The organism is Metabacillus sp. RB-C-LZQ-3-1, assembly GCF_058315175.1.
In genome coordinates this window covers 1-57,671 of sequence record NZ_JBZFLI010000012.1, presented here as the reverse complement: position 1 = coordinate 57,671, position 57,671 = coordinate 1, and the positions used below count along the sequence as shown (strand labels likewise).

Annotated in this window: 56 protein-coding genes and 1 pseudogene (1 of these 57 running past the window's edge); 38 read left to right on the top strand and 19 right to left on the bottom strand. The window is 35.5% G+C overall.

The features are described 5' to 3' along the window. Window positions 1-1,087, bottom strand: the 5' end (the start) of a protein-coding gene (locus AC4GZ8_RS17940; protein ID WP_491083267.1) for a Na+/H+ antiporter subunit A. Its footprint begins 1,319 nt before the window's first position; 1,087 of the gene's 2,406 nt are visible here — the first part of the coding sequence; the start codon lies at window positions 1,085-1,087; its stop codon lies off the left edge, out of view. 211 nt (window positions 1,088-1,298) lie between these two features. Here AC4GZ8_RS17940 and AC4GZ8_RS17935 point away from each other — a divergent pair, with 211 nt between their 5' ends. Further along, the gene (locus tag AC4GZ8_RS17935) at window positions 1,299-1,526 is read left to right on the top strand and encodes a hypothetical protein (protein ID WP_491083266.1); all 228 of its coding nucleotides are present in this window, start codon (window positions 1,299-1,301) and stop codon (window positions 1,524-1,526) included. A 154-nt stretch (window positions 1,527-1,680) separates the two neighbouring features. Continuing rightward, window positions 1,681-2,238 (top strand): DUF5366 family protein, encoded by a 558-nt coding sequence (locus AC4GZ8_RS17930; protein ID WP_491083265.1) that lies wholly within the window; start codon window positions 1,681-1,683, stop codon window positions 2,236-2,238. Window positions 2,239-2,273: 35 nt separating this feature from the next. On the opposite strand, the gene AC4GZ8_RS17925 is transcribed toward AC4GZ8_RS17930, so the two are convergent. Both AC4GZ8_RS17925 and AC4GZ8_RS17920 read right to left on the bottom strand, forming a co-directional pair. Beyond that, the gene (locus tag AC4GZ8_RS17925) at window positions 2,274-2,687 is read right to left on the bottom strand and encodes a thiol-disulfide oxidoreductase DCC family protein (RefSeq protein WP_491083264.1); all 414 of its coding nucleotides are present in this window, start codon (window positions 2,685-2,687) and stop codon (window positions 2,274-2,276) included. Window positions 2,688-2,711: 24 nt separating this feature from the next. Next, window positions 2,712-4,562 carry a transglycosylase domain-containing protein gene (locus AC4GZ8_RS17920; protein ID WP_491083263.1) on the bottom strand — a complete coding sequence of 617 codons (1,851 nt, stop codon included), beginning with the start codon at window positions 4,560-4,562 and terminating at the stop codon, window positions 2,712-2,714. Between the two features lie 397 nt (window positions 4,563-4,959). Here AC4GZ8_RS17920 and kapD point away from each other — a divergent pair, with 397 nt between their 5' ends. Continuing rightward, the gene (gene kapD, locus AC4GZ8_RS17915) at window positions 4,960-5,538 is read left to right on the top strand and encodes a 3'-5' exonuclease KapD (protein ID WP_491083340.1); all 579 of its coding nucleotides are present in this window, start codon (window positions 4,960-4,962) and stop codon (window positions 5,536-5,538) included. Between the two features lie 95 nt (window positions 5,539-5,633). Here kapD and kapB read toward each other — a convergent pair whose 3' ends face one another. Then, window positions 5,634-6,020 (bottom strand): kinase-associated lipoprotein KapB, encoded by a 387-nt coding sequence (gene kapB, locus AC4GZ8_RS17910; RefSeq protein WP_491083339.1) that lies wholly within the window; start codon window positions 6,018-6,020, stop codon window positions 5,634-5,636. A 167-nt stretch (window positions 6,021-6,187) separates the two neighbouring features. Here kapB and AC4GZ8_RS17905 point away from each other — a divergent pair, with 167 nt between their 5' ends. Both AC4GZ8_RS17905 and AC4GZ8_RS17900 read left to right on the top strand, forming a co-directional pair. Beyond that, the gene (locus AC4GZ8_RS17905) at window positions 6,188-6,388 is read left to right on the top strand and encodes a hypothetical protein (RefSeq protein WP_491083262.1); all 201 of its coding nucleotides are present in this window, start codon (window positions 6,188-6,190) and stop codon (window positions 6,386-6,388) included. 130 nt (window positions 6,389-6,518) lie between these two features. Then, window positions 6,519-7,082: a superoxide dismutase family protein gene (locus AC4GZ8_RS17900; protein ID WP_491083261.1), complete on the top strand. Its 564-nt coding sequence runs from the start codon at window positions 6,519-6,521 to the stop codon at window positions 7,080-7,082. Window positions 7,083-7,182: 100 nt separating this feature from the next. Here the strand turns inward: AC4GZ8_RS17900 and AC4GZ8_RS17895 are convergent, their stop codons facing one another. Further along, the gene (locus AC4GZ8_RS17895) at window positions 7,183-8,502 is read right to left on the bottom strand and encodes an ATP-binding protein (protein WP_491083260.1); all 1,320 of its coding nucleotides are present in this window, start codon (window positions 8,500-8,502) and stop codon (window positions 7,183-7,185) included. A gap of 170 nt (window positions 8,503-8,672) precedes the next feature. Further along, a complete protein-coding gene (locus AC4GZ8_RS17890; RefSeq protein ID WP_491083259.1) occupies window positions 8,673-9,842 on the bottom strand; it encodes a MalY/PatB family protein in 1,170 nt (389 codons plus the stop codon). A 245-nt stretch (window positions 9,843-10,087) separates the two neighbouring features. On the opposite strand from AC4GZ8_RS17890, the gene AC4GZ8_RS17885 reads away from it, so the two are divergent. Next, entirely contained in the window at window positions 10,088-10,387 is a 300-nt protein-coding gene (locus AC4GZ8_RS17885) for a DUF1871 family protein (RefSeq protein ID WP_491083258.1), read from the top strand. 54 nt (window positions 10,388-10,441) lie between these two features. Here the strand turns inward: AC4GZ8_RS17885 and AC4GZ8_RS17880 are convergent, their stop codons facing one another. Further along, window positions 10,442-11,269 (bottom strand): alpha/beta fold hydrolase, encoded by an 828-nt coding sequence (locus AC4GZ8_RS17880; RefSeq protein WP_491083257.1) that lies wholly within the window; start codon window positions 11,267-11,269, stop codon window positions 10,442-10,444. A 207-nt stretch (window positions 11,270-11,476) separates the two neighbouring features. On the opposite strand from AC4GZ8_RS17880, the gene AC4GZ8_RS17875 reads away from it, so the two are divergent. The 5 genes from AC4GZ8_RS17875 to yugI all read left to right on the top strand — a co-directional run bounded on the left by AC4GZ8_RS17875 (window position 11,477) and on the right by yugI (window position 16,107). Next, a complete protein-coding gene (locus AC4GZ8_RS17875) occupies window positions 11,477-11,977 on the top strand; it encodes an Lrp/AsnC family transcriptional regulator (RefSeq protein ID WP_491083256.1) in 501 nt (166 codons plus the stop codon). Beyond that, on the top strand, window positions 11,974-13,143 hold the full coding sequence (locus AC4GZ8_RS17870; protein WP_491083255.1) for an aminotransferase: 1,170 nt from the start codon (window positions 11,974-11,976) through the stop codon (window positions 13,141-13,143). The genes AC4GZ8_RS17875 and AC4GZ8_RS17870 overlap by 4 nt, the downstream gene beginning before the upstream one ends. Window positions 13,144-13,339: 196 nt before the next feature. Next, entirely contained in the window at window positions 13,340-13,900 is a 561-nt protein-coding gene (locus AC4GZ8_RS17865; RefSeq protein ID WP_491083254.1) for an RNA polymerase sigma factor, read from the top strand. Continuing rightward, window positions 13,893-15,563: a hypothetical protein gene (locus AC4GZ8_RS17860; protein ID WP_491083253.1), complete on the top strand. Its 1,671-nt coding sequence runs from the start codon at window positions 13,893-13,895 to the stop codon at window positions 15,561-15,563. The genes AC4GZ8_RS17865 and AC4GZ8_RS17860 overlap by 8 nt, the downstream gene beginning before the upstream one ends. 145 nt (window positions 15,564-15,708) lie before the next feature. Further along, on the top strand, window positions 15,709-16,107 hold the full coding sequence (gene yugI / locus AC4GZ8_RS17855) for a S1 domain-containing post-transcriptional regulator GSP13 (RefSeq protein WP_491083252.1): 399 nt from the start codon (window positions 15,709-15,711) through the stop codon (window positions 16,105-16,107). A 104-nt stretch (window positions 16,108-16,211) separates the two neighbouring features. Here yugI and AC4GZ8_RS17850 read toward each other — a convergent pair whose 3' ends face one another. Continuing rightward, a complete protein-coding gene (locus AC4GZ8_RS17850; protein ID WP_491083251.1) occupies window positions 16,212-16,442 on the bottom strand; it encodes a DUF378 domain-containing protein in 231 nt (76 codons plus the stop codon). Window positions 16,443-16,582: 140 nt separating this feature from the next. Between AC4GZ8_RS17850 and AC4GZ8_RS17845 the strand changes: the two genes are divergently transcribed. Further along, window positions 16,583-17,746 carry an iron-containing alcohol dehydrogenase gene (locus AC4GZ8_RS17845; RefSeq protein ID WP_491083250.1) on the top strand — a complete coding sequence of 388 codons (1,164 nt, stop codon included), beginning with the start codon at window positions 16,583-16,585 and terminating at the stop codon, window positions 17,744-17,746. Between the two features lie 353 nt (window positions 17,747-18,099). Continuing rightward, window positions 18,100-19,452 (top strand): glucose-6-phosphate isomerase, encoded by a 1,353-nt coding sequence (locus AC4GZ8_RS17840; RefSeq protein ID WP_491083249.1) that lies wholly within the window; start codon window positions 18,100-18,102, stop codon window positions 19,450-19,452. A 307-nt stretch (window positions 19,453-19,759) separates the two neighbouring features. On the opposite strand, the gene AC4GZ8_RS17835 is transcribed toward AC4GZ8_RS17840, so the two are convergent. Both AC4GZ8_RS17835 and AC4GZ8_RS17830 read right to left on the bottom strand, forming a co-directional pair. Then, window positions 19,760-20,269 (bottom strand): hypothetical protein, encoded by a 510-nt coding sequence (locus AC4GZ8_RS17835; RefSeq protein WP_491083248.1) that lies wholly within the window; start codon window positions 20,267-20,269, stop codon window positions 19,760-19,762. Window positions 20,270-20,305: 36 nt separating this feature from the next. Then, entirely contained in the window at window positions 20,306-21,052 is a 747-nt protein-coding gene (locus AC4GZ8_RS17830; protein ID WP_491083247.1) for a YqjF family protein, read from the bottom strand. Between the two features lie 232 nt (window positions 21,053-21,284). Between AC4GZ8_RS17830 and AC4GZ8_RS17825 the strand changes: the two genes are divergently transcribed. Continuing rightward, a complete protein-coding gene (locus AC4GZ8_RS17825) occupies window positions 21,285-22,697 on the top strand; it encodes an FMN-binding glutamate synthase family protein (protein WP_491083246.1) in 1,413 nt (470 codons plus the stop codon). 175 nt (window positions 22,698-22,872) lie between these two features. Then, window positions 22,873-23,277 carry a YugN-like family protein gene (locus AC4GZ8_RS17820; protein WP_491083245.1) on the top strand — a complete coding sequence of 135 codons (405 nt, stop codon included), beginning with the start codon at window positions 22,873-22,875 and terminating at the stop codon, window positions 23,275-23,277. On the opposite strand, the gene AC4GZ8_RS17815 is transcribed toward AC4GZ8_RS17820, so the two are convergent. Together AC4GZ8_RS17815 and AC4GZ8_RS17810 are read right to left on the bottom strand one after the other, a co-directional pair. Further along, a complete protein-coding gene (locus tag AC4GZ8_RS17815; protein ID WP_491083244.1) occupies window positions 23,274-24,269 on the bottom strand; it encodes a potassium channel family protein in 996 nt (331 codons plus the stop codon). The genes AC4GZ8_RS17820 and AC4GZ8_RS17815 overlap by 4 nt on opposite strands. After that, the gene (locus AC4GZ8_RS17810; protein ID WP_491083243.1) at window positions 24,269-24,520 is read right to left on the bottom strand and encodes an atypical membrane-integrating protein (Mistic protein); all 252 of its coding nucleotides are present in this window, start codon (window positions 24,518-24,520) and stop codon (window positions 24,269-24,271) included. Before AC4GZ8_RS17810 ends, AC4GZ8_RS17815 begins: the two co-directional genes overlap by 1 nt. 183 nt (window positions 24,521-24,703) lie before the next feature. Here AC4GZ8_RS17810 and AC4GZ8_RS17805 point away from each other — a divergent pair, with 183 nt between their 5' ends. From AC4GZ8_RS17805 to AC4GZ8_RS17765, 9 genes and pseudogenes are all read left to right on the top strand, one after another. Next, window positions 24,704-25,387 carry a zinc metallopeptidase gene (locus AC4GZ8_RS17805; protein ID WP_491083242.1) on the top strand — a complete coding sequence of 228 codons (684 nt, stop codon included), beginning with the start codon at window positions 24,704-24,706 and terminating at the stop codon, window positions 25,385-25,387. Window positions 25,388-25,497: 110 nt separating this feature from the next. Continuing rightward, window positions 25,498-27,111: a diguanylate cyclase gene (locus AC4GZ8_RS17800; RefSeq protein ID WP_491083241.1), complete on the top strand. Its 1,614-nt coding sequence runs from the start codon at window positions 25,498-25,500 to the stop codon at window positions 27,109-27,111. Next, entirely contained in the window at window positions 27,112-28,158 is a 1,047-nt protein-coding gene (locus tag AC4GZ8_RS17795) for a HEAT repeat domain-containing protein (protein WP_491083240.1), read from the top strand. Beyond that, window positions 28,151-29,557, top strand: a complete 1,407-nt coding sequence (locus AC4GZ8_RS17790) for a glycosyltransferase family 2 protein (RefSeq protein ID WP_491083239.1) — start codon at window positions 28,151-28,153, stop codon at window positions 29,555-29,557. The genes AC4GZ8_RS17795 and AC4GZ8_RS17790 overlap by 8 nt, the downstream gene beginning before the upstream one ends. Further along, the gene (locus tag AC4GZ8_RS17785) at window positions 29,550-32,789 is read left to right on the top strand and encodes a hypothetical protein (RefSeq protein ID WP_491083238.1); all 3,240 of its coding nucleotides are present in this window, start codon (window positions 29,550-29,552) and stop codon (window positions 32,787-32,789) included. The genes AC4GZ8_RS17790 and AC4GZ8_RS17785 overlap by 8 nt, the downstream gene beginning before the upstream one ends. A 63-nt stretch (window positions 32,790-32,852) precedes the next feature. Further along, window positions 32,853-33,214 (top strand): annotated as a pseudogene (locus AC4GZ8_RS17780) (response regulator transcription factor). Next, window positions 33,204-35,663, top strand: coding sequence for an ATP-binding protein (locus AC4GZ8_RS17775; RefSeq protein WP_491083237.1), 2,460 nt, complete (start codon window positions 33,204-33,206; stop codon window positions 35,661-35,663). Before AC4GZ8_RS17780 ends, AC4GZ8_RS17775 begins: the two are co-directional and overlap by 11 nt. Window positions 35,664-35,753: 90 nt before the next feature. Then, the gene (locus tag AC4GZ8_RS17770) at window positions 35,754-36,149 is read left to right on the top strand and encodes a secondary thiamine-phosphate synthase enzyme YjbQ (RefSeq protein WP_491083236.1); all 396 of its coding nucleotides are present in this window, start codon (window positions 35,754-35,756) and stop codon (window positions 36,147-36,149) included. A 126-nt stretch (window positions 36,150-36,275) separates the two neighbouring features. Further along, the gene (locus AC4GZ8_RS17765) at window positions 36,276-36,542 is read left to right on the top strand and encodes a DUF2651 family protein (protein ID WP_491083235.1); all 267 of its coding nucleotides are present in this window, start codon (window positions 36,276-36,278) and stop codon (window positions 36,540-36,542) included. Window positions 36,543-36,570: 28 nt separating this feature from the next. Here AC4GZ8_RS17765 and AC4GZ8_RS17760 read toward each other — a convergent pair whose 3' ends face one another. The 3 genes from AC4GZ8_RS17760 to AC4GZ8_RS17750 all read right to left on the bottom strand — a co-directional run bounded on the left by AC4GZ8_RS17760 (window position 36,571) and on the right by AC4GZ8_RS17750 (window position 38,701). Further along, the gene (locus tag AC4GZ8_RS17760) at window positions 36,571-37,395 is read right to left on the bottom strand and encodes a protein-glutamine gamma-glutamyltransferase (RefSeq protein WP_491083234.1); all 825 of its coding nucleotides are present in this window, start codon (window positions 37,393-37,395) and stop codon (window positions 36,571-36,573) included. Window positions 37,396-37,484: 89 nt separating this feature from the next. After that, window positions 37,485-38,306, bottom strand: coding sequence for an MBL fold metallo-hydrolase (locus AC4GZ8_RS17755; protein WP_491083338.1), 822 nt, complete (start codon window positions 38,304-38,306; stop codon window positions 37,485-37,487). Between the two features lie 155 nt (window positions 38,307-38,461). Continuing rightward, window positions 38,462-38,701 carry a hypothetical protein gene (locus AC4GZ8_RS17750; RefSeq protein ID WP_491083233.1) on the bottom strand — a complete coding sequence of 80 codons (240 nt, stop codon included), beginning with the start codon at window positions 38,699-38,701 and terminating at the stop codon, window positions 38,462-38,464. Window positions 38,702-39,233: 532 nt separating this feature from the next. Here AC4GZ8_RS17750 and AC4GZ8_RS17745 point away from each other — a divergent pair. From AC4GZ8_RS17745 to AC4GZ8_RS17705, 9 genes are all read left to right on the top strand, one after another. After that, entirely contained in the window at window positions 39,234-39,695 is a 462-nt protein-coding gene (locus tag AC4GZ8_RS17745; RefSeq protein WP_491083232.1) for a MarR family winged helix-turn-helix transcriptional regulator, read from the top strand. 2 nt (window positions 39,696-39,697) lie between these two features. Continuing rightward, the gene (locus tag AC4GZ8_RS17740; protein ID WP_491083231.1) at window positions 39,698-42,820 is read left to right on the top strand and encodes an MMPL family transporter; all 3,123 of its coding nucleotides are present in this window, start codon (window positions 39,698-39,700) and stop codon (window positions 42,818-42,820) included. Between the two features lie 269 nt (window positions 42,821-43,089). Continuing rightward, window positions 43,090-43,287 (top strand): cold-shock protein, encoded by a 198-nt coding sequence (locus tag AC4GZ8_RS17735; RefSeq protein WP_026558957.1) that lies wholly within the window; start codon window positions 43,090-43,092, stop codon window positions 43,285-43,287. A gap of 173 nt (window positions 43,288-43,460) precedes the next feature. Further along, on the top strand, window positions 43,461-44,351 hold the full coding sequence (locus AC4GZ8_RS17730) for a peptidylprolyl isomerase (RefSeq protein WP_491083230.1): 891 nt from the start codon (window positions 43,461-43,463) through the stop codon (window positions 44,349-44,351). Between the two features lie 261 nt (window positions 44,352-44,612). After that, entirely contained in the window at window positions 44,613-45,785 is a 1,173-nt protein-coding gene (gene trpB / locus AC4GZ8_RS17725; protein WP_491083229.1) for a tryptophan synthase subunit beta, read from the top strand. 171 nt (window positions 45,786-45,956) lie between these two features. Continuing rightward, window positions 45,957-46,601: a hypothetical protein gene (locus AC4GZ8_RS17720; protein ID WP_491083228.1), complete on the top strand. Its 645-nt coding sequence runs from the start codon at window positions 45,957-45,959 to the stop codon at window positions 46,599-46,601. Next, window positions 46,598-47,257, top strand: coding sequence for a response regulator transcription factor (locus tag AC4GZ8_RS17715; RefSeq protein WP_491083227.1), 660 nt, complete (start codon window positions 46,598-46,600; stop codon window positions 47,255-47,257). Before AC4GZ8_RS17720 ends, AC4GZ8_RS17715 begins: the two co-directional genes overlap by 4 nt. A 37-nt stretch (window positions 47,258-47,294) precedes the next feature. Further along, window positions 47,295-48,632 carry a PAS domain-containing sensor histidine kinase gene (locus AC4GZ8_RS17710; protein ID WP_491083226.1) on the top strand — a complete coding sequence of 446 codons (1,338 nt, stop codon included), beginning with the start codon at window positions 47,295-47,297 and terminating at the stop codon, window positions 48,630-48,632. A 361-nt stretch (window positions 48,633-48,993) separates the two neighbouring features. Further along, window positions 48,994-49,713 (top strand): Crp/Fnr family transcriptional regulator, encoded by a 720-nt coding sequence (locus AC4GZ8_RS17705; protein ID WP_491083225.1) that lies wholly within the window; start codon window positions 48,994-48,996, stop codon window positions 49,711-49,713. Window positions 49,714-50,084: 371 nt separating this feature from the next. Here AC4GZ8_RS17705 and AC4GZ8_RS17700 read toward each other — a convergent pair whose 3' ends face one another. The 4 genes from AC4GZ8_RS17700 to AC4GZ8_RS17685 form a co-directional block, all read right to left on the bottom strand. After that, on the bottom strand, window positions 50,085-51,743 hold the full coding sequence (locus AC4GZ8_RS17700; RefSeq protein WP_491083224.1) for a b(o/a)3-type cytochrome-c oxidase subunit 1: 1,659 nt from the start codon (window positions 51,741-51,743) through the stop codon (window positions 50,085-50,087). After that, window positions 51,743-52,213: a cytochrome c oxidase subunit II gene (locus tag AC4GZ8_RS17695; protein WP_491083223.1), complete on the bottom strand. Its 471-nt coding sequence runs from the start codon at window positions 52,211-52,213 to the stop codon at window positions 51,743-51,745. The genes AC4GZ8_RS17700 and AC4GZ8_RS17695 overlap by 1 nt, the downstream gene beginning before the upstream one ends. Window positions 52,214-52,228: 15 nt before the next feature. Continuing rightward, window positions 52,229-52,354 carry a cytochrome C oxidase subunit II gene (locus AC4GZ8_RS17690; protein ID WP_491083222.1) on the bottom strand — a complete coding sequence of 42 codons (126 nt, stop codon included), beginning with the start codon at window positions 52,352-52,354 and terminating at the stop codon, window positions 52,229-52,231. A gap of 199 nt (window positions 52,355-52,553) precedes the next feature. After that, a complete protein-coding gene (locus AC4GZ8_RS17685; protein ID WP_491083221.1) occupies window positions 52,554-52,871 on the bottom strand; it encodes a winged helix-turn-helix transcriptional regulator in 318 nt (105 codons plus the stop codon). Window positions 52,872-53,030: 159 nt separating this feature from the next. Here AC4GZ8_RS17685 and AC4GZ8_RS17680 point away from each other — a divergent pair, with 159 nt between their 5' ends. The 5 genes from AC4GZ8_RS17680 (at window position 53,031) to AC4GZ8_RS17660 (ending at window position 57,648) form a co-directional block, all read left to right on the top strand. After that, a complete protein-coding gene (locus AC4GZ8_RS17680; RefSeq protein ID WP_491083220.1) occupies window positions 53,031-53,978 on the top strand; it encodes an aldo/keto reductase family protein in 948 nt (315 codons plus the stop codon). Between the two features lie 12 nt (window positions 53,979-53,990). Further along, on the top strand, window positions 53,991-54,842 hold the full coding sequence (locus AC4GZ8_RS17675) for an NAD-dependent epimerase/dehydratase family protein (protein WP_491083219.1): 852 nt from the start codon (window positions 53,991-53,993) through the stop codon (window positions 54,840-54,842). Between the two features lie 331 nt (window positions 54,843-55,173). Beyond that, window positions 55,174-56,064: a 50S ribosomal protein L11 methyltransferase gene (locus tag AC4GZ8_RS17670; protein ID WP_491083218.1), complete on the top strand. Its 891-nt coding sequence runs from the start codon at window positions 55,174-55,176 to the stop codon at window positions 56,062-56,064. 79 nt (window positions 56,065-56,143) lie between these two features. Further along, a complete protein-coding gene (locus AC4GZ8_RS17665; protein ID WP_491083217.1) occupies window positions 56,144-56,638 on the top strand; it encodes a COG2426 family protein in 495 nt (164 codons plus the stop codon). An 80-nt stretch (window positions 56,639-56,718) separates the two neighbouring features. Continuing rightward, window positions 56,719-57,648, top strand: a complete 930-nt coding sequence (locus AC4GZ8_RS17660) for a manganese-dependent inorganic pyrophosphatase (RefSeq protein WP_491083216.1) — start codon at window positions 56,719-56,721, stop codon at window positions 57,646-57,648. The last annotated feature ends 23 nt before the right edge of the window (window positions 57,649-57,671 follow it).

The window sequence follows — 57,671 nt, the reverse complement described above, 5'->3', positions numbered from 1 at the left end:
CAATAATACCGACGACCATAAATAGACTTCCTTTAAAGGTTGCATGATTGATCAAATGGAAGATAGCCGCAAGGGTTGCTACTGTATAGTAGCTATTATCTATTGAATCAAGTACAAGAGCGGCAGATCCGATCCCGAACATGGACATGATCATACCTAATTGACTGACAGTAGAAAAAGCTAAGATACCTTTTAAGTCTGTTTGTTTTACTGCATTAAATGATCCCCAGAACATCGTGAAGATTCCGAATAAAGAAACAATCCAGAACCATTCTGGTGTACCAGCGAACACTGGGCTAAACCGTGCGACTAAATAAATCCCCGCCTTTACCATTGTTGCAGAATGGAGGTAGGCACTAACAGGTGTAGGTGCTTCCATCGCGTCTGGTAACCAAATATAGAATGGGAACTGAGCCGATTTAGTGAATGCGCCAAAAAGCACAAGAATAAGGGCAGGAACAAATAACTGATGATCTGTTATTTGAGGTACCTGACTAATAATTTCTCTAATGCTGAAGGTATTTGTCATGATGTACAGCATGATGAAACCACCAAGCATGAGAAGTCCACCAAAGATAGTGATGATCATTGACTTTTGTGCACCATAACGAGATTTTTCTCTCTTGTACCAATATCCAATAAGCAAAAAGGAAGAAAGAGATGTAAACTCCCAGAAAGTGTAAAGGACAATTAAGTTATCTGACAAGACAACTCCCAGCATAGCTCCCATGAACATTAACAAATATACATAGAAGGTATTTAACTGTTCCTTATCCTTTGAAAGATAGTAAATTGAATAAAGAACAACTAATGCACCGATACCCGAAATTAATAAGGCAAACAATAGTCCTAGACCATCTATGTATGCTGTAAAGTTAATACCGAGAGAAGGGATCCATTCCACAGTTTGACGGATATTGTGTCCGTGCATACTATCTTCAATAAATTGTACGAAGTAAATAAAGAGTAGTATTGGCAATACTAACACAAACCAACCTGTATGTACTTGACGGAAAAACTTATACAGGAATGGAATAAATATGGCAAGTAAAAATGGTGATAAGATGGCCACGTGTAATAACGTCATTTTTTAACCTCCTTACAGTATTCATTATTTCATCTGGTCGATCAGTTATAAAAAAATGCTACTGATTATTATGTTCCAGATTGTGGACAACTATGAAATGATATCAAATAATGCTCATTTCAAGTTCATATGAACATAAAAATGATAACAAATTTCTGCTCACTTGTATATTATAAAAGTCTGAAGAGCATCCTAAAGTTGAGGTGATTCCATGCACAAAACAAAGATTTTTGTCGCAGGATGCTTATTCTCATCCTTATTTAGCGGTGCTTGGTATGTAAATGAAAAAGTGAAAAGAGAATATGTCGAAACCGTTTCATTTGACGATTCCGCTATTCGGTTAACGAATACAGAAACACCGATTGAAATGATAACAGAAGATGCGAATGTCTTTGAAAAGTTTCGACCACGCGAATATGTACGTGTGGTAATTCGTTAACAGGGTGTGGAATTCAAACATCCTGTTTTCGATTTTCCAGAAGGATAAAAAACTCCAAATATTTCGACAGAATACTCTGCTTTGTCTTGTCAAAAGCAACTCCCTACTTCATAATAAGGAAGAAATTTAATTTAAAATAGTAAGGATTTTGACAATGAAAAATACATACTTTACAAGCTATTTTCCGCTTATAACGATTTTACTCTTTAGTTCCTCTCTTTCGATTGCAATGGTAATGATCGTAATTGATTTTCTCCAAACCTTTGGCATTTATGATGGAATGCTGGAGTTTTTTTCAAATAACGGAATTAAGCTTGCTTTGTTTATTCTTTTTACTCTTCTATTTTTTATGGTTTTTTCAGCATTAAAACTAATAGCAAACACAGTCACAGAGCTTTCTCTGTTGTTTTTCTCGAAAGATGTAGCGGGAGAGAATTTAACGAAAATAAGAGGCGGATCTGTTATTTATTTAATAGGTGGTTCGTTATCTTTAATTGTAGTGCAGTATCCAATTTTTATTATCGGGATCTTTCTTCTTTCGACACTCGGATATTTTGTTTATATTGTTTATAAATTTAGTCAAACATTGACATCTTTTTCATTAATAGGATTAGTGTTATTCCATGTCCTTTTTTGGTTTATTTTTATATTAGGAACGATGTACATTTGCTTTAGACTTTATAATAGTATAATGGCGAGTTTGCCTGTATAAAAAAGCTGGCCCAGACATTCGTCTAAGGCCAGCTTTTATAGTAAAAATCTATCTCTTATTTCTTTACTCGGTATAATACATTGATCTTTTTGTCCAAACCATTTAAAACGATTTTTTGCAACGATATCATAAATGGAATCACGAATGGTGCTTGGTATTAATTTTAAAATAACAGATAATACCCTCCATTTACCGCCCAGTTGATCACATATTTCAACAACAGCTGTTGATTTTGTAAAATATCGATGTTGATGAATGAAAACCAAACTTTTCAGATCGGTTGTTGAAAGTCCGTGCTCTCGTAATAGCTTTTGTCCTGTATTGGACTGTAATGCCGCAAATTTAATGATTCCCTTTTGATCATGACGAATTAGGAATTGAACAGAGTGGTCACAAAATTGACAAACTCCATCAAAAAGCAAAATAGGTGAATGTTCGTTACCATTCATGAAAAAACCTCCTTTTACAAAGAGTTACTCCATCATCTCTTTCCATATCAGTTGCTGTGGGGCTTTAGTATACATACTTTCAATATTACCAGGCTGATCCTTTCCAACCCAAACAGCTCCCGTATAGGTATCAGTTAATCCAGCAAACCAAAGGTCGTAGTAATTATTTGAAGTTCCTGTCTTTCCACCAATATAATTACTCGCAACATATGCTCTTTGCCCTGTTCCGCTCTTTACAACTGCTGAAAGTAGTGAGCGCATTTGAGAATTAGTGGATTCCTTCCACACACGAGTAGGTTCTTCCTTCCATTCATAAAGTGTTTGACCGTTTAAATCTGTCACTTTTATGATCGCATGGTTTTGATAATATAGTCCGTCATTACCAAACGTTGTGTATGCATTTGTTAATTCCAGTGGTGAAACCCCTATACTGACTCCACCAATTGCAGCTGGTAGCTTATGATCTATCTCTGAAATATTTTTAAACTGAAAAGGCTCTAAATAGGAAAATCCTTTTTCAATTCCAATTTGATCAAGCATACGAACGGCCGCTGTATTATAGGAATATTTTAGTGCGGTTTCTAATGTGACCATCCCATAATTTCGTCCACTATAATTTTCAGGGCACCAGTCATTAGCGCAAAATTGACTTGCATCTATTTTGGATGCAGCTGTCGCACCAGTTACATCAATATAAGGAGCATAGTCTAGTAAAGGCTTAATAGCTGAGCCTGGTTGCCTGTATGCATGAAAAGCTCGATTAAAGGAGTACTTTTCATAATCTTTCCCGCCGGATAAGGCAACAATTTGATGTGTTTTATGATTAATAACAACTGCAGATCCTTGTATATCATTTGATGGAATATATTGCTTTAGGGCACGAACTAAAGTATCTTGGCGTTCTGATTCCAATGCTGTATGGATAATCACACCCTTACTTAGAATCTGATCCACTCTTTCATTTAATAGCTTTTCCAGTGTCTCTTCGTTTTTGGCTGTTTCTTCTTGCTGAGCAAAACCTTCGTTTTCAGCGATTAATTGTTTTAATTCATAATGAACATATGATACGTAATCGGCATTTGTGTCAGTACGTGGTTTTATCGAAAGGTTTATAGAGCCCTCTATAGCTTCTTGTAACTCCTCATCTGAAATAGCCCCTGTTTCAAATAAAAGCTGAAGCAACCTTTCTTGTCTCTCTTTTGTTGCATTAAAGTTTTTTACAGGGTCATACATTGTTGGATTATTTGGAATCGCACTAATAAAGACAAGCTCTGCTAAGCTTAGTTCTTGAATTTGCTTATTAAAATAGTATGTTGAAGCTGTCCCTATTCCATATGTTCCATTTCCAAAGTAGATAGCATTCAAGTATGCTTCTAGAATTTGCTCCTTTGTGAAGTTTTTTTCTAGTTGATAGGAATATAAGAGCTCACTTAATTTTCGGTTATAAGACTGTTCATGTGACAAATACACATTACGAGCTAATTGTTGAGTAATTGTACTCCCGCCCTGCTCAACAGATTGAGAATGAGCGTTTACTAATACAGCACGGAGCATGCCTGCTGGATCAAAACCAATATGCGCAAAAAAACGCTTGTCCTCAGACTCAATGTATAATGTTTTGACTATATCAGGAATATTTTCGTATGTAAGGTATGTTCGATTTTGTTGATTCGAAATAACCTCTGATATAAGACGACCATCATGATCAAAAATATAGCTGTTTTCAACTAATTGGACCGAATCGATAGGGATTTTCTCATCTAATACAGTTCCCAATCCTTTAACAGCCTGAGATTCTTTCCCTGCTACGATTCCGCAAAGAAGGAAAAGAGGAACCATAATGATGATGGACATCCATCCAAATAAATTCCGCATATATTTCACTTTCTTTCTTGAATATTAGGCTAAGAAATAATCAGTTGATTTCTTATGTAATGAGAACGGAATCAACATGCAGTTTACCAAAGCCAATTTTAAGGTCATTAGACCTATTGTACATGATTTTGGAAAAATAAGAGTACTTAATACATTTATTCTTTTAAAAATTATACCTAACAAACAGGGGAGATGAATATAGTTTAAAAGGAGAGACCACTTAAACCGTTTACTTTATAAAAATAGTCAAGGGATATTTCATTATTTTTCGGAAAATTGAAGTTCTTTCTTGTGCTTCGGTGATATAATGAAACAAACAAACTATTTCTTAGTAAAGGAGGAGTGAAACAGATTGGAGGGACAAGAACAATTATTATTTATTGATTTTGAGTTTACTATGCCAGAAGGGAAGTCTAACCCAAAGGGATTTTATCCGGAAATCATTGAAGTGGGTATTGTTTCTGTCAAAAATCACAAGATTGAAGAGCAATTCTCCTCATACGTCAAACCAAACCAATTCCCCATTTTAAGTGAACGCTGTAAAACCTTTCTGCAAATTTCACAAGAAAAAATAGATCAGGGTATAACATTTACAGAACTGTTAGGGATTTTAACTGATTACGATCAAAAAGCCCCTACAACGGTTATTACATGGGGTAATATGGATATGAAAGTATTGCGGCATAATTGTGAAATGGTTAAGAAGGAATTTCCGTTTTCAGGAAAAAACAGAGATCTATCCATGGAGTATAAAAAGTTCTTTGGAGATCGTAATCAAACAGGTTTATGGAAGGCTGTTGAAGAATACGGAAAGAAAGCAACTGGAAAACATCATCGTGCATTGGATGATGCCAAAACTACCTATAATTTATTCAAGTTAGTTGAAGATGACAAAAGGTATTTGCAAAAACCCACTCCACCTACAATCGGAGAACGAATTGATTTATCTGAGGTTTTAAATAAATATGCAACATAATAGAAAAATAAAGGGTTTAATAAAAGCGTACAAAAGAAAAAGGCTCAATAACAATATTGTGGATATAAATAGGTAATATTGTTATTGAGTAAAGCTCAATTTTGAGGGAAATATTCTTTTTCTAAAACATTTAATCTGCTAAGTGATTGTTTTGCCCACTCTGTGTTCAATTCTTCTAAATTCATTTTCATGGTTTGTACAGCCTTCTCTAGTGACTCGCGATAATCTGGAATCTCTCCTTCGAAAGCCTTTACCATTTGCTTTGGTACATTTGTTTGTTCATTAAAAGCTAATGCTCTTCGTTCATGAAACATTTGAACATCTGCTTGTTTTGGGTTATGTAAATCTCCTTGTTGAGGATGCTTAACAACAGCTTTTATTTGGACTAAATAATGCATCGGTCGAATGTCGGTGATGACTCCAATATACTTCCCTGTTTTATATATCCCTGTAACAACATCTCCAATTTGCTTTTCTTCCATTTCCTTCACCCCTTTATTCATAATCGGATAGCTCCATTATATATTACCACGTAATGCTAAAGTAGGTATTTTCACGTAATTGTGACAGTTTTGTTTTATATCCTTTGACTAACTAGTGAAATGGGAAAAATCTTGCTATAGTAAGAAAAAGAGAGGGCGTGAGTAAATTGGAAAACCTATACCCTATTTTAGGATTATTTTTATATTTCCCTGAAGATAAAACAGAATATATTCCGGCAGCTATTACGATGGTCATCTTTACAATCGCAGCCTTTTTTGCTTTTCGTTTTATTTTAAAAGTATCGAAAAAAGAGGAAGACAAAGTTGATAAATTGCTAAAAGAAGGCAAGCATTCGAAAGAAAAGTAAAGATCTAAAGGAATTGTTGCAACCGCTCACAGTAAAAATTTATACAAGCTTAATTATGTATGGAACGTGTATAAGAATAGAATGCAATGTGAAAAATACCCTTTAGCCAATACTTTTGTTGGAGGGTATAATGAAGCATAGAATTTTTTTAATCGCATTTCTTTTTATTTTAACTGGCTGTATAGAAAAAGAAATTACAAAAATGGATGTTGAGATGTTTAATGGGAATGGAGACTCTTTAGGGACAATTAAAGTCTCAGAGCAATCCGAAGGAGTTGAGCTAGAGGTATTGCTTGAGGGATTGCCAGATGGCGAGCATGGTTTACACATACATGAAAAAGGAGTATGTAAGGCTCCTGATTTTAAGTCTGCAGGAGATCATTTAAACCCTGAAGAAAAACAGCATGGTTTGCTTCATCCAGAAGGTGCGCACGCAGGAGATTTGCCAAACATCATTTCAGAGAATGGAAAAGCTGAAGCAACATTAATGGCTCCTGAGCTAACTTTGAAGACTGGTAAAAAAAATTCCTTGCTCCGTGAAGAAGGTACATCCATTGTCATAACCGAAGGGAAAGATGATGGAATGACACAGCCGGCAGGTGATTCCGGACAACGAATTGCATGTGGAGAAATCACTGAAAAAGAAGCTGAGCGTAGTGATAAAAAGGAAGTTACACCACCTGAGGAAGAATAAAAAGCAAAAAGGATGATCAAATACGACGAATCATCCTTTTTTGTATGTCAAAAATATAAAATTTTTAAATATGTATGATAGCAATTGAATTTACAATCTTTTATCCCAAGTTCTGATGTGCCTCATATGAATGAGCGGTGGTTTTATTTATAAATAAAGGTAATCGAATAACTGCGACAGTGCCATTGTTTGGTTCACTTGAGTATTTTACAGATCCGCCGTGACTTTTTATAATGCTGTATGTAACGGTTAGACCAAGACCTGTTCCATTTTCTTTAAGAGAATAATAGGGTTCGCCCAATCGTTCAATTTGTTCTTTTGTCATTCCGACTCCGTTATCTGTTATTCTTATATAAATTAGTTCTTCCTTCACTTCTGCTTTAATTGTCACAATTCCGTTTAAACTTGGTACTGCTTCAATAGAATTTTTAATAATATTGATGAAAACTTGTTTTAATTTTGAGCGGTCACCATAAACATACAAGTTCTTTTCAATATCGCAGATGAATCTAACTGTTTTAAAATTAGCATATGATGTCATTAGCATAGTAATTTCATTAAGGGTTTCCGTTAAATTGATTTTTTCTTTTTGCATTTGATTTTGACCAGCTATTCCAAGATAGTCCGTTATAATAGATTGCGCTCGATCTAGTTCTGCAAGAACGAGATTCATATATTCCCTTCGTTGACTCTCCGTACTATCAGTTGAATTTCCGATAAGTTGAACAAAACCTCGAACAACAGTTAATGGGTTTCTGACTTCATGTGCTACACTTGCAGCAAGTTCACTAACTATAGATAATTTTTCTGCCTTGACTAACTCTAACCGCAAGACAGCCATTGATCTCATATATTCAATTAAGTAAATGGATAGGGCTAACATAAGGGTTAAAATTATGACAGAAATGACAATCAGCATATAATATTGTATGTTAATAGCCCATATTTTTGAAACGCTTACAAATAAGAGGGTAAGAATAGAGAAAATTAGAATCGTTCCACCATATATGGCCGAATATAGGAACTTTTTCCTTAATGTGTACTTTAACCAATCATTTCGAGTCGAAAATGCAATTATGCAATAGGCCATAATGCTAACGATAATATAAAGGATGCTATACTCATAAGGGTCTATTAAATATGTAATAGAAGTAAGAAGAGTTAAGAATCCTGGAATATAGCCACCGTAAACAAAGCTGATAAACAATGGGATTGTATGAAGAGTTAAAAAAGCACCATCAAAAATTTCAATCGGGGTAATAATACAAAGGATAGATGAAATCATACAACCAATTGTGATCAAAGGTTTATTAGTTTTCAGTGCATTAAGAGTATTCCTGCTTAACCAAAATAGATGAAAGATAAAAATTGGTAAAATAACAAATGTAATTTGTAGAATGATATCTTTTACGAGATCCATTTTTTCGTCACCTTTTAGTAAAAATAAGTTCTGCCTAATTATACCATTACTTGAGAGAGATTTGTTTAAATTTTTAATGAATTCCTTATTTCAACCGGATTGAATAAAAAGCTCTTTAGAATTTTGCTAGTGTTTACCAAGCAAAATTCTAAAGAGTTTCTGATCGTCCCTTATATTAAAGCTGTGGCAAGCCTTTTCAACCCTGCCATAAGTGTATCTTTAGGACAAGCTATATTCATTCTTAAAAAGCCTTCGCCATTTTCTCCAAATTTAGATCCAATGTGTAAAGCGATCTTTCCTTTTTTGAGTAAGAGTTCTTGTAATTCCTTATCCGATTTGTTTAGGCTTCTTGTATCGAGCCATACAAGGTATGTTGATTCAGGTCTCATGATTTTTACTTCAGGTAAATGTTCATGCAAATAGCTTTCAATCAATACGACATTTTCTTCTAGGTATGGGAGTAGTTCATCAAGCCACTTTTCTCCGTAGGAGTAGGCGGCTTCCATGGCATCTGCGCCTAATGTATTAATACTCAAAAGTCCGAAAAGCTGCTGTACGTCATGATATTTACGCTTTAGAGAATCATTTGGAATGAGCAATATGGATGCTTGTAAACCAGCTAAATTAAATGTTTTACTTGGCGCAACACATGTAATGGTCTGATTAGCAAAATCTTCTCGGATCGATGCGATTGGTGTATAACGGCTACCGAATAATAAAAGATCTGAATGAATATCATCTGAAATGATCAATACATTATGCTTAATACAAAGATTACCGATTGTGGTTAATTCTTCTCGTGACCAAACACGTCCGCTAGGGTTGTGAGGGTTGCAAAGGATAAAGAGCTTTGTTTTTTCGTCAGAAAGCTTTGTTTCAAGATCAGCAAAGTCAATTTCGTAGCGAAAATCATCATTAAGTATCAACTTATTGTATAATACTTCTCTTTTATGTTTTTGAGCTATTTCAAAGAAAGGATAATAAACCGGTGGTTGAACGACAATCTTATCATCATGAGAAGTAAATGCATGAATAGCCAGGCTAATTGCAGTCACAATCCCCGGACTATACGTGATGGTTTTAGGATCAATCTCCCAATTATGTCGCTTTTTTAACCAACCCTGCACAGCTTTTTCCATTTTCGTGCCCGGCATTGTATAACCAAAAATACCATGATTGACACGAGCATGTAATGCTTCAATCACTTCATCAGGTGCTGGAAAATCCATATCTGCTACCCACATAGGAAGTACATCTTCTACACCAAATATTTTCTTAGTATAATCCCATTTTACTGAATCTGTTTGTTTTCTATTTATTACCTTATCGAACCGACTCATCTTTTTACACCTCATCTTTGTTTATGGTAGATACTAAAATTAACCCATTAACCGAGCTTGTAGCTTACCTTAGTTTTTTTACGATCAGAAAGTGCCATTTTGTATTTCGTATTGGTGTCTGGCTGCAGCGCCTAGCCCCTCGAGATCAGAAGCGTACGTCTTCTATTTATTTGCGTCTTATTGCCAGAGGCTAAAACGAGGCGCATCCGCTTTTAAATGTATACTCTTATCATAAGTGTGTTACAATGACAGTGCAAAAAATAAGATTAACAAAGGTGAAAAAATTGGAAGCACAACAAACTAATTTAAAAATAATGGATATATTATTACAATGGGACCCTTTAGGATATGGTGCAGGTCATTATGAAACAGAGGTAGTCGATGTCTTACAAGCTGTCCACCAGTTTGATGATGAAACAAAACTTGCGAGAAAGATACAAGCTATTTTTGAATTCTCCTTTGAAGAAATTATTCCACTTTCTGAATGTGAAATAATGGCTAGAAAACTTTTATTAATAAAAAGCAATTCAAGCTGTGAGATTTAATAATAGTCATAACATGAAGCCCTTATGTAAATAAAACATAAGGGCTTCATGCGATTACGTTGCTTGAAACAAAAATGACGCAATCTTTTCAGAGACAGGCTCAGGTCTTTCTTCAGGAACAAGATGTCCTGTTTGTTTAAAGGAGAAAAACGTTGAATTTGGTAAATCATTTTTCAATCTTTCTCCAATATGAATCGGAACTACTTTGTCTTCATTTCCCCAAATAAGCAAGCTTGGCTGTTCAATTTTTTTTAATTCCTCTGATGTTAGATCTCCCTCATGATCACGTATCATCCGGTTTAAAGCTCTAAAAATCTTATCATCGAGGAACGGCTCCATATATCCATCCATCATTTCCTGGTCAATAAGAGTGCGATCATGAACCACATTGTATAAATTCTTTAAAACACCTTGTCTTGCCAGCCAATGTTTTATCCCTAAATAGAAATAGGGAAAATATGAACCAAGCTTTAAACTAGGGTGAACTCCTTTCATATACCCGGAGCTGCATAATAAAACAACTTTTTCAAATAAATCAGGTCGCTGTTTTGCGGCATTTAGGGAAACTTGTCCACCCATAGAATGTCCTACAAGGTATGCTTTTTTAATACCTAACCCTTGCACTAACTGAATAACTACCTTTGCCATATTAGAATAGGAATGAACAAATTTTGTGGATTTCTCCGTTTTGCCAAAGGGAGGAAGGTCGATTGTAACAAGGGTGAAATCCTCCTTTAAAATTGGAATAATTTTTCGATAGCAAAAGCTAGAGGAAAGAAATCCATGAATTAATACAATGGTTGGGTTAAGAGGGTTACGTTTATATACCTCATAGTGAACGTTTATGCCAAGTATATTCATGGTACTGCAATAAAAATCCATAAGCATTCACTCCATTTTCCCTATAAATTAGTGTCGATTGTATGGTAAAATATGAGTTTGATTTAGCATAGTGTTTTTTTTTATGTTTTACGGAAAAATAAAAAACACACATGTAAAATCTACCCTTATTTCTTTCATGAAACATATGAAAATCAAGTAATATGGTGGTATAATTGTCTGAAGATTTGAAAAGTAGGAGTGGTATTAATGAAGTTCAGTGAAAAAGAAGTGGAGCTGTTAGAGTTATTGCAAGATGACTGCCGCTTGACTGCGGAACAAATCGCTAAAATGATTGATCAATCTGTGGAAGAAACAGAAAATATGATGAAAAAGCTTGAGGAGCAACGAATTATCGTTGACTATACAGCACAGGTGAACTGGGGCAAAGTAGAAGGACATGAAGGTGTTAAAGCAATGATTGATGTTAAAGTTCAACCTAAACGCGGGGTGGGCTTTGATGATATCGCAAAACGTATTTATCGTTTCAATGAAGTGAAATCAGTCTACCTAATGTCTGGTGCATACGATCTTTCCGTTATCATTGAGGGAAAATCAATGTCAGCGATTGCACAGTTTGTGTCTGAGAAGCTTTCAACATTAGATTCCGTTTTATCAACAACAACTCATTTTATCTTAAAGAAATATAAGCATGATGGTACTATATTTGAACAAGATGATGAGGACAAAAGAATTGTGGTATCACCATGATCGAACCTTCTCATTACCTATCAAATACAGTCAAAAACTTAAAGCCATCAGGAATTCGAAAGTTTTTTGACTTAGCTTCAAGCATGGAAGGTGTCATCTCATTAGGTGTAGGCGAACCAGACTTTGTTACACCATGGAATGTGAGAGAGGCAAGTATTCTTTCATTAGAACAAGGGTATACATCTTACACAGCAAATGCCGGGCTGCTTGAATTAAGAAACGAAATTAGTCATTATTTAAAGGGAAAAACGAATATCACATATAGTGCAAAAGAAGAAATTCTTGTAACTGTTGGCGCAAGCCAAGCACTCGATATTGCTTTAAGGTCGATCGTAAATCCGGGAGATGAAGTGATTGTGATCGAACCTAGCTTTGTTGCGTACTCATCTTTAGTGTCATTAGCGGGTGGAGTTCCAGTCTCTGTTCAAACAAATGGAGAAATGGAATTTAAGTTACAACCATCAGATTTAGAAAAAGCTATTACTGAAAAAACAAAAGCGATTATTTTATGTTCTCCTAGTAATCCTACTGGAACCGTTCTTAATAAGGATGATCTTGAGAAAATAGCTAGAATCATTGAAAAGCATGACTTATTAGTTATTTCAGATGAAATTTATGCAGAGTTAACTTATGATGAGACTTATACGAGCTTTGTTTCGATTAAGGGTATGGCTGAAAGAACGATTCTTGTATCAGGCTTTTCAAAAGGTTTTGCAATGACAGGCTGGCGTTTAGGATATGTAGCAGCACAACAGGAATTCTTAAGTGCTATGTTGAAAATCCATCAGTATGCTATGATGTGTGCCCCTACAATGGCTCAGTATGCGGCTATTGAAGCGATAAAACATGGAAAAGAAGATGTCATGCATATGAAAAAAAGCTACAGACAACGCAGGAACTTGTTTGTGAATGCTCTAAATGAAATGGGCTTATCTTGTCATGTGCCTGGCGGAGCTTTTTATGCATTTCCATCGATTCAAAAAACAAACCTTACTTCAGAAGAATTCGCAGAGCAATTATTAATGGAAGAAAAGGTAGCGGTAGTCCCAGGAAGTGTCTTCGGTGAAAGTGGGGAAGGGTATATTCGTTGTTCTTATGCCTCTTCATTAGACCAGCTTCAGGAAGCACTTAGAAGAATGCAACGATTTATGCAAAAAAAATGCTGACCATTTAGGTCAGCGTATATAGAGAAAAAAGGGGGGATACTAGAAAGCATTATAAATAGTATTCCCCCTTTTTGTATAAATTAAACACAATTTTTCTATTTTTTCCGCTTATTTACATCACCCAAACACATTCCCATTCTGTAACAAATTCCTATTAGTATTCGTTAAATCAATGAAAAAGGAGGGCAGTGAATATATGAATGAAGATGACTTAATCAAAAAAGCAAAACAAGGCAATATGGCAGCCTTTCAACAGCTTGTTGAGATGCATTATCCTGTAGTTGAAAAATTCGCCTATCAATTGGGAAATCGACATGACGAGATTGAAGATATTACGCAGGAAGTATTTATTCGTGTTTATCGTTTTCTCGATTCATTTACGAAAGCCAAATTTTCAACCTGGCTTTATAAAATCACCTTAAATGTTACGAGAGACTTTGCCCGTAAAAGACAGTCCAATTTACGTAAGGTCTTTAAAATTCAACAAGACTTTCGTCATACTGAATATCCGGAGACCGAAGCAAGAGTGATTCAAAATGAAGAAGATAGAATGCTGCACTTGGCTATTCAAAGGCTTGATGAAAAATATCGGATACCCATTGTGTTATTTTATTTTCACGAAAAAAAATATGAAGAAATTGCTGAAATTATGTCTATTTCGTTATCCACTGTAAAAACAAGAATACTCAGGGGAAAAACAATGCTAAAGAAAGTATTAGAAGAGTTACAGCAGAAGGAAGGTGACATACATGGATGATAAAATATTTGAAGAACGAATGAAAAAGCTAAAAAACTCTTACGACCATATGTCAACAATCTCTTCTGTCGAAAAAATTGTCGGCGAAGTTAAAAAAGCAGAAAAACCCCACAAACGGAAAATGAGAATTTCATTACCTTATGTTGCGTCCTTTATTGGGGTATTGTTCATTGCAGGCATATTAGCCACTCAATTATTAACCAAGCCTGAAAATACAGGAACTGAGACACCATCTCAAAATACAACGGAGAATCAGCCTGTTTCAGCTGAAGATATTGATGCAGCAATTAATGAAATAAGAGGTTATTATGAAAGAAAAGTGGATGAGCTTGAAGAAAAACTAGGTTTTCAGTCAGTGGAACAATATGGATTTGTCCAAGAAGCGAAAGAAGCTGTTCAAAAATTTGAAGAGCGAACATCTTATAAAACACAAACCGAGCTGAAAAATTACTCTGCTAATGTAAAACAGCTGATTGATTTACGAGTATCACTTCCTAATGAAGAATTCGAATTAATTCTTTCCATGACTAAAGACGGTCAAGTTAGAAACGAGGAAGTAATTAAGTATATCGAAAAGTTAGAGATGCTAAAAGAAAGGTATACAGATAAGTGGAACCACCTCCATCAAGAGCACCAATCACAAGTAACAAATGTAGCAGACTACGTGGAGATGTTAAATGACCCTGAGTTTAACATGGGTACAAAAGAATATATAGACTTAGTAGAAGAAATGAAACGGATTGGATATACCTTTATCGATGATGGAGAAGGGACTATCTACTTTAAGATCAACTATTCCAAAATAGCAAATACATTTCCTGATCAAATGTCGGAAGAATTAAAGCTGTATCTTGATATTCAACAAGGAGATAAAATAGTTTCTGATGCTGCTTTGCTGATCTCAAGAAGGGAGCTTGAAGAACGGATTATTCTTTTAGAGGGGATTATCTTAAAAAGCCCCAACTTTAAAGACATTAATGCCTTAAAATTATTATATCAGCAGTGGATGCAATTTTATTTAAGAGGAATAGATAATTCCCCAATTATAGATAATCAAGGAGAGGTTAAGAGAGAAATTCTCAATGAATTTGAAAGCTTTATTTTAAAATATCCGAACAGTGAGACATCAAAAATTGTAAAAAGCTATTCGAAGAAGCTAAATGCAGCAAATAATCAATTAACACCTGAGCTAGAAGACGAAGTAGAATCCCTTATACCACCAAGCTTAAAAGTTGTTCCAAATGGAATGAGTGTGAATCTCTTGCCATTGACAGACCAGATGATGGAGACATATGAAGCGTACAAAGCGTCTAAAAACAATGAACTACTAGATGGTCCATTTGCTGGAAATAATACGATAGATTTAGTTGTTGCACGAATGTATTTATATGCTCTTGAAACAGATGACTATGAAATGGCATATGCTTTAACTTACAAAGGATCGCCGAATGTTCCTTCACTAGAGCAATTTACACAAGAAGCCAGTGAAGCAGACTCGAACATACAAAAGCTGTCAAATGAAGTAAAGATGGTTGATATCACTTACACGCAATATGGAGAAATGATTGAACATATGTATATTAAACAAGATGGGGAAATTGTTCAGCTCAAGCTTAAACTTGAGGATGGCTATCCAAAAGTAGAATATCGGTCTCTATTTTAAAGCAACGGCTCATCGTTGCTTTTTTTAGGGTATACTACTTTGTGAGAGCAGTTCAAATTATTTTGTCAAAAACAATAAGATGTGATATAATTTTTAATTGCGTATATTGGGACATATAAATATAAGGAAAATAGGAGTGTTAAATATGACAACAAAGTATGAAGTTGGTAGTGTGCATACAGGAAAAGTAACAGGAATTCAACCATACGGGGCATTCGTTGCACTGGACGAAGAAACTCAAGGCTTAGTTCACATCTCTGAAATTACACATGGTTTTGTAAAGGATGTAAACGAGCATCTAAATGTAAATGACGAAGTTCAAGTTAAAGTTCTTTCTGTTGATGAAAATTCAGGGAAAATTAGCTTATCAATTCGTGCAACTCAAGAAGCACCTGTTGAAGAGAAGAAAGAAGCTCCTAAAAAACCAAAAAAACGTCAAGCTACTGTTAAAGCTGAGACAGAAACTCCACAAGGCTTCAACACTTTAAAAGATAAATTAGAAGAGTGGATCGAGCAATCAAAACGTGAAGAAGTAAAAAAATAAGAGAAAAGATAAAAAAGAATGTACACATTATGTGCATTCTTTTTTACTTTTTATTCACAAAAAAAAGACTAACCAAGTAGTTAGCCCTTTATCTATTCCTTAAGTTATCTTGCTTCTGGGCGAGGTTCTCTTGCAACTTCTTCAGAAGGTTTAAATAAAAGCCCAAGGTTGATTAATCCTGCAATCCCGACTATTCCATAGATAATTCTTGATAGTGCAGAAGTTTGTCCGCCGAAGATAGCTGCTACTAAATCGAATTGAAAGAATCCGATTAGCCCCCAGTTAATTGCTCCGATTATTGTAAGTACAAGTGCGATACGTTGAATTGCGCTCATTGTGTAACCTCCTTAGATGTAAATTACATTATTATGTTGTGAAGAATATAATTTTCCTATTCAAAAAGTTTTTCTAAAAAGCACATTTCTTTACAAGAAATCGTTGAAATTACATAATCTAACTATGGAGGCGATAATGAATGGAAAACTTTACATATTATAATCCCACAAAACTTATTTTCGGTAAGGGTCAGATAGAGCAATTGGAAGTGGAAGTTCCTCAATATGGAAAAAATGTTCTCCTTGTATATGGTGGAGGTAGTATCAAGCGTAACGGTCTATATGATCAAGTAGTTGAAACTTTAAAAAAATCTAATCTTCAAATATTTGAATTAGCCGGTGTTGAACCCAATCCAAGATTATCAACTGTTCATCGCGGAGTAGAGATTTGTAAAAATGAAAAGATTGATTTTATATTGGCTGTTGGCGGCGGAAGTGTTATTGATTGTACAAAAGCAATCGCTGCTGGTGCTAAATACGATGGCGACGCTTGGGATATTGTCACAAAGAAACATATTCCAACAGAAGCTTTGCCATTTGGTACAGTGTTAACTTTAGCTGCAACAGGTTCTGAAATGAACTCAGGATCTGTTATTACAAATTGGGAAACAAAAGAAAAATATGGATGGAGCAGTCCATTAACTTTTCCTAAGTTTTCAATTTTAGACCCTGTCAATACTTTTACGGTTCCTAAAAATCATACGGTATATGGAATTGTTGATATGATGACACATATATTTGAACAATATTTTCATCATACAAAAAATACCCCATTACAGGATCGTTTTTGTGAATCAACATTAAAAACAGTGATTGAAACGGCACCTAAATTAATTGAGGATTTAGAGAATTATGAGCTTCGCGAAACGATTCTTTACTCTGGAACTATTGCATTAAATGGTCAGCTGCAAATGGGATATCGTGGTGATTGGGCAAGCCACAACATTGAGCATGCGGTATCAGCAGTGTACGATATTCCGCATGCTGGCGGATTAGCAATCATCTTCCCAAACTGGATGAAGCATAATCTTGATGTGAATGTATCTCGTTTTGTTCAGCTTGCTGTTAATGTGTTTGATGTTGACCCAACCGGCAAGGATGATCGAGAGGTTGCTTTAGAGGGAATAGATCGACTACGTGAATTCTGGAGCAGCATCGGTGCTCCAAGTCGCCTAAAAGATTATAACATTACCGATGAAAAGATAGATTTAATGGCAGATAAGGCTATGGTAAACGGAGAATTTGGAAACTTTAATAAACTAAATAAAGATGATGTTGTGGCCATTTTAACAGCTTCTTTATAAAATCAAAACACGGAGTAATGAGAGAAGATACTCCGTGTTTTCTTAATTGATTGTTTATGTCCTTTCTTATAAAGAGTGTTTTTTTATGTAACTATTTTGAACAGATGTTGAGAGAAGTGGAAGGTGCGAGACTCCTGCGGGAGAGCATGTTGATGGAGGCACCGCACATGGTTGCATAGCATTAAAGTTATGGTAATTATCCATCTTAAAAAGAACAAAGTTTTATAGTATGAAAAATAAAAGATTAATGATAGCGTTTACAGTGGAGATCTTTGCTTGATTTAACTTATCAGTTTAGATAAAGTGATAATAAGCTATAATTACTAAGATGAATAATGGAGGAAAAAACTGTTATGACGCATGTACGCTTTGATTACTCAAATGCACTATCTTTTTTTAACGAACATGAAATTACATATTTACGTGACTTTGTAAAGGTTGCACACCATTCTATTCATGAACAAACTGGCGCAGGCAGTGACTTTTTAGGATGGGTAGATCTGCCAAAAAACTATGATAAAGAAGAGTTTGCCCGCATTCAAAAAAGTGCTGAGAAAATTAAGAATGATTCTGATGTTCTGCTTGTCATCGGTATTGGCGGTTCTTACTTAGGAGCGCGTGCAGCGATTGAAATGCTGAACCATTCTTTCTATAATTCTTTATCAAAAGAACAAAGACAAGCTCCGCAAGTTATTTTTGTTGGAAATAACATTAGCTCAACATACATGAAGGATCTTCATGATCTATTAGAAGGAAAAGATTTCTCAATCAACGTAATTTCTAAATCAGGAACAACAACTGAACCTGCATTAGCGTTCCGTATTTTTAGAAAGCTTCTTGAAGAGAAGTATGGAAAAGCGGAAGCAAAGCAACGTATTTATGCAACAACTGATAAAGCACGCGGTGCTCTAAAAACGCTTGCAACTGAAGAAGGTTATGAATCATTCATTATTCCAGATGATGTTGGCGGACGTTACTCAGTATTAACAGCTGTAGGTCTATTACCAATTGCTGTGACTGGTGTGGATATTGAAGCGATGATGAAGGGTGCTGCTGCTGCAAGTGAAGATTTTGGCAAGTCTGAACTTGAAGAAAATCCAGCATACCAATATGCTGTTGTTCGTAATGTCCTTTATAATAAAGGGAAAACAATTGAGATGCTTATTAACTATGAGCCAGGTCTTCAATATTTTGCAGAGTGGTGGAAGCAGCTATTTGGTGAAAGTGAAGGAAAAGACCAAAAAGGTATTTATCCTTCTTCAGCAAACTTCTCAACAGACCTACATTCATTAGGTCAATATGTACAAGAAGGTCGCCGTGACATTTTTGAAACGGTTATTAATGTAGAAACACCTCGCCATGAGTTAATTGTTGAAGCAGAAGAAAGTGATTTAGACGGATTAAATTACCTTGCTGGCAAATCTGTTGATTTTGTTAACAAAAAGGCATTCCAAGGAACAATGTTAGCTCATACAGACGGTGGCGTACCAAACCTTGTTGTATCTATTCCACAAATGGACGAGTATACATTTGGTTATTTAGTGTATTTCTTCGAGAAAGCATGTGCAATGAGCGGCTATCTGTTAGGAGTAAATCCTTTTGATCAACCTGGTGTTGAGGCATATAAAGTGAATATGTTCGCATTGCTAGGAAAACCTGGGTTCGAAGAGAAAAAAGCAGAATTAGAAAAACGCTTAGAAAAATAAGTGTTTACTACTAAAAATATCATATTTTAGTGTGCATTTTAGCTTTATCGTATGGCCGAAATATTGATGTGACCAGATGTAGTTGAAATTGGTCACATCAGCCATATGAATTGCAAATTTATTAATTTATATGAATGCAAAACCAAAAACGCCATTCCTATATTAGATAAAGGATTGGCGTTTTTTTTTGTTTTTTATCGATAATATATTTTCCAAAGAAAAATATAATCTACTTATAATTTGCCTGGCAGTTCATTGTTTCTTCATTTTAATTTAGTATGTAGGGACTTACTTCGAAATTAATTCTTTAAACCTCTTCTTGTTTTTGATTACCTGATAACTTTATGCTAGCTGCTTTCTTTATTGATTGCTCCACCACATATTGATAACCATAGATAATAATAGCCAAGGATACACATATAAAATACCAAGTTGAGTGTTTCATCTTTATAAATTTGACAACTCCAAATTTCTTCCCAATGTAAGGCAAAGGAAATGCGTTAATTAAATCCAAAACCATATTTGTCATTAAGTACTTGGGGAAATTTCCAAATGTCAATTTAAATATCCAAAGTGTTGCTACAAAATATGGACCTAATATATATGTGAAATCTATTGGCCCAGGAGAAAGTGGGTTATTCGTTATCCACCATTTTTTCCTGTAACAGATTAGACTAAATACACTTAAAATCAAATTAGTAAAGCTCGCCACAGGTAAAAATCTGAAAAAACTCCTTTTTCCCATAAAAGGAACGGTTAACCAAGGAAGAATTAATGTTGCTAAAGAGAATACAATTTTTTTATTATACTTGACCATTAAGGCTCCTCCTAAAAATTGAAATTAACTTTTTCACTAGACCTGTATTTTTTTAATATTCCATATAAGTGAATCCACGCCTATGGAGAAATGAGCGATCGGATTTTCTTCAAAAAGATCAAAATGAAAAGGTGTAAAAAGGGTATTTTTGACTAGTTCTATCTTTGCTTTTTGTAACGGCCAAGGCCGATGGTGTATATCACCACAATAAATGTTAATACCGTTATTCGAACTATAGAGACAATATCGCTCAATGAGCCAATGATCTAGCATTCCTTCTTTTGGAAAATAAACTTCCGATACTGGAGCGTAATTGCCCTTAAATGATATAGGAGTATTCTCGTTTCCTTTACGAATACTATGGCAATGAAACTTTTGCTCTTTTTTTTGAAAAAAAATTTGTGATGAATGATAGGGTAAATGATACCAATTTTTTGCTATCTTTAAAGATGCCCAATTCTTAACATCAATAGACAAAAAATAAATACCTGGTTTGCCATCGTATTTAACATATGTCCTTACATTAATTTCTGGAAATTTAGGAGTTAGGGAAATAGATGGTATCCCAAAGGGGAAGATTCCCTCTAAAACGAATAAAATGATCCCTAACCATGCGGAACCATTAAAAGTATCGATTTGTAATGACGAAGGGATATGTGGCCGTAGTTTTTCAACTGGAATAGGCCAATGCAAAAATAATACATTTCTCCACTTTTGTCGCATAATCCAATTTTTCGAAGGTAAAGGAAAAGGTCGGTGAATGATATCATTTATTAAGTTCATAATAAAATCTCCTTCTTACGTGGAGTGATCAGTTAGTTAAAAATTAAACTTAATTGATGTTCTAATTTAAAGACTTATATAGTATTTCCGTTAAATAAATTTTTTAACCTGCTCTCTTCATGTACTATTTGTTGAGAATCGTAATTTCATATAAAGGGATATTTATTCCTTGTGTTTGGGTAATAATGGTGATTGTAGCTGTATAATTTATACAATAAGTGGAGAAGTGATTATGCCGAACTTTTTAGATTATGTGTCTTTTATGATGATATCAATATTATTTGTCCTTATTTTTTTCATACTTGTTGGTTGGCGTTGGATAATGAAAAAAATAGTTAAACAAATGGGGAAAGTCATTTTAACCGATAGTTATCAAGAAAATCTTATAGAGTTACTACCAGGACTGCGACATATGGGCATTCAAAATATGCTAGAAAACAGCTTGCGTGCCGAAACAGGCGACGTTCTACATCGTCCACTTGGCTCTTCAAAAAAGTGGCCTCATTTAGATCCGATTACCTTCATCCCAGCACAGACGACACCTTTTCCAGTTGATGGTGATGAAGAGGTAGATGTAAAGATAACGATTGGACCAAAAGCAAAAAAACCAATGGAAATAAAAATTCCAATTATGATCAGCGGGATGGCCTATGGTATTGCACTAAGTGAAGAGGTGAGACTTTCTTTGGCTGAAGCAGCTAAAAATGTAGGTACTGCAATTAATTCTGGTGAAGGAGGCGTTTTACCAGAAGAATTAGACAAAGCAGGAAAATATATTTTACAGTTTGCTAAAACTGAATGGTCGAAGGAAGAAGAACTTATTAAGCGTGCAGACATGATTGAAATTAAATTTGGACAAGGGGCAATATTCGGGGTAGGCGGAAGAATTTCTCCTGAAAATTTAACGGGTAATGCACGGGAAGTGATGGGACTTGAGGAAAATGAGGATGCTATAATTTATGATAATTTCCTAGAAAATCAAACATTAGACGATATAAAGGAGCTTGTTGATGAGCTTCGAAGTTTTACAGGCGGTGTTCCGATTGGTGTAAAAATAGGTGCAGGCGGAAAGATTGAAGAGGATATTGATCATCTAATATCCCTTGGGCTAGATTTTATTACTATTGACGGTGGTCAAGCTGCTACACTCGGTGCTGCGCCTATTTTATCTGATGATATGGGAATTCCGACCTTACATGCAGTTGTCCGGGCAGTTAACCATCTGGAAAAGAGAAATATGAGAGAGCAAATTAGTTTAATTGTCTCAGGGGGACTTTTAGTTCCTGGGCACTTTTTAAAAGTAATTGCATTAGGTGCTGATGCTGTGTATGTAGGTTCAGCCATCTTATTTACAGTTGCACATACACAAACTCTTAATGCACTACCTTTTGAACCACCTACACAAGCAGTTTGGAATGAAGGCAAATTCAAGGATCAATTTAAGATCGATGAAGGCATAAAAACAGCAGAAAAATTTTTAATAGCTAGTGTTGAAGAAATGAAAATGGCATTAAGAGCGATGGGAAAACGCTCAATAAAAGAGCTGTCAAAAAAAGATTTGGTATCTTACGACGAGTTAACGGCTAAAATGATAGGCATTCCCTTTTCGTTTGAGCCGTGGGAAGACGAACAAATTAAGAAATAATAAATTAGCGGGAAAACCATTCTTTTTTTGAAATATCACAAGAATAGAGGCATTTTATGTTTGTGATAAATTAATTCGAACATAAAATGAGATACGCATGGTTATCGTATATTTTATTTAGCTGTAGCATGATTTCTCTGGAATGGGCAAATCTAAAGGAAAAGGAGGGTTTGCGATGATTGAAGTACGTTCACGATTAGAAGGACAAACATTTCAATTATATGATTTAGAACAAATACTTAAGCCTTTAGGTTATGAGATTGGTGGGAATTGGGATTATGATCATGGTTATTTTGATTATAAAATTGATTCCGAGGCAGGCTATCAATTTTTAAGGGTTCCTTTTACATCAGTAGATGGACAGCTTGATTCTCGTAATACAACAGTAAAACTCGGGACTCCTTTTCTGTTATCACATAAATATCAGATTGGCCTAGATGATCATGTTCATATTGGGAACTTTAGTGCTTCCTTTGATCAGTTTCAGGAGCCGGTTGATAAGGATGCAACCTTCCCCGAAGATTTTATTGATTTAGGGAAGGCGCTTGTAAAGGAACTTGAGGGTGAGCTTTTGGATTAATGGGTAAAAATAATTAAACAATCATGACGATGAATTTTAAAGGAGAGGGGCGGATTTACTTTAGTCTCATCTCCTCTTTTTATTCCCATTAAGATCGATTTTTTCTCTAGAAGTTCATGACTAGCTTCCTTAAATGTTTTCCCGATTAGCCTTTCATCCGCTGGGACTACTTTGAATGAATTTCCACTCGCTGGGTTAAATTCCGAGTAAAAAGATGATAACCCATTCTTGGCAAGATAGCTGCTCATAATAAAATGACTTGTTAGTTTATAGGATTTAATGATCTCTTCTGCTCCAGCTCTGCTTGCATTATTCGTTTGCTGCTCTGTTAATATCTCGACAACACAATATAAGTGTGGATTCAATCCTTTTAACGATAATAAGACTAAAATAGAACTCATATCAGCATCTTGTTCATTTTTATGCTGATCTGCAGTAATGATGGCTGCATCTGCCTCTAAGACGTTTGCTTTTAATAAGGTTTCATCGTAAATCGGGTTCCCTTTAATAAAATGAACATTCTCAATTAATGGAGACTCTTTCAATGACTGATCGATAAGTACGATTTGCATGAAAGGTTTAACTGTTTGAAGGGACTCCACCATCTCTTTGACTTTCTCATTCCAACCGATTAAGACAATATGATTTTTACCTGTAAACGTCACGTTCCCCTCAACGTAGGAATGCTGTTTTTTGATTGCAGCGGTAGAAATACTCGCAAAATAGGCGGTTACAAAGCTAGCCCCTGCTAAAATCATAATCATTGCTATTCCTCGACCAACATATGTTTGAGGAACATAGTCCCCAAAACCTACAGTTGATACAGTGACAAGTGCCCACCAAATTCCATCAAATGTTGTTGGGAATTCATTTGGCTCTACTAGTGAAATGATTTCACCAAATACAAGAATAATGAGGAGAACAATGAGTGTAATTCGATAATGAATGGGCCAGCGCAGCCAATGAATAATTGTTTTATTTGATCTAGTCATTATTGTTCCCCTTTCTTATTCGGTAAAAATGATAATACTTCCTTAATAATGGTATTAATTTTTGCTGTAACTTCCTCCTTACCGTACATCTTAATGGCCCTTTCAATTGTTTCAAGCGTTTCCTCAGTAAATTCAATTACGGGTCTATCTTCCTCAGAATCATTATAAAAACCGATAAATGTGTCTAAGCCTTCGTTCATTTTATCGATTGCTTCACTTAAGAGCTTTTTTTCTTCTTCATTTATTTTCAAGTTCCATCACTTCCTTAAAAGACGATCATCTAAATCCCATTTTTGTTAGTATGTGCACCAAACAGGTTAAGTTTACGGAATTTATATTGAAACAGGGTTAGAAAATCAAATTTTAATGGTAGAAATTAAGCTTTTGCTTAAACTATAACTAATGATTTTTATCTATAAGGAGGGGGATAAACAATGTTTTTTCATCCATTGGATTTTTTAATTATCATTGCTTTTGGGCTTTCAATATGGGCGCAATTTAGAGTGAAAGGGAACTTTGAGAAATATACAAAAGTACGTGCATCATCTGGAATGACAGGTGCAGAAATAGCAAGAAAATTGTTAGACCGAAATGGGTTGTATGATGTACCGGTGGAACATACAAGAGGGAGATTAACTGACCATTATGATCCAATGAGAAAAACCGTAAGGCTCTCGGATTCAGTATATGGCAGTCAATCAATAGCTGCAGTGTCAGTTGCTGCTCATGAGGTTGGTCATGCCATTCAGCATAGTGAGGCGTATGGGGCGCTTATTCTCCGTCATAAAATGTTTCCAATTGTAAATTTTACTTCAGGAATTGCTCCGTTTTTATTATTAGGAGGATTTTTATTAGGAAGTATGAATTTAATTGGATTGGGTATTATCTTTTTTTCAGCAGTAGTTGCGTTTCAGCTTGTCACGCTACCAGTTGAATTTAATGCAAGCTCAAGAGCGAAGCATATAATGATTTCTGAAGGATTCATGACAAATGAGGAGGAACATAGGGTAAGCAAAGTATTGAATGCTGCAGCATTAACATATGTAGCTGCTGCATTATTGTCATTATTGCAATTACTAAAATTTATCGCTATTTTTTCACAAGGAAACCGAGAATGACGAAATTTGTCACAAATTATATTTTTTTCTTAGAAATCTAATTACATCGAAAAAAAGAAATAGTAGAATATAGTAAATTAGATCTATCTTTGGGAGAGACCAATAGACCGATGAATAAATACGTACAAACCTTAGTGAAAAATATAAAGAATCAGCTTGAATTATGGCTTAGTAAACAGCAGATTATTCAGCACCAAGAAGTATACCGTTTTCTCCATTCTATTGTTGGAACAGCATCAACAATTGGGTTTACAGAAGCAAGTAAGATTGCTGAAAGCTTATTGAACCAATTAAAGGAAAATGAGGAGTATAAATGGACAAAAGAAGAGTTGCAAACATTTTTACTACCTTTGATTTCTGTATTATATTATGAAGAATATTCAAATATTGAGGAGATTATCGAAAGAAAAAATGAATTAGAAGATAAGAAATTAATCTTAATTATATCTGAAGATACAGCATTACTTATGTTTCTTAAACAAGAGTTAGAAAAAAATAATTGGGTAGTGATTGTAGCGGCAGATCCTAACCGGGCTATCCATTCGTACTATGACTTAAACCCTGATTGTGTGATTTTAGACATTCATATGAAGGATAGTAACGGATTAAATGTTCTTGTTCAACTAAAGGAAAATATGAAGCAGCATTTTATACCTGCGATCATGATGAGTGTTGATCAGTCAAAAGAAATAAGAATAAAAAGCTATAAACTTGGTGCAGATGATTTTATTCCTAAGCCTTTTGATATGGATGAATTTATTGTTCGAATTAATCGGCAGTTAGAGCGAAAACAGGCAATTGATAATGTCTTGCTTATTGATGAATTAACAAGAGTATATAATCGAAAATACCTTGCTCCAACGTATGAGAGCTTACTAAATAATTTAATAAGAAGACATGAATCATTTTGCATCGTCTTAGTTGATCTCGATCAATTTAAACGAGTGAATGACACATATGGCCATCTTATTGGTGATAAGGTTTTAATTGCTTTTGCAGACACGGTAAGAAAAGGTCTCCGTGCCAATGATATTATTATTCGATATGGTGGAGAAGAGTTCCTTATCCTCCTTCCTGAGACGAAAGCAATTGAAGCGAAGCTTGTATTAGAACGGTTGTTAAAGAGCTTTTCCAAAATTTCTTTTGAAGCCTCAGAAGGAGAATTCTTCTGTACATTCTCCGCTGGCATTCATGAGGTACAACATATCAAAACAAGCATGGATCAGAATATAGAAATAGCCGATAGGGCGCTTTATGAAGCAAAAAAGGCGGGTAGAAATCAAATAAAGATTTCCGCTGTTACAGATCATGAGTTTACGAAAAAGCCAATTCATATCGGAATTATAGATGACGATCCGATTATTCGAACAATGTTAGAGGACTTTATTGGTAAAAGCAAGGTGACAGAAGGATTTTCGCTTGATATCAGAAGCTTTAAAGATGGGATGGAATTTTTTGAAGAGGGCTGGCATTTGAACAAGCATGAACCATATTTGATGATTTTAGATGGAATGATGCCAAGAATGGATGGTCTTGAAGTTCTTCAGAAGCTTCGAAGCCTCCCTTATAGAGAAAGATTTACCATTATGATGCTCACGTCTCGAAAGAGTGACCATGATATTTCAAGAGCGTTAAAATTAGGTGCAGATGATTATATTACAAAGCCATTTAAGCTCCTGGAACTTGAAACCCGCTTAGGTCATTTAATTAAAAGGATGAAATAAATGATTGAAGTAAATCTTGTGTTTTTATTTATCGTATTTCTTGTCATGTTTTTTACATTAGTAAGTCTATTTTTTTATTTGATGATACAAAAATATATGACAAACAAGAAAAAGAAGAAAATTGATCAACTTAAAGAAGCATATCGTTTAGATATGTTTCATTTTTTACAGTCAGGAGAAGATAGTAAACTTCGGCCTGATGGAAGTCAAGAAAAGTACATCGCCCTTATAGAATTGCTTATCGAATATGCAAAAGTACTGGAAAGTGAAGACATAAAGCAAAGGATAAGTGTCTTTGCAAAAAAATATTTAACAGATTATATAGTAGGACAATTAAAGAGAAACCGTTGGAGTCTAAGGATGAATGCACTTTATGCGATTGAGGATTTTTATATGATTCACTTATCTGCCAATCTACATGATCTTTATGAAAAAAAACAACTTACCTTAGCTGAAAAGTTTCAGATTCTAAAATTATTTGCAAAATTTGGCGATGAAAAAACGATTCATTATATAAGATCCGTAGCGTCCTCTATTTCAGATTTTACATTACTATCTATTTTCTTACTTTTGGAGGAAGATCATTTTCATAATTTAGTAGAGAACTTTTCACAACTACCAGAGCGAATGCAATATATGGTAATAGAAACAATCGGAAAAAAACAATATCTACAGTATTATTCACTACTACAAAACCTTTTGCAAAGTGATGAAGAGGAAATGAGAATTAGAACCTTAAAGACATTTGCATATACTGGAGCTCCGGTTGACGAAGAAATTCTCGCTGATTTTTTTCAGTCTTCAAGTTGGCAGGTACGAATGATGGCAGCAAAGCTTGCGGGAGTAAAAAGACTAAGTCAATATGCAGGACAGCTTGTATCCATGCTTTCTGATCAAAACTATGTTGTCCGTTCTGAAGCTGCTAGAGCACTCCTCCAGTTTAAATATGGGGCGAACATTCTAAGAAATGTAATAGATGAATCACATGATGACTTTGCAAAGGACATGGCCCGTGAATGGCTTGAAAAGGAGAGTACTCATGAGTAACTGGTCAGATATATTACTTGTTGGCAGCTGGTTTATTTTTGTATATATGATCATTATCATTATTGTTTATGGTGGGATGCTCGTCATTTCTCTTTTTCATATTAGAAAATCATATGAGCTCGATAAGTTTGAACCTTATGAAGAGCTGTTACATTCTGAGTTTACGAAACCTGTATCCATTTTGGTCCCGGCATATAATGAATCGGCAGGGATTTATGGAAGCATTCGTTCATTAATTAGTATTGAATACCCGGAATACGAGATTATTATCATAAACGATGGATCAAAAGATGATACATTGGAAAAGTTAATTGACCGGTTTCATATGGTGAAAATTACACGAGTGATTCGAAAGCAATTGGAAACAAAAGAAGTAAAGGGAATTTACCAATCCCAAATATACCCATATTTATATGTTATAGATAAAGAAAATGGCGGGAAAGCAGATGCACTCAATACTGGAATTAACTTTTCGAAATATCCATATTTTTGTTCTCTTGACGGAGATTCTATTATCGAGCGTAATGCATTTTTGAAGGTACTGAAACCGATTATGGAGTCGGATGATGAAGTGATTGCAACTGGTGGAAGTGTAAGAATTGCGAATGGTTGTGAAATACAAAATGGTGAACTGGTGAATGTCAGTATTCCAAAAAAACCATTAGTTGTTATGCAAATTATCGAGTATTTACGAGCATTTCTAACAGGAAGGATAGGGTTAAGTGAAAATAATCTTCTTTTAATTGTTTCTGGAGCATTTGGGGTCTTCTCAAAAAAATGGGTAATTGATGCGGGTGGCTATGCACATACAGTTGGAGAAGATATGGAGCTGGTTGTCCGACTTCACCGCCTGATAAAAGAAAAGAAAGCCAAAAAAAAGATTATTTATGTTCCGGATCCTGTTTGCTGGACAGAAGCCCCTGAGTCTATTAAATTTTTACGACGTCAAAGAAAAAGGTGGCATCGCGGACTTTTTGATAGCTTATGGAAGCATCGAAAATTAATGTTTAATCCTAAATATGGATCGATTGGGATGTTCTCTATGCCTTATTTCTTTTTTGTAGAATTTTTAGGGCCTTTAGTAGAATTATTTGGCTATATCATACTGGTGATTTCCTTTTTTACAGGAAGTATTTATTTAGAATATGCAATTATTTACTTCCTTCTTTCATTGATTTATGGATCAATTTATTCGATGGCTTCCGTATTGCTTGAGGAGTGGAGTATGGAACGGTATCCGAAGGTAAAGCATTTTGTCATATTATTTCTTGTCTCAATGACAGAAACATTATGGTATAGACCCTTAACTGTGATTTGGAGAGTAGAAGGAATGATTGAAATGCTAATTGGAAAAAAAGGCTGGGGAGAAATGGTGAGAAAAGGTGTATCAAATGACTAAAAAAACTCTGTTGATGTTCATTGGCTTTGTGATCCTGTTGTTCATTTTTTCTTCTCCTTTTTGGACATGGCAATTAAAAGCAAGTAAAAATCTAGATGTATTGATTATTGACAAAACAGTCCCAGATCAATCCTATCGAGAGCATAAAGGATTAGTATGGCTGTTAAATCATTTAAAGCTTAAAAAGAATGGAGAAGAGAAATATAATACGGACGAAGATTATATAGGTTTTATTCCAACAAATCCTCCACAGTTTGAGACTAGAAAACTTCCGGAAGATCTATCACCCTATGATATTTTATATCTGGCAGATGGATATGGAGTATATAAAGAGGAATATTTAGGTAGGAATCAGGAAGGAAATCGTTCCGAGTTACTCTATGGAGGAATGACCAAGGTTGAAGTTGAGGCGTTGTCTTCCTCATTGATTGAAAATAAACAAACGTTAATTGCTGAGTTTAATACATTTGGATCTCCTACCGAAGAGTCGGTAAGGTCTGATTTTTATCATTTATTGAATTTGGATTGGACAGGATGGATGGGCCGTTATTTTCAGGATCTTAGTAGTAATGAGGTACCTGCGTGGGTAAAACAAAATTATGAGAGTCAATATAATAAGTCTTTTAATTATAAAGAAAATGGATTTGTTTTTGTAAATGAAGATGATCAGGTTCTCGTCTTAACAGAAAAAGATATTTCTAATGGGCATGCTTTATTTACGTTTACTAAAAAAGGGGCAGAACAATTTGATATGAAAGAAACTGTCCCATATCATTACTGGTTTGATATTGTAAAAGCTCGAGAAGAGCAAGAAGTACAAGCTACGTTTGAATTGCCTTTAACAGATAGCGGGAAGAAAAAATTAGATGAACATGATATTCCTCATACATTTCCAGCTGTTATCCATCATCAAAATCAATTGTATGATACGTATTATTTTGCAGGTGATTTTGTGGATCAGGAAAAAGTACCTGGGCTTTACCAAATGAATGGTATCCTCTGGTGGCAAAGGCTTTTTTCATTTGAACAAGCAGGTCGGACAGATACATTTTTCTGGAAGGCTTATGTGCCGATGATGACCTCAATACTAACGAACAATGAAGAGCGGGAATCAACGGTGCAAATCAATGAGCCTGATGTTTTATCTGAGAATGGCATGAACCTGGTTGCAACAACAGATCATGAATATCTTCAACTATATCGAAATGGGTCATGGGAAGAGATTCTTGTTAAAGGGGTCAATATGGGGATAGCAAAACCCGGAACATTCCCAGGGGAAACAGGAATTTCAAAGGAAGAGTATACAAGATGGTTTAAACAAATTAGTGCCATGAATGCGAATGCTATTCGTGTATATACAATCCATCCACCAGCATTTTATCAGGCTTTATATGAACATAATCTTCATAGCGAAAATCCTTTGTATCTATTACATGGGGTATGGGTAAATGAGGATGTCTTTTTTGAAGAAAAACGAACAGCGTATGATCCGAAAGTAATGAATGAGTTTAAAACTGAAATTCAAAAAACAATTGATATTATTCATGGAAATGCAAATATTGAGGAACGAACCGGACATGCAAGTGGAAAGTATGTACATGATCTTTCCCCGTATTTGTTAGGTTGGGTCATCGGGGTTGAGTGGGATCCGCATAGTGTTGTCAGAACGAATGAAAAATTTCCGGGGAAAACTAGCTTTGATGGAAAATATGTAATGACACAGGGTGCAACACCTTTTGAGGTTTGGTTGGCGGAAATGCTGGACTATACTGCAACATATGAAGCAGAAACATATGGATGGCAGCACCCATTAAGCTTCACGAATTGGGTCACAACTGATTTATTGACACATCCTTCTGAGCCTAGTGAAGAAGAAGATATGGTATCAGTCAATCCGAATATCATTAAAGCAAAGGATTCTTTCTATCCAGGAATGTTTGCTTCATATCACATTTATCCATACTACCCGGATTTTCTTAACTTTGAAGATAAGTATGTAAATTATATAGACCACCGCGGGGAAAAAAATAATTATGCCGGCTACTTACATGATATGAAGGAAGTTCATGACATTCCTATAGTTGTAGCCGAGTTTGGTATCCCGGCATCAAGAGGTTTAACACATGAAAATGTTTATGGATTTGATCAAGGATATAACTCCGAACAAGAACAAGGGAAATATTTATCAAAGTTATATGAGGATATTGTGAAGGAAGGTTTTGCAGGTGGACTCGTGTTCTCTTGGCAAGATGAGTGGTTTAAGCGTACATGGAACACGATGGATTATGATAACAAAAACCGCAGGCCGTATTGGGATAATATTCAAACAAATGAGCAGCACTTTGGTTTGCTTAGTTTTGAACCTGACACACCAGAAACTCAATTGCAAATAGACGGAGAAACCTCTGATTGGGAAGCAAGAAAATCTGAGTCTGTTATTCAAAGCAATGACCATAGCTTTGTGAAAGACCTATACGTATCAAGTGATTCAAGAGGTCTGTTTATCCGAATTGATTATGATGAGGAGAAATGGGATCCAAATCGGTTTAATACATCTATTCTATTAGATACGATACCAAATCAAGGTCAATCCTCACTCCCTCATATTGAAGGTGTAAAGGAAACCGGAATAGATTTCATAGTGGAATTAACAGGTGAAAATACTTCCCGAGTCTTAATAGACAGTTACTATGACACATTTTATTACGATTACGGCCATATGCAAAATATGATTGAAACAAAGGAGTATGCAAACAAAAAAGATAATGGTATATTCCACCCTATTCGCTTAACTCTGAATAAAGAATTAGCAATACATACAGAAGAAGGTCAAATGACCGTACCTTTTTCTGATTATGAGACAGGACATTTAACATACGGAATTGGGAACCCGGAAGTAAATGGTTCTACTTCTTTAGCTGATTTTTATTTAAAGAATGGAACTTTAGAGCTTCGTTTACCATGGTTGATGTTAAATGTAAAAGATCCGAGTCAAAAGGAAATTATGGGAGATGTTTGGTCAAAGACAGGATTAGAGAGTTCAAAAACGATAGAATCTATTTCTCTTAAGATTGGTGTAACTGACAAAGAACAAAACCTTGTTGAACTTTTACCAGATAGAGGAGATTGGGTCACATACACTTGGGGCAACTGGGATAAACCTGTTTACCATGAGCGATTAAAAAAATCCTATGACTATTTGCAAAAAACATTTAAACAAAGTCAAAAATAAAAAACTCAGGCTCATTGTGAGTTATACAAGAGCCTGGGTTTTTTCAAAAGGAGGAAGCATCATTTGAAAAAAATTTTACTTGCAGAAGATGAAGAAGTGTTACGAATGCTTGTGGTTGACACACTTGAGGACGAAGGATATCTAATAGATGAGGCATGTAATGGACAGGAAGCCTACTATCTTATTAGCCAAACTGAATATGATTTAATCCTGCTGGACCATATGATGCCTGTATATACGGGTCTAGAATTATTACAAAAATACGGAATGATCAAAATAAAACAAAAATAATGATGCTTAGTGCAAAAAGTCAATCATCTGACCAACAAAAGGTGATACAAGCTGGAGCGGATTATTTTATGTCTAAGCCTTTCAGTCCAAAGAAGCTTGTTGAAAAGATTAAGGAGATTTTAGGTGAAGCGTAAAAAATATGTGAGAAATAGTTTAGCCAGGCAGTTCTCCCTTCTCACCATTACTATTATCTTAACATTTAGTGTCTTGATGTCTGGATTGTTGATTTATCAAAATAAAATCAATCATCAGTTTAAAAAGGATAATAATAGGCTAGAAAAAAAGGAACATATTGCGTCAGAGTTGGATTATTCCTTTAATTTGGCTGTTTCAGAGATGAGGGCATATTTTGCTTATAATGGTAGGGAGATTTATTTTGAAAAAGTGAAGGAACAACAAGAAAATGTTGAGAAGGGCATAGTTGCTTTAGAAGATGTTGTGGATAATGAAGAGGACGTTGTGTTTTTAAATCAAATTAATGGGTTTTATCAATATTATTTTCATGATGTTATGCCTAAATCGAAAATATTGTATGATAATGGGCAAACAAATGAAGTCGCCAAGATTGCCATAGATCAGAATGGATCAGCAACCATTAGGACATACCAGGATAATATAAAAGACTATACTGAGAGTATAGAACAACAGGTTATGAAGATACATGATGTTCATAATCAGAAAATCTTTATCAGTCAGATAGTGTTTGGTATTCTTCTTTTTCTCTTAATTATCGGCATGGCGATGTTCACAAGTAAATTGCTTGCTAGCATTGGAAAGCCATTAAAACAACTTACCATTGCGGCCGGCGAGATAGCAGCTGGAAACCCAATCTTATTTACAGATACAACAAACAGAAAAGATGAACTAGGTTTATTATCTATTGCATTTGAAAAAATGACGAAAAGTATTCAAGAGAAAGAGAAAGACTTAAGCTCGCAAAACGAGGAGCTACTTGCACAACAAGATGAGCTACATGCACAACAATTGGAACTAGAAGAAGCGCTTGAACTTGCACAAAAAAGGGAATTTGATCTGAAACGTCGGAATGACTTGGTAAAAGGTATTGCGAATACCCTTGATAAACAAGAAGTGTTAAATAGTATCGTTCGGACAATGTGCGATATTATTGAGGCAGATAAAGGGTTGATTGTGCTGTTAAGCCGCGGACTCCCTCATGCAAGCTTTGGTGTTTCTCAGATGGGAATCAAGCAATTCATCAGCAATTTAGATTCCGGGTTTATGATCAGGTTGGAGGAAACTAAGGAACCATTTGTCATTAAGCGGGAATGTCAGGATGAAGAAAAAGCTTTCTATACTCATACTTCATTTTGCTATGACCTTTACCTTCCAGTTATTTCTTCATCCGGTCTAATGGAAGCAGTTATGTTGTATTCAAGATTCGACAAACCTTTTACTGTAGAAGAATTAAAGCAATTCAATGGACTGAGCAAACAAATTGCAATTTCATTAGATAAAATTCATATATTTGAATTATCTGAAGAAGAACGACAGTTAACTCAAGACATTTTAGACACGATTAATGAAGGAGTTCAGCTGATTGATGTAAATGGAACCGTCCTGCAGGTAAATAAAATGGTATGTGATATGTTTAGATGCAATAGAGAAATGATGGTTCAAAAACCATATAAAGAATGGATTGAAACCTTATTGAAATCAGTAGAAAATAGCCGGGAATTAGAAGGCTTTTTTAACCAAACCCTATTGGAAGGAAAAACGGCTCAACAATCCTTTGTCTATCATCAGAAAGATCCGATAAAAAGAGTCATACAAGTGTATTGTGAGTCACTGACAAGAAATGGTGATAAGTTCGGTACGGTTATTGTTCATCGTGACATTACAAAAGAATATGAAGTAGATGTGATGAAATCCGAATTTGTTAGTACGGTTAGTCATGAATTAAGAACGCCTTTAGCGAGTGTTCTTGGTTTTACAGAGCTTATACTTAATAAGGAACTTAAGCCAGAAAGACAGAAAAAGTACTTAACAACCATTTATCAAGAAGCAAAACGCTTGACGGTTCTTATTAATGATTTCTTAGATGTTCAACGAATGGAAGCTGGTAAACAAAGCTATAATAAAAAGCTCGATGATCTTGAACCATTAATTTCTAATCTTGTTGAAACATATCAAATTAATCATCCAAGTCATGTGCTTCATTATAGTATACAAACGTCAAATACAATGGTGTATTGTGATATGGATAAAATGGAGCAAGTATTTAATAATTTGTTAAGCAATGCCATTAAATATTCCCCAGAGGGTGGCAACATTTTCATTCATTTATATGAAGAAGGATCAAATTTAAAGGTTTTCATAAAAGATGAGGGCCTTGGTATTCCTGAAAGTGAATTAGATAAATTGTTTACTAAGTTCTATCGGGTTGATAATTCAGATTGTAGACGTATTGGAGGGACAGGCTTGGGCTTGGCGATTGTAAAAGAAATTATGAAGGCGCATGGTGGGGAAGTTACGGTTCAATCTGTTTTTAGAGAAGGAAGTACGTTTACAGTAATTTTCCCGCTAGTCATGGGAACTAGTAGTGATGATGATACAAAATCTTAAACATTCCATCAATCAGAAAGGTTTGTGTTTAAGCTCTTTCATTTATTGGTATATACTAGTGACAGATTACCAATGAGAGGTGTTGCTAAAATGTTAAGGAAGTATACAATTGAAAGTCATCAACGTGATGAAATGATCGAAGTGACTGATGTTGTCCAGGCCTTTGTTAACGAACAACAGATTCAAGAAGGAACCGTGCTTGTTTATTGTCCTCACACAACAGCCGGAATTACAATAAATGAAAATGCAGATCCAGATGTAAAAAGTGATATGTTAAGACGATTTGATGAAATGTATCCTTGGAAAGTTGCGAAGGATCTACATGCCGAAGGGAATACGGCTGCACATATGAAAGCTAGTACAGTAGGCTCCTCCCAAACAATTATCGTTTCAGATGGAAAGCTATTACTAGGTACATGGCAAGGCATTTATTTTTGCGAATTTGACGGTCCTAGACAACGGAATTTTTATATTAAAGCATGTTAAATAGCGCTAGCCTAAAAAAGAGTTCATAAAATGATAGGAGATTTGGATCAGAACTAGGGGTACTTCATTTTATTTTATGGTAAAATGAGTGGAATAAAAAATGTTAGTACTCTTAAGAGGTGACATATGGAATTAAATATTCTCCTTTTTTTGTTCGCTGGGATTGTCCTGATTTCTTCAATTATTGGTTTTGTATTAACTAAAAAAATCTATGTAACACCAGCGATTATCTTTGTCCTCTTCTCCTTTTTAATGCTCTTCTTTTTTAATGAAACATTTTTTGTTTGGGTGCTTATTTATACATGTTTCTCTATTTTCATAACCTTAATTATGTTTTTATATAAAAAAAGCAGAAATAGGAACATCAATATAGAGAAAAAGCACCGGTCATAAGCCGGTGCTTTATTTTTAAAAAATAAGTCTATATATAATAGTGGCTCGACCCAATTTTTCCAACAATTGTTTTTGAAGCAATAAATTGCGGCACTCTATTTCTATTGGGACCATAACTTGAAAAACGGTAAAGATAATGGTGGTCAAGTCTAGTTACTTGTGAAAGCAAGTAAGCAGATTCTGTAGCATAGGGTTTACGGCGTTTATTTAAAGACTCGATGATTCCATCAGCTGTCTTTATTCCTATACCGTGACCAAAGTATAAATCGTTTCCTAAATCTATGACATTCTCACCCTGCCATTGCGGTGTTTGGGGATTGAATTGAGGGTTAGCAAAGTATAAACAGTCTCCTGGAAGATAATCATTTCCTCTCCGAGTGTAAATTGGCAAATCATCATCAGACTGCCAGTCACGTAGGTATAACCCCTGGTAAATACGATTGAATTGAGCTACATCAATCGAATCTAGTACAGCTTTATAAAAGATAATAATAATGCTTGTAGCACATTCAAACCCGTATTCTCTTCCGTTTTGAAATATATCTGAAATGGCAACTGATGGGTTTATCCCTCTTTTTAATTTAAATCCACCTTGCTCTGTTAAATCCCAGAATTGTTCATTACATCTTGCGGTTTCAAAGGTTGTGAATCTAGCTTTACTTGCTAATAATTGACGAGCAGCTTGAATGATAGCGTATCGTAGATGTAGAGAGAATTCAAAATGCTGAATGTTTAAAAAGGAATAGGTCTCTTGATATCGACTCATTTTGTCGATCATTTCATTTTTCTCTGACTCAAAACCGGAGGCTTTTAAGGTATTTGCATCCACCACACGGTTACCAATAACAATCATGATGTCCCTCCTAAGGAAATTGTCATATTGTATTGTATGGTGGTGCAGGAAGAGATAGAAACAAAATAATGAATTCCTATGCTTTTTCCTTAGAACAACGTAATGTCACCTGATTGTTTGATATTTTCAGGAACCTCTGTGTGTATGAAGTTATCTGCTAAAATATTTAAATTGTTTTGGAGTTCATCCCCTGTCATAGGTAAGCCATGGCCGGATATAGCCACTTGAGGATGAAGAGACTTTATTTTTTTCACTGACTTTTCTGCAGCTTCCCAATCAAGAGTAAAGTACGCAGGGGGACCATGCATTTCCTGTTTTTGTGTCATAACATCGTATAGAGATTCCTGTTCCACAGTTGTAATTGCATCACCGGCAATTAACACTCGATCAATTTCTCTAAATAATGAAATATGTCCAGGTGTATGACCAGGTGTGTGAATATAACGCCAATTTGGTAGACATGGAATGATTCCATCATCACTTAGTAATGTTAAGCGGGAGCTAATATCTATGCTATGTCTAGGAAATAACGGAGACATCTTTGCCACAAGACCCTCGGCTTTTGGATTTGGTGGTGGATAGTCACTTTTTCCTGTTAAGTATGGTTTCTCTAATGGATGAGCATAGACAGGAGTGTCCCATTCATTTAATAAATTGTATAAGGCACCAACATGATCGAAATGTCCATGAGTTAGGACGATCCCTAAAGGTTTACAATTCTCTCCAAATCGTTTTTTTGCCTCTGATACTATGACCTCATCTGAGCCCGGCATCCCCGCATCAATTAAAACAAATTCGTTTGACTCCCTTGGATTACCAATAAAAACAATATTAACAATTTGATCACAAAAACAATAAACATCTGGTACAACGGCAAAACCCATTCCACTTGTAACTGAAGTAAGGGGCATCTTCTCCACTTTAAAACCTCCATTTTGTCCATTTTAATTGTAGTATTTCTTAAAATGGTGAGAGTATGAACTTTTTAAAGGGGCGACGAGTAACCCCTTACTGCAAACAACTACCCGAATACTTATTTCATTCCAACAAAGTTTGCTAAGAAATACTAAGATTTTCGCCATTGGTTTTGAGGGAAATCAAGTTTTTCAAGTAGTGCTTTTCTTTTATGCTTACTCTTTGACCAATTAACAAATCCTAATACTAAAGGGGCAAGAATAGTAACATATAGAAACGACCAATCTTTAAAAATAATAAAATCAATAAAATATCCAATAAATAATAACCCGCAAATGAAAAAATATAGAATGGACAGATGGTGATCTCCTCTTTTTGGACCTGATTTCATTCTGATCCTCCTCAGATATTCTTGATAACTTGTATTATTTCCATTGTTCGTTCATTTCTACCCCTAAGGTATTGAGAAATATAAGAATTGGAATTTATATAAAATATATTGATAAAGTTAACCTAATACGAATGAATTTTTTCATGTCGTCTAGGAAGTATAAAATTCTTGTACTGTGGATTAGCGCGCGGCATCCAGCTTCGAAGCAAAGGATGTGCAAGTGCGGTCTTGGAGATTGATGTCGCATTTTTGACTGCCAGCTCCTAGCCCCGAAGCACAGGACGTGCGAGTGCAGTTACAGCGACAGGACTTCGCGTTAGTTACTGCCTCCAGGGTCTAGCCGCAAATGAATGGAAGACAAAGAACGTCTTCTATTCGTCTGTTTATGTCTTAGTTGCCTGAGGCTGTTCAAGGCGCTTGCGCTTTTGTGCTTGTTTGCATAAGCTTACTTATTGACAGGAAGACAGAATCATTTTATAGTTAAACACATTAATAGTTAAATGGTTTAATTACTTTTGGAGGGCTAATCCTAATGAAAGAAAAACTGATAGAAGATTTAATTAATCGTTATGTTGATGTGAGCTTTGCAGTAACGAAAAAAGCAGAGAATCTCATCAAAGATAGCATAGGCGACACGATTACAAATGACCAGCATTATACACTCCGTTATATACATAAAGCAGGAACATGCACATCTACAGAGCTTGCTGAAGTGTTTGATGTAAAGAAGAGTGCTATTACCGCAATTGTTAATCGTCTAGCAGAAAAAGAGTTGATTAAAAGAACACGTGATGAATACGATCGACGAGTCATTTATCTGACATTATCAGATAAAGGAACAGAGCTGTTTAGAAAAACTGAAGAAAAAATTCATACACTTGTTGAATCCATTATCACGAGTTTTGAAGAAACAGAAATTGTTTCTTTTATTGAAACGTATGAAAAATTAAATGCACAACTGGATAATCTGAAAGACTGTAAAATGGAGGAATAATTGTGGGAACAATTGTTAAAGGAAAGTGGTTCGTTATTCTTGGGTGGATTGCAGTTGTTGTTGGGCTGTTTTTAGTAGCCCCTAACATGGGTGACCTTGTAAGTGAGAAGGGCCAAATAAATGTTCCGGAAGGTTACTCATCATCCCTGGCAGATGAGATACTAACTGAAGTACAAGAGCAAGATAGTGTTGGTGACGAAACGACTGCTGCCCTTGTTTTTCATAATGAAGAAAAGCTAACGAATGATGAAATCAAAGAAGCAGAGAAAGCGATTCGTCTTTTAGAGAAAAATAAAGAATTAGATGTTGCCAATATACTAACTCATTTCAATGAAGAATCACTTGAGGAACAATTAGTTTCTAATGACGGTAAAACGATTTTGGCATCAGTTACTGTTAATCGAAATGATCGTGAAGGTAAGGAAATTTCGGATTTATTGTATGAGACGATCGAAGATATCAAAGTGGAACATTATTACACAAGCGGATGGATGATTGACCAGGATGTAATGACTAGTTCACAAGAAGGATTAAAGAAAACAGAGGGGATAACAGTTGTATTTATTTTAATTGTTTTATTATTAGTTTTTAGATCTGTGATCGCACCTCTTATCCCTTTAATTACCGTTGGTCTTACTTATTTGGCATCACAATCTATTGTTGCCATCCTTGTTGATCTCGTTAATTTTCCGATTTCAAACTTTACCCAAATTTTCTTAGTAGCCGTTTTGTTTGGAATTGGAACAGATTATTGTATTTTACTATTAAGTCGCTTTAAAGAAGAGATCTCCCATCGGGAAAGCATTGTGGAAGCAATTATTGAAACCTATCGTAATGCAGGCAGAACAGTGTTCTTTAGCGGTGTGGCTGTTATGATTGGTTTTGCAGCTATCGGATTCTCGCAATTTAAACTTTATCAATCAGCATCAGCTGTTGCAGTAGGGGTAGCTATTTTACTCATTGCTTTGTTTACCGTTGTACCATTTTTTATGGCTGTATTAGGAAACAAGATTTTTTGGCCTTCGAAAGGGACGCTTGAACATAAGGATAGTAAATTCTGGGGAATTGTTGGTCGTTTCTCATTAGCAAGACCATTTATTGCGTTGTTAGTCGTAGCGGCTGTAACTGTACCGTTCCTGGTCACATATGATGGAGAGCTATCATATAACTCCTTAGAAGAAATTGGCTCTGATGTAAATTCTATAAAAGCATTTAATGCAATTGCCGACGGCTTTGGGCCAGGTGAATCAATGCCAACACAAGTTGTGGTAAAAAATGATGAGGAAATGAATTCTACTGAATACATTGCTCTGGCAGAGTCAATTAGCAAGGAATTGGAAAAGGTTGATCTTGTTGAATCTGTTCGCTCTGTTACAAGACCAACAGGAGAAAAAATTGAAGATTTCTATGTTTCAAAACAAGCTGAAACTCTTGAAGAAGGTCTTGGGGAAGGTAACGAGGGGATTAGCAAAATTAGTGAGGGACTTGCTGAAGCTGAAAGTGAGCTGTCCAGCTCTTCTCCACAATTGAAAGAAGCAACAGAAGGCATTAATGAACTTATCACAGGAACGGCTAAAATAAACTCAGGGATGACAGAAATTCAAACAAATCTAGCCAAAATTGAGGAAGGTATTCGTCAAGGGTCAGCAGGCTCTACAGAAATTAAAAAAGGCTTAGCAGATGCGAAGGCAGGAGCAGAAGAGCTTCAATCTGGTAGCAATCAATTATTAGCCGGATATACAGAAGTTGAGAATAATTTAAACACTTTATATAGTAAATATAATGAAATAGGTCAGGGTGTTTCTAGTCTATCTGTAGCTTTATCTTCTATAGAAGGAAAATTTGCCGAACTTGAGGCAAGTGAAGCCTATCCTAATCTAGGAAATGACCCGAATTATTTAGCGATAAAAGGGACTGTTCTTGGAGCCAATAAGCAATTACCTGTATTAGCAGGCGGGATTGATCAGCTAAATAATGGATTAAATGAACTCCATAATGGAGTAAATCTCGCAAACACAAACTTTTCAAAACTAGTTGAGGGTCAAAAAGAACTATCATCAGGATTAGCTCAACTAATTGAAGGAATAGAACAACAACAAGCTGGGTTAAATCAGTTGGCTGATGGTCAAGGACAAATTGTGGATAACATTCCACAGTTAACAAATGGACTTACAGGTGTAACAAATGGTCAACAACAGCTTTTAGACGGGTTTGGAGATCTTGACGGTCAAATGAGCCAGCTAACAGACGGACTTAGTCAAAGTGTTGATGGCTTAAACCAAGTATCAGAAGGGCTAGGATCAGCACAAGAATATTTAGCAGACTTGTCAAAATCAGATGATTCAGCAGGCTTTTATTTACCAGAAGAAGTACTAGAAAGCGAAGACTTTGAGCAAGCATTAGACACTTATATGTCTAATGACCACAAGGTGATGACATTCGATGTTATTTTCTCAAGTAATCCTTATTCAAATGAGGCGATTAATCAAATGGATGAGGTAAATGCAGCATTAGAGCGAGCAACAAAAGATACAAAGCTGGAAAATGCAAAAGTTGCAATTGGTGGAATAACAAGTACGAATGCTGATTTAAATACAATGTCAAATAATGATTACTCTCGAACAGTTGTTTTAATGTTAGTAGGTATTTCTATCATTCTCGTATTCTTATTCCGTTCCATTATTATGCCAATTTATATCATCGGATCATTGATTTTAACGTATTATACAGCGATGGGAATAAATGAAGTAATCTTTGTTCATATTCTAGGGTTTTCGGGAATTAGCTGGGCTGTACCTTTCTTTGCATTTGTTATTCTTGTTGCACTAGGTGTAGATTACAGTATTTTCTTAATGGATCGTTTTAATGAATATAAAGATTTATCAGTAGGTCAAGCAATGCTAGTAGCAATGAAGAAAATGGGAACAGTCATCATTTCAGCTGTTATTATTTTAGGTGGTACTTTCGCAGCAATGATCCCATCTGGAATGCTCTCACTTATTCAAATTGCGGCAATCATCTTAACAGGGTTATTCTTATATGCCTTAATTGTGCTCCCGTTATTTATTCCGGTAATGGTGAAAACCTTTGGTGCAGCAAACTGGTGGCCGTTTAAAAGGGTTTAGGAATTGATGGAAGTCAACAATTAGTTTCGCATCTGCCGCTTGTAGTTCGTGTAAAAATATGTAGGATATTATCGAACGTTTGTGCATAAAAGGTTATCCAGTTCCTTGATTTAAACAAAATTAAGTGTTAGAATTGAGTTAATTATTTTTGTTCGGATAAGACTGAGAGATGGAAGTAGCTTTAAAAAGTTTTTTCCTCTTGATGAATCGTTGTCTAGCAAGAATAGTAATACAAAGTGGACGTTAGATTCCACACAGGAGGAAAAACAATGCTACAAGGTAAAGTAAAATGGTTTAATTCAGAAAAAGGTTTCGGTTTCATCGAAGTTGAAGGTCAAGACGATGTATTCGTACACTTCTCTGCTATCCAAGGTGATGGTTTCAAAACTTTAGAAGAAGGTCAAACAGTGACTTTCGAAGTAGAACAAGGTGCTCGTGGACCACAAGCTGCTAACGTTCAAAAATAAGGATAATGCTGCATAAGCAGCTCTATAAAAAGACCCCTTTTAGGGGTCTTTTTTATTATTGCCAGAGTAGATTTTTACAATTTCCCATAATTCATACATATTTATCCCATACTTCTTATTTATAGTAATCATTGGAGAAAGAGCTTATCTAAAAACAATTGAGGAGTAATTGGATGATTGAAAAAATATTTGCAAGTAAAAAAACACTAGTTATTTTAGCAATCCTAGCAGTGGTTGCGATTGCTGTTTTTATTTTTCTATCAACTCGAAGTGAGGTTGTCGCTAAGGTTGGAAGTGAATCACTAACAAAGGACGATTTATATACTTTTTTTGTAGAGCAAAATGGTGAAGCGGCCTTAGATACACTTATAACAAAAAACTTAATTAAACAAGAAGTTGAAAAAGAAAATATCACTGTCACAAGTGAGGAAATAGATGCTGAACTCCAGGAGTTGATTGACTCTTATGGCGGAGAAGAAACCTTTGAACAACAGCTGACAGCAAGCGGACTAACACAGGAGGATATAAAGGAAGATATCGAAGTGAATCTTCAAATAGAAAAAATTCTAGAGCCGCAAATTGAGATTACTGAAGAAGAAATGCAAACATATTTTGATGAAAACAAAGATTCTTTTGCTCAAACAAAGCAAGTAAAGGCGAGTCATATCTTAGTCGAAGATGAAAAGACTGCAAAAGAAGTAAAAGAAAAGTTAGATAATGGTGGAGATTTTGCTGAGCTGGCTGAAGAATATTCAACTGATCCGGGGTCTGCTGAATCAGGTGGAGATTTAGGATTCTTCAGTAAGGGAAGTATGGTAGCTGAATTTGAAGAAGCAGCCTTTTCAATGAAAGTTGATGAAATAAGTGACCCAGTGAAAACAGAACATGGTTATCATATTATTAAAGTAACAGATATTCAAGAAGCTGCAGAAGCCAACTTTGATAAAAGCAAAGAAGAAATAAAAGGAATTCTACTAGATGAAAAAATGGCAACCGAATATCCAACATGGTTAGAAGAGAAAAAAGAAGAATATAACGTTAAGAACTATTTAACGAAAGAATAAAAAAGAGTCCATGCGACTCTTTTTTTATCTTTTACTAGGAAATGATAAATTCCATGAATAGTAGTAGTGAATAAGCGCTTTGAAATAAAGTTCCGAAGCACAGGACGTGCAAAGTGCATGTTGCGGTTTTCAACAGCCAGCGCCTAAGTCACTGTGGCGCTTTTGTTCATATCAACAAAAATTCATAAAATCAAAAAGGAAAAATGGTATACTATAAAGAGAAGTCTGAATTTTCTTTTTAAAACAGAGGGGAGTTTAATCATGAATAATCATACTGTAGAAAAAGGCTATTTTGGAGAATTTGGTGGTAGCTTTGTTCCGGAGGATTTAAAGAATGTACTATCAATACTTGATGAAAACTTTGAAAAGTACAAGAATGACCCTGAATTTATAGAAGAATTTCATTACTATATGAAAGAATATATTGGCAGAGAAAATCCGCTAACTTATGCTGAAAATTTAACAAAACAAGCTGGTGGAGCAAAAATATATTTGAAACGTGAAGATTTAAACCATACAGGAGCACATAAAATCAACAATGCAATTGGACAAATATTATTGGCAAAGCGGATGGGAGCAACTAGAATTATTGCAGAAACAGGTGCTGGACAGCATGGTGTAGCCACAGCAACTGCGTGTGCCATTGTCGGTGGAATGGACTGCACGATTTACATGGGAAAATTAGATACAGAAAGACAAGCATTAAATGTATTTCGTATGGAGCTATTAGGTGCAAAGGTAGTTTCCGTTGATAAAGGACAAGGAAGATTAAAAGATGCGGTAGATGAAGCATTAAATGACTTAGTTCAAAACTACGAAAATACTTTTTATCTTTTAGGCTCTGCTGTTGGTCCCCACCCCTTCCCAACAATGGTCAAGCACTTCCAATCGATCATTAGTGAAGAATCGAAAAGACAAATTTTAGAGAAGGAGGGTAAGCTTCCTGCTGCAGTGGTAGCCTGTGCGGGTGGTGGAAGTAATGCGATCGGAGCTTTTGCTCATTATATCAATGAGGAGTCAGTTCGTTTAATTGGAGTGGAACCTGCCGAAGCTCCTTCGTTAACAGAAGGTACACCCGCTATTATTCATGGTTTTAAATGCTTAACATTGCTTGATGAAAATGGAGAACCAAAGCCAACGTATTCGATCGCTGCAGGACTAGATTATCCGGGAATTGGACCAGAACATAGCTATCTAAAAACATCAAACAGAGCTGAGTATGTAACCGTAACAGGGCAGGAAGCATTAGAAGCTTTCCAAGTTTTATCAAAAGTTGAAGGGATAATTCCAGCTCTTGAAAGCTCACATGCAATTGCTTATGCGATGAAGTTGGCACAACAACTTGGAACAGAAGACTCAATCATTGTTAATCTCTCTGGACGTGGTGACAAGGATGTAGAACAGGTTTACAAAATGCTGCAAGATCAAAAATAAATATATTTATAGAAAAGGACTCGATAAAGTTGAGTCCTTTTCTTTTTGCAAAAAGTATCGTGATGTTTGTCACAGAGTTTCAACTCCTGCAACCTTAAAATATGAGTAGGGGATGGCTAAATAAATATGTCTGTCCTTATCTGATCATATGAATAAGGTGAAAACATGACGATGAATAAACAAGAATTGAATGATGCCCATTTGCTCATCCATTATGAGGAAACATTGAAGGAGATTTCAAATCTATTACATGAAGACATTGCACAAAGGATGTATGCTATTTTTAATCATTTACAATATATCCATCAGCGGTTAAGCGATAATCAAGATAGAACAACAAATGAAGAAATGATAAAATTAACAAAAAGTACAATTGAAGATATACGTTTTCTCTCCCAAGATGTGCGCCCATATTTTCAAAAGGGCTTAAATGGTGAACTTGAAAACTTTTTAACGAATTATAGGAAGAAGTTTGGCATTATGACTCAAATTCAAAGCTATGGTGAAAAACAGTTATTACCACAAACCATAGAATTGACGATCTATCGATCTTTTAAAGAAGTACTGAATATGTTGGCAGTTGTTTTCACAGTCAAAAGCTTAGAAGTAACGACAAATTGGGAGCAAATCCTTAAACTAACAATAAACTACCAAATCGAGGAACAATTAGATGAGCGAGCTAAGAGTTATTCTTCGATTCTTCAGGTATTGGAAAAGCAACTCCAGTTAATTGGCGGTTCTATTAAATGGAAAAAAATAAATGTAAGAAATGGTCAAATAAGGATAACCATTCCGTATGTGAGGTGGAAAGATTGACTACATCGATCTTATTAGTTGATGATCATGCTGTTGTTCGAACAGGTCTAAAAATGCTCCTAAATGATATCGAAAACATGGAAGTTGTCGGTGAAGCTTCTGAAGGGGACGAGGCGATACAAAAAGTAGAAGAATTAAAACCTGCCGTTGTGTTAATGGACTTGAGCATGCCGCATGGAAAAGATGGATTAACGGCAACAGTTGAAATAAAAAAAAGATGGCCGGAGGTTCAAATTCTTATTCTTACAATGCATGATGATGAAGAATATTTATTCCGTGTGATACAAGCGGGGGCATCAGGCTGTATCTTGAAAAGTGCTCTTCACAACGAATTGATTCATGCTATCAATGTCGTTGCTGAAGGCTCTGCATATTTATATCCTACTGCTACAAAAAAACTAATGGAAGATTATCTAGTTAAACTTAAAAATGGAGTAAATGAGGACACCTATTCTCAATTATCAGAACGTGAAAAAGAGGTGCTCACATTAATCGCGAAAGGTTTTTCAAACAAGGAGATAGCAGAAAAGCTCGTACTTAGCGTCAAAACTGTAGAAAATCATAAATCGCGAATAATGGAAAAACTAAAACTAAAAACAAGACCGGAGCTTGTAGAATATGCTCTAAAAAAAGGGTTGTTAGGGTATGGAATGTAACTAATAAAGCTCAGGAAAGAAAGGAATATCATGTAAGATGATCCGAAAAGAATCAGAAGCGTTTATCATCATTAATAAGAAAGGATTGATCCATTCTTATAATCAGGCCGCCGAATCACTATTTGGATATAAAAAAGAAGAAGTCATCCACAAGGAAATTTCATTCCTCTTTCCCGAATTGATTGTTCAAGATTTATTTAAAGACACTTCAGATACTTTTGTGGTAGAAGGCGTCTTTAAGGACCATACCTCGGCGATGATTACAATATCGTTTGATTTACTTGAATTATCTAATGAACAACTATGTGTGTTGCATTTAAAAACTGCAAGTAGTGAGGATAAGAATGTTCAAGAAATAAAAGAAGAACTGCAAGCCTCTATTTCAGAGTTAATGGATTTTAAATTTGCATTGGATGAATCATCCATTGTGGCGATCACAGATCAAAAGGGAATCATAACCTATGTAAATGAAACTTTTTGTAAAATATCGAAATATAGCAGGGATGAATTAATAGGTAATAGTCATAAAATTATTAACTCCGGCCATCATCCTCCAGCCTTTTTTAAAGAACTTTGGAATACGATTGGTCAAGGAAAGGTCTGGAAGGGAGAAATTAAAAATCGCGCGAAAGATGGAAGCTTTTATTGGGTGGATACAACGATTGTCCCTTTTTTAAATAAAAAAGGAAAACCATATCAATACTTAGCGATCAGAAATGAAATTACTTCAAGGAAACGGGCAGAAAAAGAACTGCAGCAAATGATGATTAAGCTCATAGGTATTCAAGAAGAGGAACGGAAGAAAATTTCACGAGAGCTACATGATGGAATTGGACAAAACCTATATAGCTTGCTTATTATGATTAATCGTTTGCGATCAAAAGAAAATGAGAAGATCGTTGCCCAAATGGAATCTGAAATCTCAAATATTATTGAGGAAATCAGACAAATTTCATGGCAATTACGTCCATCTATTCTCGATGACCTTGGTCTTATCCCTGCCATTCGCTCTTTTCTTAATAAATTTACGGAGCACTACGGAATAATAACGAAATTTACATACCAGCTGCAAAGAAGATTAGATTCTGAAGTTGAAACCAGTATCTATCGGATTGTCCAGGAAGCGATCACCAATTCGAGAAAATACGCAGAAACAGATGAAATTCACCTTTCCATAATGGAAAAGAAAGATCACTTAGAAGTCGTTATTAAGGATAATGGAGTTGGCTTTGACATAAATGGGAAAAGAAATGGAGTTGGATTATTCAGCATGGAGGAGCGGGCACGTTCCATTCAGGCAGATTTTCAATTGAATTCTTCCCAGCATAAAGGAACGACCATTACAGTTAAAGTACCGTTTAAAAAAGAGCAATAGTCATTGCTCCTTTTTTAATGCTTTCTTCTTAAAGTTTTTTATTTTAAATAAGTTATTTGAACAAAAATAATGTTTAGGTTGATGGGAGCGGAAGGTGCGAGACTTCTGTGGGAGTAGCGGGATAGGTGAGATCCCACAGGCGCTTGCGTCGAGGAAGCTCACTGTCCGCCCCACGGAAAGCGAGCGCCCTGGAGCTCCAATCAACCTTTCGCAGGTACTTATTACATAGCAACAAAGTTTGTGAAAACAGCCTTTTTAAATTAGGGGAAAAACAGAAAGAAATTGAGGGGATTCCCTGATAACTTTTCATCCTTCGTTCCTATACAATAAAGATATGAGTTAGGAGTTAGGAGCGATAACGATGACAATGAATGTTAAAAAGAAAAATCATCTAATAGCAAATACGCATATTTTTTCTATAGAAAGTATCAATCTATTAAAACAACATATGAAAATTGTTAAGGTGCAAAGCGGGGATCATCTTTTTATAGAAGGGGATCGTGTTAATAAGCTATATTTTGTTATTGAAGGAACAATTAATTTATACAAAAGTACGGAAGACGGAAAAATCTTAACGTTAAATTATTATGAAGCAAATGATATGTTTGGCGAGTATCCATCGGATGAAAAAACAAGAGCGATGGAAAGTGCGAGGGTAATGGAAGACGCTGTTGTTGGAACCATTGACATGCATGATATTGAAATCTTCCTGTGGAAATATCGCGATTTTTCAATCGAATTCACGAAATGGGTAAGTTATTCTCAACAATTAACACAAACGAAATTACGTGATCTTATGTTTTTTGGCAAAAACGGTGCATTAGCCTCTGTCATCATTCGCATGATCAATACTTACGGTATTCAAAAGAGTAACAAATGGGAAATTACCAAAAAATTCACCCATGACGAAATGGCATGCTTGATCGGTACACCAAGGGAAACAGTAACCCGTATGTTAAATCAATTAAAAAAAGATGGATTAATTGAATATGAAAAGGGATATATCAATGTCATTGACTTACCAGGATTAAGAAGCATTTGCCGCTGTGAAGATTGCCCTTTACATGTATGTCGATTATAAATGAAAAAACCAAAAGCGTCCTACTAACGCTTTTGGTTTTTTCATTTGTGTGTTTTAGCGTACTTTCCTGCTTTTTAATAAGTATTGCACAAGGTTGTATCGCAGCCCCAGGTACTCGCTTTCCGTGGGGGGCACTTAGCCTCCTCGACGCACGCGTCTGCAGGGTCTTACCTGTCCCTCTGCTCCCACAGGAGTCTCGCACCTTCCTCTTCCATCAACCCAATTAGTTTCTGTTCATTGAACTTGATGAAAACAAGTGTTTTGTTTATATTATCAATTATCATCAACTGTTGTTAGGTCAACGATTAGTGCGGTTAAAATGGTTGTAACGATTAATAATGAAAAGGTAACGGTAAACATATGAATCACTCCTACCAAGTTTTAAATCCAGATGACCCGGGTGGTGAATGATGAATCATTTGGCTTAAAGGAATTGTGTACGCAATCAAAATAAGTGCCAAAGCAATTCCGATCCAAATCCACCAATTTTCCAAGTATTTAGGGGTTTGGGATAGATCGCTCTCTGCCATTGGGAATTCAACTCTTTCCCTATCTGTTATAGCCTTAGGAGAGAAGAAGAGTGTATGAAATACAATATAGATTAAGATCATAGCTGATAAAAAGAGAATAGTGCCGCCAATGGCCATTGTGACATGGTTTGATAGAATTCCATTAAACCACTCTAAAGCAGTAGGATCATCCATATATCCAGAATAAGCTGTACGTCTAGGTGCTCCTAATAAGCCTAAAATATGCTGTGATGTGCTCATAAGGAGCATCCCAATGGACCAAGTGATGACTTGAATAAAAGCTAATTTTTGAATACTCTTTGTTAATTTTCTGCCTGTTAAATATGGAATAAGCCAAAACGTAAGTCCCATAAATGTCATAGCAACAGGTGTACCTACGGTAATATGAAAATGACCAACGACCCAAAGGGTATTATGGACAACTTCATTTAATTGAAAGCTAGCATTGATAATCCCACCGGCACCACCAGGAATAAAGAAGAACATAGCAATAAATATAGACGTAAAGCGAATATCCTTCCATGGCAGCTTGAAGAACCATCCGAATAACCCTGTAGCACCTTTTTGTCTTCCTGCTCGTTCGAATGTTCCGAACATAGAGAAGGCAGTCATTAAAGAAGGAATAATAACCATAAAGGTTAAAACGGTTTGCAAGAACTTCCAAAAACTTGAAATTCCTGGTTCTGTTAATTGATGGTGGAAACCAACAGGAATAGAGAACAAGATAAATAATACAAACGATAAACGTGCTAAAGAATCACTAAATACTTTCCCGCCAATGATTTTTGGCACCACAACATACCAAGCCATATAAGCCGGGAGCAGCCAAAAATAAACAAGTGGATGACCAAAATACCAGAATAGTGAACGGCTTAACTCAACATTAATGGTTTCTGTCCAGCCAAATGCCCATGGAATAAACTGAAACAGAACAGTTGTGACAACCCCTAAACATGCAGTGATCCACAGAATTAGAGTGGCAATCGTCATAAAAGCAAACAATGGGCTTAGCTGTTTTGGATGAAGCTTTTTCCATTTTATATAATGACTTATTAGAGCAAAGCTATAAATCCAAGTCCCAACCACAAAGATGGCAAGCCCGACATAGTACCAACCACTCGCTTGAAGGGGAGCATAAAATGTATAGAGGACTGATGCTCTGCCTCCGACAATTTCAATAACGGCAAGTAAAGTTCCAACTGTTGTGACAAAAAATCCAATCCAAGAAAACAACCGAACTTTTGGTCCTAATGTTCCAAGTGAATAGCTCATACCAGAGATAAGAAAGGCAAAGATAAAATACGTAGTAAAAATAAGTGCAAGTAAAACTCCATGGGCGGTTAAAATTTGATAATAATCAAGCCATGGCGGTAATGTCAGTGCATCATTTCGAATAAATACTTGAAGTAAGCCGCAAAATGTTCCAATGAGAAATGCAAGATAAGCAACAACAATATTTGTGAGAGCTAACTTCCGATCCCCTTTACTAATTTGTTTCATCAGTCAATCACCTCAATGGTTGTTTTCATAAAGTGGTGTCCTGTGCCGCAATATTCATTACAAAGAACTAAATATTGTCCAGTCTTTTCAAACGTATATTCCTTTGTGTTAATTTGACCAGGAACAACCATCATATTGACATTCGTATTGACGATTGAAAAGCTGTGAGTAACGTCTGTACTAGCCACTTTAAAAATGACTTTTTTGCCTTTAGGGATTTTTATTTCCGGAGGGTCATAACCAAATGCTTTCGCTACAATAATCACTTCATAGGTATCTTCATCAATTTGATAAACACCTGGATTGTCAAAAGGAGCGGTTTGCTCTACTTTATCTGGATCAATCGTCTCCATTCCGCCTGAAGGATGATGATTAAAAGCGAATGCTGTCACACCAATGATGCTTAAAAATAGAACTAAAGAAATAATTCCAAATCCTAACCAAATTTTTTCGAATTTATGAATATGCATGATCATACCCCCTAATTAACGTGAAAGATAAAAGAAATAAACACTAAACCACATGACTAAAATAAGAAATCCAATTGAAAAAACACTAATCAATGTGCCTTTTAGCTCAGTGTGATCTTCATGCTTGATTTTTTTGCCCATTACTTGTTCCCCCTTATGTTTGAATATAGGATAAGAGTAACGGAATCGGATTGGATTAGATGTGATAAAAGTCACAAAAATATACGGAGGATATTTGAAATTAGAAGATTGAAATAGGTTTTAATGATCATAAAAAAGAGAACGTCCATAAGTAGACGTTCTCTTTAATTAATTGTTTATAGAAGGAGTTGGGCAGAATTTACCCCCACTGTGCTCCCCATTTTTTCATTTCTTTTATCATGCTATGAAGGGAATGACCTTTTTCGGTTAAAGTATATTCGACTGTAACAGGTACTGTTGCGAAAGTTTGTCTTGTTAAGACCTGATGACTTTCTAAGTGGCGAAGAGTATCTGTTAGTGCCTTTGGACTAATGTTCGGAATGGCTCTCTGTAATTCTCCAAAACGTTTTGTACCATCAAAAAGCTGTTTAATGACAAGAAAAGACCATTTTCCACCAATAATATTTAGTGCTTTTTCAATCGAACATTCGATATGTAATTTGTTTGCTTTTTCCATAGTATCCCCCTTGTAGTTACTATAAAAAGTATAGTAGATTACTTGTTTTTAATTATATCAAGAAAATTTCAGTACTTGTACACAATTTTCGAAATATTTATAATATACAAATGTAAACGATTTCTAAATTTGATGATTTTACAAAGGGGATGTGTTGAATTGAAATATAGACGTTTAGGAAGATCAGGGCTTAAAGTTAGTGAAGTTAGTTTAGGAAGCTGGCTTACATATGGGGCTTCAACTGAAAAGGAAAAAGCGATCAAAACAATTGAAACTGCGTATGATTTGGGAATTAATTCCTTTGATACAGCAAATGTTTATGCAACAGGGGAATCCGAAAAGGTGGTGGGAGAAGCATTAAGTCAATATCGTCGTGATTCCTATGTATTAGCAACAAAGGTATTTTGGCCAATGGGGGAAGGACCAAATGATCGAGGTCTGTCAAGAAAGCATGTTTTTGAGCAACTCCATGCCAGCTTAAAAAGGTTAAATACTGACTATGTCGATATTTATTACTGCCACCGTTATGATCCGGAAACACCTGTTGAGGAAACATTAAGAACAATCGATGACTTAGTACGCCAAGGGAAAATTCTATATGCGGGTGTAAGTGAATGGACAGCACAACAAATTCAAGAAGCGATTGGAACAGCTGATAAGTACTTATTGGATCGCATTGTTGTTAACCAGCCAAATTATAATATGTTCCATCGTTATATTGAAGATGAAGTCCTTCCGGTTAGTGAGCAGCATGGGATTAGCCAGATTGTTTTCTCACCGCTAGCACAAGGTGTATTAACAGGGAAATATAGTTTAAGCAATCGTGCTCCAGAAGGAAGTCGTGCAACAGATCCGAATTCTAACATGTATATGAATCAATTTTTAACAGATGAAGTGTTAATAAAGGTTGAAAAATTAGGCGGGATAGCGAAGGAATTAGATATTAGTCTTTCACAATTAGCTATAGCATGGATTCTTCGATTGCCAGGAATCGCAAGTACCTTAGTTGGTGCCACTAAGCCGGAGCAAATCATAGAAAATGCAAAAGGCTCTGAAGTGATATTATCAAATGATGTTCTTTCACAAATCGAAGAAATTTTAAAATAAGGATGTGAATACATGAAAAAAGTCGTTGTAACAGGTGGAAGTGGACTGCTTGGAACTTCAGTTATTAAGGAATTTCTTGATAACGGGTATGAAGTAGTGAATGCAGATATCAAGCATCCAATTGACCCTATTTGTAAAACTATTATTACAGATTTACAAAATTTAGGGGAAGTATATGGAGTGTTGGCTGGAGCAGATGCTGTTGTTCATTTAGCTGCCATTCCTGTCGCTTACTCACATCCAAACGAAGTAACGTTCAAAAACAATGTAATGTCTACTTATAATTTGTTAGAAGCAGCAGGAACATTAGGGATAAAAAAGGCGGTTATTTCCTCAAGTGAGTCTTCATATGGTTTGGTGTTTCCAATAAAAGAGCTATCACCACTATATGTTCCGCTAGATGAAGATCATCCTCAGCTACCAGAGGATAGCTATGGGTTATCAAAAATTGTAAACGAACAAACAGCAGACATGATTCATCGGAGAACAGGGATCCAAGTTGTATCGATGCGACTCGGGAATATTATTGCACCGCATATGTATGATAACTTTTCTAGTTTTATTCATGACCCTGAACAACGTAAGGTCATTATGTGGAGTTATATTGATGCAAGAGATGCGGCAGTCGCTTACAGGCTTGCAGTTGAAACAAACGGGCTAGGTTCTGTAGCCCTAAATATAGCTGCAGATGAAACGAGCATGGATATCGAGAGTCAACACTTGATGGAAACGGTATATCCTGATACAGAAATTCGAAGGCCATTGGAAGGCTATGAAACATTGCTTTCGAATGAAAAGGCAAAGAAACTATTAAATTGGCAGCCAAAGCATAGGTGGCGAGACTATGTAAAGGTTGAAAAATAGAGATCAAATGATGTGGGCCTAGCAGAAAATTGCTAGGCCTTTTTTGGTTGAACATTTGCTCAAAAAATGTCGAATGATAGATTATTGGTTAAAGTTGATAGATTTAACTTTAAAGTTGAAAGATTATTGGTTAAAGTTGATAGATTTAACTTTAAAGTTGAAAGATTATTGGTTAAATGTTTGATAGATTCCACTCTCGTCCAAATATGTAACCCATATATGCTGAAAAATTCCTTAAAAACAATTTGCTATCCTCTTTCATTGTATATTAAACTGTGTATGGACAATTTGTAGTGATAAAATCACACTACATGAAGAGAGGAATCGATGAATGCTACACGAATTTTCAATAAACGTACCGTATAAAGAAATACATGAAGTGACAGATTTACTTAATGCTGCTGGTATTTATAACTTATACTATGAATCACCTATTGAAATCATTAAGGTGCAAAATGGTTATGGATATGAGGAGAAAGAAGATCAACTTGTCGAGCTGAAAATTTATGCAAGCGATCAGGAAGTAGATCATCTACCTGAAGCATACTACCCGCTATTAGAAGCAACTCTTTCGATATCCAAAGACGATATAAGATATAAAACATATGATGAAACAAATTGGGAGCAATCCTATGAATTTGAGGACATTGATTTAGGAAATGGCTGGGTCATTAAGTACCCAAACTCCGAAAAGCAATATGAGGATAAACGTGTACTGAAATTTGATCCGCTCGCAGCCTTTGGTACAGGTTTACATGAAACAACACAAGGTTGCTTGCGAATGATTCTTAATAAAGACCTTACGGGAAAAACAGTTCTGGATCTTGGAACAGGCTCAGGTATGCTAGCAATTGCGGCGTCATTAAAAGGAGCAGAGAAAGTTGTCGCAGTTGATTATGAAGAGGTCGAAGGTGAACTTTATCATAATGCTGAGCTAAATAACTTAACTAACGATCTTCAGGTTGTACAAGCAGATCTAATTACTGGAGATTACAAAATCAATGAAAAATATGATTTGATTTTAATTAATATTGGTGCAAACGAAACGATGAGTATTATTGAAAGACACAATCTTTTCAACTACAGCGATGATTTCTTCATCTCAGGATTAGTAGAATGGCATATAGATGATTTAATCAATAAATTTGTTCAAGATGGTTTTTCTATTAACGAAAAGTCACAAACAAATGAATGGATATCAATCCATTTTACACGTAAATAAGTATGAGCAGAGCTCTTTTCATAGTTGGATTTATGTAATAGAATAAATACTCGAATAAAAAGAGTTTAGAGGTGTGTTTGTGAAAGAAAAATTAAAAGAGTCACTTGTGCAAAGTCTTAGTTTCCTACCACCAGAGCTTGTGGTGATTATTGTATCAGCATTACCAATTTTGGAATTAAGAGGCGGTTTACCGTTAGCGTATCTGCATTATAGTTTTTCGTTAGGAAAGTCGTCACTATTAAGTATTTTTGGTAATTTATTGCCAATCATTCCGGTGCTGTTTCTATTTCAGCCTGTAAGCAACTGGTTAATGAGGCTCAAACCATATAAACGAATGTATGACTGGCTATACCAACGTACATTAAAGAAAAGTTCGAATGTTGAGAAGTATGGGGCAGTGGGATTAATGCTGTTTACAGCATTACCTTTACCAACAACGGGTGCTTATAGTGCTTGTGTAGCTGCAATCATATTTGGCATTCGCTTTCGATATGCATTTCTTTCAATTGCAGCAGGGGTATTAGTTGCCGCTATAATTGTAAGTGCAGGATTAGCATCATTTTCCCTTTTTTAATTTTTTCATAAATCCTAGTTAAATAAACCATAGTAATTATGATATGATAGAGTATATTTCAATGTGTAAAGGAGTTAATTATGGAAAAAGTACTTGTTTTTGGTCACAAAAATCCTGATACAGATACAATCTGTTCTGCGATCGCGTATGCTGAATTAAAAAATAAAATCGGTCAAAATGCTGAACCTGTTCGTTTAGGTGAAGTGAGTGGTGAAACTCAGTATGCACTTGATTTCTTCAAAAAAGATGCACCACGTTTAGTAGAAAAAGTAGCAGGCGAAGCTAGCGGTGTTATTTTAGTTGACCATAATGAACGTCAACAAAGTGCTGACGATATCGATCAGGTTCGTGTACTTGAGGTAATCGACCATCACCGTATTGCAAATTTTGAAACAAGTGATCCTTTGTACTACCGTGCTGAGCCGGTAGGATGTACAGCGACGATTCTTAACAAGCTATACAAAGAACACGGAGTAGAAATTGAAAAAGAAACAGCTGGATTAATGCTTTCAGCTATTATCTCTGATTCATTACTATTCAAATCTCCTACATGCACTCAAGAAGACATCGATGCAGCAGAAGAATTAGCAAAAATCGCAGGTGTTGATGCTAATTCTTACGGTTTAGATATGCTAAAAGCTGGGGCTGATTTAAGTGATAAATCAGTTGAGCAATTAATTTCATTGGATGCAAAAGAATTCCAAATGGGTTCCAGCAAAGTTGAAATTGCTCAAGTTAATGCTGTTGATACAAACGATGTTCTTGTACATAAAGCTGAGATTGAAGCAGCTCTGAACAACGTTGTTTCCGAAAAAGGCTTGGATCTGTTCTTATTTGTTGTAACTGATATCTTAACAAATGATTCAGTAGCTGTAGCAATCGGTCAACAAGCAAGTAAAGTTGAGCAAGCATTCAATGTTACTCTTGATAACAATCAAGCAACATTAAAAGGTGTTGTATCTCGTAAAAAACAAATTGTTCCTGTTTTAACAGAAGCATTCACTAAGTAATAATAGGCCACATTCCAATGCTC

Coding starts and splice junctions, on each gene's coding strand:
- yugI (WP_491083252.1), top strand. CDS start 15,709: ATGACAACAAAGTATGAAGTTGGTAGTGTGCATACAGGAAAAGTAACA.
- AC4GZ8_RS17900 (WP_491083261.1), top strand. CDS start 6,519: ATGAAGCATAGAATTTTTTTAATCGCATTTCTTTTTATTTTAACTGGC.
- AC4GZ8_RS17755 (WP_491083338.1), bottom strand. CDS start 38,306: ATGCCCCTTACTTCAGTTACAAGTGGAATGGGTTTTGCCGTTGTACCA.
- AC4GZ8_RS17800 (WP_491083241.1), top strand. CDS start 25,498: ATGAATAAATACGTACAAACCTTAGTGAAAAATATAAAGAATCAGCTT.
- kapD (WP_491083340.1), top strand. CDS start 4,960: ATGCCAGAAGGGAAGTCTAACCCAAAGGGATTTTATCCGGAAATCATT.
- AC4GZ8_RS17690 (WP_491083222.1), bottom strand. CDS start 52,354: ATGGGCAAAAAAATCAAGCATGAAGATCACACTGAGCTAAAAGGCACA.
- AC4GZ8_RS17660 (WP_491083216.1), top strand. CDS start 56,719: ATGGAAAAAGTACTTGTTTTTGGTCACAAAAATCCTGATACAGATACA.
- AC4GZ8_RS17735 (WP_026558957.1), top strand. CDS start 43,090: ATGCTACAAGGTAAAGTAAAATGGTTTAATTCAGAAAAAGGTTTCGGT.
- AC4GZ8_RS17750 (WP_491083233.1), bottom strand. CDS start 38,701: ATGAAATCAGGTCCAAAAAGAGGAGATCACCATCTGTCCATTCTATAT.
- AC4GZ8_RS17890 (WP_491083259.1), bottom strand. CDS start 9,842: ATGAGTCGGTTCGATAAGGTAATAAATAGAAAACAAACAGATTCAGTA.
- AC4GZ8_RS17770 (WP_491083236.1), top strand. CDS start 35,754: ATGTTAAGGAAGTATACAATTGAAAGTCATCAACGTGATGAAATGATC.
- AC4GZ8_RS17830 (WP_491083247.1), bottom strand. CDS start 21,052: ATGAACTTAATAAATGATATCATTCACCGACCTTTTCCTTTACCTTCG.
- AC4GZ8_RS17675 (WP_491083219.1), top strand. CDS start 53,991: ATGAAAAAAGTCGTTGTAACAGGTGGAAGTGGACTGCTTGGAACTTCA.
- AC4GZ8_RS17790 (WP_491083239.1), top strand. CDS start 28,151: ATGAGTAACTGGTCAGATATATTACTTGTTGGCAGCTGGTTTATTTTT.
- AC4GZ8_RS17850 (WP_491083251.1), bottom strand. CDS start 16,442: ATGAGCGCAATTCAACGTATCGCACTTGTACTTACAATAATCGGAGCA.
- AC4GZ8_RS17685 (WP_491083221.1), bottom strand. CDS start 52,871: ATGGAAAAAGCAAACAAATTACATATCGAATGTTCGATTGAAAAAGCA.
- AC4GZ8_RS17805 (WP_491083242.1), top strand. CDS start 24,704: ATGTTTTTTCATCCATTGGATTTTTTAATTATCATTGCTTTTGGGCTT.
- AC4GZ8_RS17935 (WP_491083266.1), top strand. CDS start 1,299: ATGCACAAAACAAAGATTTTTGTCGCAGGATGCTTATTCTCATCCTTA.
- AC4GZ8_RS17880 (WP_491083257.1), bottom strand. CDS start 11,269: ATGGATTTTTATTGCAGTACCATGAATATACTTGGCATAAACGTTCAC.
- AC4GZ8_RS17860 (WP_491083253.1), top strand. CDS start 13,893: ATGGATGATAAAATATTTGAAGAACGAATGAAAAAGCTAAAAAACTCT.
- AC4GZ8_RS17825 (WP_491083246.1), top strand. CDS start 21,285: ATGCCGAACTTTTTAGATTATGTGTCTTTTATGATGATATCAATATTA.
- AC4GZ8_RS17670 (WP_491083218.1), top strand. CDS start 55,174: ATGCTACACGAATTTTCAATAAACGTACCGTATAAAGAAATACATGAA.
- AC4GZ8_RS17895 (WP_491083260.1), bottom strand. CDS start 8,502: ATGGATCTCGTAAAAGATATCATTCTACAAATTACATTTGTTATTTTA.
- AC4GZ8_RS17815 (WP_491083244.1), bottom strand. CDS start 24,269: ATGACTAGATCAAATAAAACAATTATTCATTGGCTGCGCTGGCCCATT.
- AC4GZ8_RS17710 (WP_491083226.1), top strand. CDS start 47,295: ATGATCCGAAAAGAATCAGAAGCGTTTATCATCATTAATAAGAAAGGA.
- AC4GZ8_RS17730 (WP_491083230.1), top strand. CDS start 43,461: ATGATTGAAAAAATATTTGCAAGTAAAAAAACACTAGTTATTTTAGCA.
- kapB (WP_491083339.1), bottom strand. CDS start 6,020: ATGGAAGAAAAGCAAATTGGAGATGTTGTTACAGGGATATATAAAACA.
- AC4GZ8_RS17875 (WP_491083256.1), top strand. CDS start 11,477: ATGAAGTTCAGTGAAAAAGAAGTGGAGCTGTTAGAGTTATTGCAAGAT.
- AC4GZ8_RS17760 (WP_491083234.1), bottom strand. CDS start 37,395: ATGATTGTTATTGGTAACCGTGTGGTGGATGCAAATACCTTAAAAGCC.
- AC4GZ8_RS17695 (WP_491083223.1), bottom strand. CDS start 52,213: ATGCATATTCATAAATTCGAAAAAATTTGGTTAGGATTTGGAATTATT.
- AC4GZ8_RS17925 (WP_491083264.1), bottom strand. CDS start 2,687: ATGAATGGTAACGAACATTCACCTATTTTGCTTTTTGATGGAGTTTGT.
- AC4GZ8_RS17870 (WP_491083255.1), top strand. CDS start 11,974: ATGATCGAACCTTCTCATTACCTATCAAATACAGTCAAAAACTTAAAG.
- AC4GZ8_RS17840 (WP_491083249.1), top strand. CDS start 18,100: ATGACGCATGTACGCTTTGATTACTCAAATGCACTATCTTTTTTTAAC.
- AC4GZ8_RS17700 (WP_491083224.1), bottom strand. CDS start 51,743: ATGAAACAAATTAGTAAAGGGGATCGGAAGTTAGCTCTCACAAATATT.
- trpB (WP_491083229.1), top strand. CDS start 44,613: ATGAATAATCATACTGTAGAAAAAGGCTATTTTGGAGAATTTGGTGGT.
- AC4GZ8_RS17820 (WP_491083245.1), top strand. CDS start 22,873: ATGATTGAAGTACGTTCACGATTAGAAGGACAAACATTTCAATTATAT.
- AC4GZ8_RS17720 (WP_491083228.1), top strand. CDS start 45,957: ATGAATAAACAAGAATTGAATGATGCCCATTTGCTCATCCATTATGAG.
- AC4GZ8_RS17795 (WP_491083240.1), top strand. CDS start 27,112: ATGATTGAAGTAAATCTTGTGTTTTTATTTATCGTATTTCTTGTCATG.
- AC4GZ8_RS17845 (WP_491083250.1), top strand. CDS start 16,583: ATGGAAAACTTTACATATTATAATCCCACAAAACTTATTTTCGGTAAG.
- AC4GZ8_RS17865 (WP_491083254.1), top strand. CDS start 13,340: ATGAATGAAGATGACTTAATCAAAAAAGCAAAACAAGGCAATATGGCA.
- AC4GZ8_RS17705 (WP_491083225.1), top strand. CDS start 48,994: ATGACAATGAATGTTAAAAAGAAAAATCATCTAATAGCAAATACGCAT.
- AC4GZ8_RS17885 (WP_491083258.1), top strand. CDS start 10,088: ATGACAGTGCAAAAAATAAGATTAACAAAGGTGAAAAAATTGGAAGCA.
- AC4GZ8_RS17785 (WP_491083238.1), top strand. CDS start 29,550: ATGACTAAAAAAACTCTGTTGATGTTCATTGGCTTTGTGATCCTGTTG.
- AC4GZ8_RS17920 (WP_491083263.1), bottom strand. CDS start 4,562: ATGCGGAATTTATTTGGATGGATGTCCATCATCATTATGGTTCCTCTT.
- AC4GZ8_RS17835 (WP_491083248.1), bottom strand. CDS start 20,269: ATGGTCAAGTATAATAAAAAAATTGTATTCTCTTTAGCAACATTAATT.
- AC4GZ8_RS17765 (WP_491083235.1), top strand. CDS start 36,276: ATGGAATTAAATATTCTCCTTTTTTTGTTCGCTGGGATTGTCCTGATT.
- AC4GZ8_RS17745 (WP_491083232.1), top strand. CDS start 39,234: ATGAAAGAAAAACTGATAGAAGATTTAATTAATCGTTATGTTGATGTG.
- AC4GZ8_RS17930 (WP_491083265.1), top strand. CDS start 1,681: ATGAAAAATACATACTTTACAAGCTATTTTCCGCTTATAACGATTTTA.